Origin of the sequence: Pantoea sp. GM01 (assembly GCF_000282675.1) — a bacterium.
Lineage (GTDB): Bacteria > Pseudomonadota > Gammaproteobacteria > Enterobacterales > Enterobacteriaceae > Pantoea > Pantoea nemavictus.
Genome location: NZ_AKIU01000029.1, coordinates 1 through 56,770, shown reverse-complemented (window position 1 = coordinate 56,770; position 56,770 = coordinate 1). Strand labels below are relative to the sequence as shown.

The 56,770-nt window shown below is 54.6% G+C and carries 52 protein-coding genes (1 of these 52 cut by a window edge); 28 read left to right on the top strand and 24 right to left on the bottom strand.

Features of this window, described 5'->3' with window-relative positions; all coding sequences use genetic code 11:
* Nucleotides 1-837, bottom strand: partial view of a universal stress protein UspE gene (gene uspE / locus PMI17_RS07930; RefSeq protein WP_007887979.1) — the 5' portion only. Its footprint begins 120 nt before the window's first position; the window shows 837 of its 957 coding nt (coding positions 1-837); it begins with the start codon at nucleotides 835-837; its stop codon lies beyond the left edge, outside the window.
* Between the two features lie 117 nt (nucleotides 838-954).
* Nucleotides 955-1,707, bottom strand: a complete 753-nt coding sequence (locus PMI17_RS07925; RefSeq protein ID WP_007887976.1) for an FNR family transcription factor — start codon at nucleotides 1,705-1,707, stop codon at nucleotides 955-957.
* A gap of 296 nt (nucleotides 1,708-2,003) precedes the next feature.
* Between PMI17_RS07925 and smrA the strand changes: the two genes are divergently transcribed.
* Entirely contained in the window at nucleotides 2,004-2,570 is a 567-nt protein-coding gene (gene smrA, locus PMI17_RS07920; protein ID WP_007887975.1) for a DNA endonuclease SmrA, read from the top strand.
* Here smrA and PMI17_RS07915 read toward each other — a convergent pair.
* Nucleotides 2,567-3,487 carry a LysR substrate-binding domain-containing protein gene (locus PMI17_RS07915; protein ID WP_007887974.1) on the bottom strand — a complete coding sequence of 307 codons (921 nt, stop codon included), beginning with the start codon at nucleotides 3,485-3,487 and terminating at the stop codon, nucleotides 2,567-2,569. The genes smrA and PMI17_RS07915 overlap by 4 nt on opposite strands.
* 322 nt (nucleotides 3,488-3,809) lie before the next feature.
* Here PMI17_RS07915 and PMI17_RS07910 point away from each other — a divergent pair, with 322 nt between their 5' ends.
* A complete protein-coding gene (locus tag PMI17_RS07910) occupies nucleotides 3,810-5,144 on the top strand; it encodes an aromatic acid/H+ symport family MFS transporter (RefSeq protein WP_007887973.1) in 1,335 nt (444 codons plus the stop codon).
* A gap of 88 nt (nucleotides 5,145-5,232) precedes the next feature.
* Nucleotides 5,233-6,570, top strand: coding sequence for a VOC family protein (locus PMI17_RS07905; RefSeq protein ID WP_193372775.1), 1,338 nt, complete (start codon nucleotides 5,233-5,235; stop codon nucleotides 6,568-6,570).
* A 69-nt stretch (nucleotides 6,571-6,639) separates the two neighbouring features.
* Here the strand turns inward: PMI17_RS07905 and PMI17_RS07900 are convergent, their stop codons facing one another.
* Nucleotides 6,640-7,074, bottom strand: a complete 435-nt coding sequence (locus tag PMI17_RS07900; protein ID WP_007887968.1) for a DoxX family protein — start codon at nucleotides 7,072-7,074, stop codon at nucleotides 6,640-6,642.
* A gap of 192 nt (nucleotides 7,075-7,266) precedes the next feature.
* Here PMI17_RS07900 and PMI17_RS07895 point away from each other — a divergent pair, with 192 nt between their 5' ends.
* Together PMI17_RS07895 and PMI17_RS07890 are read left to right on the top strand one after the other, a co-directional pair.
* Nucleotides 7,267-8,784: a carboxylesterase/lipase family protein gene (locus PMI17_RS07895; RefSeq protein ID WP_007887965.1), complete on the top strand. Its 1,518-nt coding sequence runs from the start codon at nucleotides 7,267-7,269 to the stop codon at nucleotides 8,782-8,784.
* 213 nt (nucleotides 8,785-8,997) lie between these two features.
* Nucleotides 8,998-10,671 carry a methyl-accepting chemotaxis protein gene (locus PMI17_RS07890; RefSeq protein WP_007887962.1) on the top strand — a complete coding sequence of 558 codons (1,674 nt, stop codon included), beginning with the start codon at nucleotides 8,998-9,000 and terminating at the stop codon, nucleotides 10,669-10,671.
* Here the strand turns inward: PMI17_RS07890 and PMI17_RS07885 are convergent.
* Entirely contained in the window at nucleotides 10,668-11,510 is an 843-nt protein-coding gene (locus PMI17_RS07885; RefSeq protein ID WP_007887959.1) for a LysR substrate-binding domain-containing protein, read from the bottom strand. The two genes, PMI17_RS07890 and PMI17_RS07885, sit on opposite strands and share 4 nt — an antisense overlap.
* A 126-nt stretch (nucleotides 11,511-11,636) precedes the next feature.
* Here PMI17_RS07885 and PMI17_RS07880 point away from each other — a divergent pair, with 126 nt between their 5' ends.
* Both PMI17_RS07880 and PMI17_RS07875 read left to right on the top strand, forming a co-directional pair.
* Nucleotides 11,637-12,803: a methionine aminotransferase gene (locus tag PMI17_RS07880; RefSeq protein ID WP_007887956.1), complete on the top strand. Its 1,167-nt coding sequence runs from the start codon at nucleotides 11,637-11,639 to the stop codon at nucleotides 12,801-12,803.
* Between the two features lie 16 nt (nucleotides 12,804-12,819).
* The gene (locus PMI17_RS07875; RefSeq protein WP_007887955.1) at nucleotides 12,820-13,599 is read left to right on the top strand and encodes a transporter substrate-binding domain-containing protein; all 780 of its coding nucleotides are present in this window, start codon (nucleotides 12,820-12,822) and stop codon (nucleotides 13,597-13,599) included.
* Nucleotides 13,600-13,672: 73 nt separating this feature from the next.
* On the opposite strand, the gene pepT is transcribed toward PMI17_RS07875, so the two are convergent.
* Complete coding sequence (gene pepT, locus PMI17_RS07870) at nucleotides 13,673-14,899, bottom strand: peptidase T (protein ID WP_007887954.1); 1,227 nt, start codon at nucleotides 14,897-14,899, stop codon at nucleotides 13,673-13,675.
* A 126-nt stretch (nucleotides 14,900-15,025) separates the two neighbouring features.
* Here pepT and PMI17_RS07865 point away from each other — a divergent pair, with 126 nt between their 5' ends.
* A complete protein-coding gene (locus tag PMI17_RS07865; RefSeq protein WP_007887953.1) occupies nucleotides 15,026-16,621 on the top strand; it encodes an ABC transporter substrate-binding protein in 1,596 nt (531 codons plus the stop codon).
* A 1-nt stretch (nucleotide 16,622) separates the two neighbouring features.
* Here the strand turns inward: PMI17_RS07865 and PMI17_RS07860 are convergent, their stop codons facing one another.
* Nucleotides 16,623-17,549, bottom strand: coding sequence for a LysR family transcriptional regulator (locus PMI17_RS07860; RefSeq protein ID WP_007887952.1), 927 nt, complete (start codon nucleotides 17,547-17,549; stop codon nucleotides 16,623-16,625).
* Between the two features lie 148 nt (nucleotides 17,550-17,697).
* Here PMI17_RS07860 and PMI17_RS07855 point away from each other — a divergent pair, with 148 nt between their 5' ends.
* Nucleotides 17,698-19,119: a M20 family metallopeptidase gene (locus PMI17_RS07855; protein ID WP_007887951.1), complete on the top strand. Its 1,422-nt coding sequence runs from the start codon at nucleotides 17,698-17,700 to the stop codon at nucleotides 19,117-19,119.
* Nucleotides 19,116-20,390 (top strand): MFS transporter, encoded by a 1,275-nt coding sequence (locus PMI17_RS07850; protein ID WP_007887950.1) that lies wholly within the window; start codon nucleotides 19,116-19,118, stop codon nucleotides 20,388-20,390. Before PMI17_RS07855 ends, PMI17_RS07850 begins: the two co-directional genes overlap by 4 nt.
* Before the next feature lie 38 nt (nucleotides 20,391-20,428).
* Here PMI17_RS07850 and aldA read toward each other — a convergent pair whose 3' ends face one another.
* The 3 genes from aldA to PMI17_RS07840 form a co-directional block, all read right to left on the bottom strand.
* Nucleotides 20,429-21,865: an aldehyde dehydrogenase gene (gene aldA / locus PMI17_RS07845; RefSeq protein WP_007887949.1), complete on the bottom strand. Its 1,437-nt coding sequence runs from the start codon at nucleotides 21,863-21,865 to the stop codon at nucleotides 20,429-20,431.
* Between the two features lie 201 nt (nucleotides 21,866-22,066).
* Nucleotides 22,067-22,165 carry a YoaK family small membrane protein gene (locus PMI17_RS25345; protein WP_007887946.1) on the bottom strand — a complete coding sequence of 33 codons (99 nt, stop codon included), beginning with the start codon at nucleotides 22,163-22,165 and terminating at the stop codon, nucleotides 22,067-22,069.
* 14 nt (nucleotides 22,166-22,179) lie between these two features.
* The gene (locus PMI17_RS07840) at nucleotides 22,180-22,503 is read right to left on the bottom strand and encodes a hypothetical protein (protein ID WP_007887943.1); all 324 of its coding nucleotides are present in this window, start codon (nucleotides 22,501-22,503) and stop codon (nucleotides 22,180-22,182) included.
* Nucleotides 22,504-22,869: 366 nt separating this feature from the next.
* Here PMI17_RS07840 and rhaT point away from each other — a divergent pair, with 366 nt between their 5' ends.
* Nucleotides 22,870-23,904 (top strand): L-rhamnose/proton symporter RhaT, encoded by a 1,035-nt coding sequence (rhaT, locus tag PMI17_RS07835; RefSeq protein WP_007887941.1) that lies wholly within the window; start codon nucleotides 22,870-22,872, stop codon nucleotides 23,902-23,904.
* Between the two features lie 27 nt (nucleotides 23,905-23,931).
* On the opposite strand, the gene rhaR is transcribed toward rhaT, so the two are convergent.
* Nucleotides 23,932-24,798 carry an HTH-type transcriptional activator RhaR gene (gene rhaR, locus PMI17_RS07830; RefSeq protein ID WP_007887939.1) on the bottom strand — a complete coding sequence of 289 codons (867 nt, stop codon included), beginning with the start codon at nucleotides 24,796-24,798 and terminating at the stop codon, nucleotides 23,932-23,934.
* A 15-nt stretch (nucleotides 24,799-24,813) separates the two neighbouring features.
* Entirely contained in the window at nucleotides 24,814-25,635 is an 822-nt protein-coding gene (rhaS, locus tag PMI17_RS07825) for an HTH-type transcriptional activator RhaS (protein ID WP_007887937.1), read from the bottom strand.
* Between the two features lie 290 nt (nucleotides 25,636-25,925).
* Between rhaS and rhaB the strand changes: the two genes are divergently transcribed.
* From rhaB to rhaM, 4 genes are read left to right on the top strand one after another with little or no spacing between them, the layout of a single operon-like run.
* Complete coding sequence (gene rhaB / locus PMI17_RS07820) at nucleotides 25,926-27,398, top strand: rhamnulokinase (RefSeq protein WP_007887934.1); 1,473 nt, start codon at nucleotides 25,926-25,928, stop codon at nucleotides 27,396-27,398.
* Entirely contained in the window at nucleotides 27,391-28,647 is a 1,257-nt protein-coding gene (locus tag PMI17_RS07815) for an L-rhamnose isomerase (RefSeq protein ID WP_007887917.1), read from the top strand. The genes rhaB and PMI17_RS07815 overlap by 8 nt, the downstream gene beginning before the upstream one ends.
* Before the next feature lie 10 nt (nucleotides 28,648-28,657).
* Entirely contained in the window at nucleotides 28,658-29,500 is an 843-nt protein-coding gene (rhaD, locus tag PMI17_RS07810) for a rhamnulose-1-phosphate aldolase (protein ID WP_007887913.1), read from the top strand.
* Nucleotides 29,490-29,804 carry an L-rhamnose mutarotase gene (rhaM, locus tag PMI17_RS07805; RefSeq protein WP_007887911.1) on the top strand — a complete coding sequence of 105 codons (315 nt, stop codon included), beginning with the start codon at nucleotides 29,490-29,492 and terminating at the stop codon, nucleotides 29,802-29,804. The genes rhaD and rhaM overlap by 11 nt, the downstream gene beginning before the upstream one ends.
* A 75-nt stretch (nucleotides 29,805-29,879) precedes the next feature.
* Here the strand turns inward: rhaM and PMI17_RS07800 are convergent, their stop codons facing one another.
* Nucleotides 29,880-30,530, bottom strand: a complete 651-nt coding sequence (locus tag PMI17_RS07800; protein WP_007887906.1) for a TetR/AcrR family transcriptional regulator — start codon at nucleotides 30,528-30,530, stop codon at nucleotides 29,880-29,882.
* 294 nt (nucleotides 30,531-30,824) lie between these two features.
* Here PMI17_RS07800 and PMI17_RS07795 point away from each other — a divergent pair, with 294 nt between their 5' ends.
* Complete coding sequence (locus tag PMI17_RS07795; protein ID WP_007887905.1) at nucleotides 30,825-31,082, top strand: YdgH/BhsA/McbA-like domain containing protein; 258 nt, start codon at nucleotides 30,825-30,827, stop codon at nucleotides 31,080-31,082.
* Nucleotides 31,083-31,167: 85 nt separating this feature from the next.
* Here the strand turns inward: PMI17_RS07795 and PMI17_RS07790 are convergent, their stop codons facing one another.
* The 3 genes from PMI17_RS07790 to PMI17_RS07780 all read right to left on the bottom strand — a co-directional run bounded on the left by PMI17_RS07790 (nucleotide 31,168) and on the right by PMI17_RS07780 (nucleotide 34,392).
* Nucleotides 31,168-32,352 (bottom strand): sugar transporter, encoded by a 1,185-nt coding sequence (locus tag PMI17_RS07790; protein WP_007887904.1) that lies wholly within the window; start codon nucleotides 32,350-32,352, stop codon nucleotides 31,168-31,170.
* Nucleotides 32,353-32,708: 356 nt separating this feature from the next.
* On the bottom strand, nucleotides 32,709-32,966 hold the full coding sequence (locus PMI17_RS07785; protein WP_007887902.1) for a hypothetical protein: 258 nt from the start codon (nucleotides 32,964-32,966) through the stop codon (nucleotides 32,709-32,711).
* Nucleotides 32,967-33,135: 169 nt separating this feature from the next.
* On the bottom strand, nucleotides 33,136-34,392 hold the full coding sequence (locus PMI17_RS07780; RefSeq protein ID WP_007887899.1) for an MFS transporter: 1,257 nt from the start codon (nucleotides 34,390-34,392) through the stop codon (nucleotides 33,136-33,138).
* A gap of 94 nt (nucleotides 34,393-34,486) precedes the next feature.
* Here PMI17_RS07780 and PMI17_RS07775 point away from each other — a divergent pair, with 94 nt between their 5' ends.
* The 4 genes from PMI17_RS07775 to PMI17_RS07760 all read left to right on the top strand — a co-directional run bounded on the left by PMI17_RS07775 (nucleotide 34,487) and on the right by PMI17_RS07760 (nucleotide 39,096).
* Nucleotides 34,487-35,383, top strand: a complete 897-nt coding sequence (locus PMI17_RS07775; protein ID WP_007887896.1) for a LysR family transcriptional regulator — start codon at nucleotides 34,487-34,489, stop codon at nucleotides 35,381-35,383.
* 134 nt (nucleotides 35,384-35,517) lie between these two features.
* Nucleotides 35,518-36,735, top strand: a complete 1,218-nt coding sequence (locus PMI17_RS07770) for an ROK family protein (RefSeq protein ID WP_007887893.1) — start codon at nucleotides 35,518-35,520, stop codon at nucleotides 36,733-36,735.
* Between the two features lie 105 nt (nucleotides 36,736-36,840).
* A complete protein-coding gene (gene bioD / locus PMI17_RS07765; protein ID WP_007887890.1) occupies nucleotides 36,841-37,542 on the top strand; it encodes a dethiobiotin synthase in 702 nt (233 codons plus the stop codon).
* Nucleotides 37,543-37,722: 180 nt separating this feature from the next.
* Entirely contained in the window at nucleotides 37,723-39,096 is a 1,374-nt protein-coding gene (locus tag PMI17_RS07760; protein ID WP_007887889.1) for a nucleobase:cation symporter-2 family protein, read from the top strand.
* Nucleotides 39,097-39,240: 144 nt separating this feature from the next.
* Here PMI17_RS07760 and osmV read toward each other — a convergent pair whose 3' ends face one another.
* From osmV to PMI17_RS07740, 4 genes are read right to left on the bottom strand one after another with little or no spacing between them, the layout of a single operon-like run.
* Nucleotides 39,241-40,377: an osmoprotectant ABC transporter ATP-binding protein OsmV gene (gene osmV, locus PMI17_RS07755; protein WP_007887886.1), complete on the bottom strand. Its 1,137-nt coding sequence runs from the start codon at nucleotides 40,375-40,377 to the stop codon at nucleotides 39,241-39,243.
* Nucleotides 40,377-41,024: an osmoprotectant ABC transporter permease OsmW gene (gene osmW / locus PMI17_RS07750; protein WP_007887885.1), complete on the bottom strand. Its 648-nt coding sequence runs from the start codon at nucleotides 41,022-41,024 to the stop codon at nucleotides 40,377-40,379. The genes osmV and osmW overlap by 1 nt, the downstream gene beginning before the upstream one ends.
* A gap of 9 nt (nucleotides 41,025-41,033) precedes the next feature.
* A complete protein-coding gene (locus PMI17_RS07745; protein ID WP_007887884.1) occupies nucleotides 41,034-41,960 on the bottom strand; it encodes a glycine betaine ABC transporter substrate-binding protein in 927 nt (308 codons plus the stop codon).
* A gap of 16 nt (nucleotides 41,961-41,976) precedes the next feature.
* The gene (locus tag PMI17_RS07740; protein ID WP_007887883.1) at nucleotides 41,977-42,693 is read right to left on the bottom strand and encodes an ABC transporter permease; all 717 of its coding nucleotides are present in this window, start codon (nucleotides 42,691-42,693) and stop codon (nucleotides 41,977-41,979) included.
* A 384-nt stretch (nucleotides 42,694-43,077) separates the two neighbouring features.
* On the opposite strand from PMI17_RS07740, the gene PMI17_RS07735 reads away from it, so the two are divergent.
* Nucleotides 43,078-44,538, top strand: coding sequence for an MDR family MFS transporter (locus tag PMI17_RS07735; protein ID WP_007887882.1), 1,461 nt, complete (start codon nucleotides 43,078-43,080; stop codon nucleotides 44,536-44,538).
* A gap of 30 nt (nucleotides 44,539-44,568) precedes the next feature.
* Here the strand turns inward: PMI17_RS07735 and PMI17_RS07730 are convergent, their stop codons facing one another.
* The gene (locus PMI17_RS07730) at nucleotides 44,569-44,865 is read right to left on the bottom strand and encodes a DUF1161 domain-containing protein (protein ID WP_007887881.1); all 297 of its coding nucleotides are present in this window, start codon (nucleotides 44,863-44,865) and stop codon (nucleotides 44,569-44,571) included.
* A gap of 52 nt (nucleotides 44,866-44,917) precedes the next feature.
* Nucleotides 44,918-45,253: a DUF1283 family protein gene (locus PMI17_RS07725; protein WP_007887880.1), complete on the bottom strand. Its 336-nt coding sequence runs from the start codon at nucleotides 45,251-45,253 to the stop codon at nucleotides 44,918-44,920.
* A gap of 130 nt (nucleotides 45,254-45,383) precedes the next feature.
* Between PMI17_RS07725 and PMI17_RS07720 the strand changes: the two genes are divergently transcribed.
* Nucleotides 45,384-45,713, top strand: a complete 330-nt coding sequence (locus PMI17_RS07720) for a YnfA family protein (RefSeq protein WP_007887879.1) — start codon at nucleotides 45,384-45,386, stop codon at nucleotides 45,711-45,713.
* 126 nt (nucleotides 45,714-45,839) lie between these two features.
* On the opposite strand, the gene ydfG is transcribed toward PMI17_RS07720, so the two are convergent.
* Entirely contained in the window at nucleotides 45,840-46,586 is a 747-nt protein-coding gene (ydfG, locus tag PMI17_RS07715; RefSeq protein ID WP_007887878.1) for a bifunctional NADP-dependent 3-hydroxy acid dehydrogenase/3-hydroxypropionate dehydrogenase YdfG, read from the bottom strand.
* Nucleotides 46,587-46,966: 380 nt separating this feature from the next.
* On the opposite strand from ydfG, the gene guaD reads away from it, so the two are divergent.
* The 5 genes from guaD to dcp all read left to right on the top strand — a co-directional run bounded on the left by guaD (nucleotide 46,967) and on the right by dcp (nucleotide 54,983).
* Nucleotides 46,967-48,295: a guanine deaminase gene (gene guaD, locus PMI17_RS07710; RefSeq protein ID WP_007887877.1), complete on the top strand. Its 1,329-nt coding sequence runs from the start codon at nucleotides 46,967-46,969 to the stop codon at nucleotides 48,293-48,295.
* Nucleotides 48,292-49,734, top strand: coding sequence for a xanthine dehydrogenase small subunit (gene xdhA, locus PMI17_RS07705; protein WP_007887876.1), 1,443 nt, complete (start codon nucleotides 48,292-48,294; stop codon nucleotides 49,732-49,734). The genes guaD and xdhA overlap by 4 nt, the downstream gene beginning before the upstream one ends.
* Nucleotides 49,724-52,090 (top strand): xanthine dehydrogenase molybdopterin binding subunit, encoded by a 2,367-nt coding sequence (gene xdhB, locus PMI17_RS07700; protein ID WP_007887874.1) that lies wholly within the window; start codon nucleotides 49,724-49,726, stop codon nucleotides 52,088-52,090. Before xdhA ends, xdhB begins: the two co-directional genes overlap by 11 nt.
* Nucleotides 52,077-52,859 carry a xanthine dehydrogenase accessory protein XdhC gene (gene xdhC / locus PMI17_RS07695; RefSeq protein ID WP_007887870.1) on the top strand — a complete coding sequence of 261 codons (783 nt, stop codon included), beginning with the start codon at nucleotides 52,077-52,079 and terminating at the stop codon, nucleotides 52,857-52,859. The genes xdhB and xdhC overlap by 14 nt, the downstream gene beginning before the upstream one ends.
* A 72-nt stretch (nucleotides 52,860-52,931) precedes the next feature.
* Complete coding sequence (gene dcp, locus PMI17_RS07690) at nucleotides 52,932-54,983, top strand: peptidyl-dipeptidase Dcp (protein ID WP_007887869.1); 2,052 nt, start codon at nucleotides 52,932-52,934, stop codon at nucleotides 54,981-54,983.
* 46 nt (nucleotides 54,984-55,029) lie between these two features.
* On the opposite strand, the gene hpxO is transcribed toward dcp, so the two are convergent.
* Nucleotides 55,030-56,187 carry an FAD-dependent urate hydroxylase HpxO gene (hpxO, locus tag PMI17_RS07685; protein ID WP_007887868.1) on the bottom strand — a complete coding sequence of 386 codons (1,158 nt, stop codon included), beginning with the start codon at nucleotides 56,185-56,187 and terminating at the stop codon, nucleotides 55,030-55,032.
* 250 nt (nucleotides 56,188-56,437) lie between these two features.
* Between hpxO and PMI17_RS07680 the strand changes: the two genes are divergently transcribed.
* Entirely contained in the window at nucleotides 56,438-56,677 is a 240-nt protein-coding gene (locus tag PMI17_RS07680) for a hypothetical protein (protein WP_007887866.1), read from the top strand.
* Nucleotides 56,678-56,770 lie beyond the last annotated feature (93 nt).

The following is a 56,770-nucleotide window of genomic DNA, read 5'->3' as shown; positions in this document are numbered from 1 at the left end:
TGCCGCAGACAATCCGGTGCGACCAATGGTACCCAGCACCACAATCCCGGCATCCAGATGCGAAGCGATATCTGGAATCACTTCCTCGGGCAAACCTTTTGCCACATGCGTAAACTCTTCACTGATCGAGAATTTCTGGCGTAGCGCTTTCATCGCCACCAGATGCTGGCCGCGAATCGCATCGTTATAAACGCTGGGATCAAAGTCAGGCAATTCAATAGCAATATTGATTGGCGTAATAGGGTAGGCGCCGACTAAATGTACCTCAGTGTGATTCACCATCTCAGCGAGCAGCGTCGTTTCACGAATCAACTTTTGATTCAGCTCATCATGATGCGGCTCTTCGCTGGCCAGGTTAACCGCCACCACCGCTTTACCCCCTTCAGGCCAGGCCTGATCTTTCACCATCCATACCGGACATGGGCATTTACGCAACAGATGCCAATCGGTTGGGGTGAATATCACCGCTTCTAGGCGATCATGTTGGTGCGCCATTTTCAGCACTAAATCATGCTGATGCGCCAGAATCTCCTGGATGATGGCTTCGTAAGGGCGGTTGTGCCATACCACTTTGATTTCGATCTCAACACCAGCTTCCAGATAAGCCTGGGCCTGTTGGCGAATCCACTCGGTACGTTGACTAATTACCCCTTTGCGCATGTTGGATCGCTCATCGGGTGACAGCAACGTGGTCATTTCGTAGGAGAAGTCGTAAATAGGCAGGAAAGCTTTGATTTTTCCGCCGATACGCTGATTAAGATAAACCGCACGACGCAGCGCGGGCTGGTCATCCTGTTGGGCGTCAATCGCCACCAGAATATTTTGGTACCGGGACATAAGCCGATCTCCTAAACCAAAGCAAGTTGGATTAAAGATAGCCTAAGTTTACGTAGGGCAGAAGCGGAAAAGTTGTTGCCGGATCAATAAAATAACTTTTACTGACCCGGCACAGAACTACGCGGCTTGTTCAGTCTGGCCAGCGAGTTCTGCCAGTAAAGCGTGGTTCTCAATGGTGATATATTTGCCTTTAACGGCAAGCATGCCACTTTTCTGGAAGCGACCGAGCAGACGGCTAATGGTTTCTACGGTTAGTCCCAGGTAGTTACCAATGTCGCCACGCGTCATGGTCAGACGGAATTCGCGCTGCGAGAAACCGCGCTGGCCGAAACGGCGCGACAGGTTCCAGACAAAAGCCGCCAGGCGCTCTTCGGCATTCTTCTTCGACAGCAGCAAAATCATATCCTGATCGCCTTTAATCTCGCCGCTCATCAAACGCATCATTTGCTGACGCAGGGCGGGCATTTTACCTGAGAGATCGTCAAGGGTTTCGAAAGGGATTTCACACACCATCGAGGTTTCCAGCGCTTGTGCGAAGCTAGGATGTTTGGCGCCAACAATCGCGTCAAAACCCACCAAATCGCCTGCCAGATGGAATCCAGTAATTTGCTCATCACCTTGTTCAGTAATGGTGTAGCTTTTGATGGAACCGGAACGAATAGCGTAAAGGGATTTCAATTCATCACCGGCTTTGAACAGCGTCTGGCCTTTCTGAATCGGCTTTTTGCGCTCAATGATATTATCCAGCTGATCCAGTTCGTGCTCGTTCAGCGTGAAGGGAATACACAATTGGCTGATACTGCAATCCTGGCAATGGATGGCACAACCGCCAGACTGGATACGTCGTATGCTGCGTTTTTCCGGGATCATATAGTTACGCTCGATGATTATTGACTGCGGTCAATTTTAACATTTTTCTTCGCGAAGGGAACTCATCCGAGCAGTAAATGCCCTTAAAACCACATCAATGCTGGGTATTCCCGGGTTTGCGCCGCTTTAAACGACATGGCTTTTTTGATCTGGAACGTTTAGTTGCCATATTTACAGCTATTCAGTTCCTGTTGGAGCGCAAAAAGTGACAGATGTATTGCTAATCATCCTTTGCTACTCTTTTGCTTTAGCGTCGAAATGGACGCTTAGGTAAACACCAGGCGAGAGGAAACACCATGAACCTTGATGATGAAGACCTTTTCCGCGACGCCATGGATGATGTCACACCCCTCAAGAATTGCGCTAACACCCAATGGTTACGCGCGCCATCGCCGAAAGCTCCGCGTGCACCCCATGAAGGCGATAAACAGGAAAATTTTCTAACGCGTGGCTATCTGGACATTATTCCGCTGACCACGCCGCTGGAGTATAAGGTGGATGGCGTCCAGCAAGGCGTGCTGGACAAGCTTCGCTTAGGCAAATATCCGCCCGAAGCCAGCCTTAATCTGCTGCGTCAACCGGTCGAAACCTGCCGTCAGGCGCTGTTTAGCTTCATCCTGCAGGCGAATAAACACGGTTTACGCAATCTGCTGATCGTGCACGGCAAAGGGCGTGATGATGAGTCGCACGCCAATATTGTACGCAGTTACCTGGCGCGCTGGCTGCAGGAATTCGAGCAGGTTCAGACATTTTGTACTGCGCAACCGCAGGACGGCGGGGCTGGTGCACTGTATGTCGGGTTACGCAAAACCGAACAGGCGCGGCTCGAAAACCGCGAACGCCATGCTAAGCGCAGTCGTTAACTGTGGAACTTGCGGATGGTCGCCATCAACACTTCGGTGCTCAGGCTTAAAGGGCTGCCGCTGCGGGTAATAATGCCGACCGGCTCGCCCGGTCCCGGCGACGCAATCGGCAAAGCGCACAGCGCATCGTGATTTAAATCTTCCTTAATCGCGCCAGAGGGCACAAACCACACGTAGTCGTAACGCAGCGCCAGCTGACGAGCCAGCGACGTAGATGAGGTTTCCACGCAGTTGGCCGGCAGCGAACAGCCTTGTTCATTTAGCATATGTTGGGCAATGCGGCGTGGCGCCGTACCTTCTGGAGAAATTACTACCGGCCACTGCATCGCGCGTGAAAGCATCACGTTGTCACTCAACAGCGGATGATCCGGGCGTACCACCAACTTGAGTGATTCCAGGAACAGCAATTCATAGGTCAATCCGGCCATCATTTCACTGTCAGCCATGCGGCCAATGCCGACATCAAACTCGCCGGCGCGTAAGCCAGCCAGCAAAACGTTGTTGTGCAAGGTAGCCACCTGCACGGTGGTATTCGGCTGCTGTTCGTGGAAGCGATCCAGAATCTGCGGCAGCATGCCCATGGCGGCAGTGGTAAGCGCGCCAAGGCGAATGACCACTGGGCGTCCCGGCTGCGGTGCGTTAAAACTCTGCCCCGCATGATTGAGCGCATCCAACACTTTTACCGCGTGAATCAGAAACTGTTCGCCCAAAGTCGTCAACTGGGCGCCAAGTCGACCGCGTTCGAACAGCCGCGCTCCCGCCAACTCCTCCAGCTCGTTTAGCGTTTTTGACAGGGCAGGCTGGCTAAGATTAAGCGTCTCGGCGGCACGGCCAAGCGTGCCTTGCTGCGCCACCGCCACAAAGGTATGTAAATGACGCAAGCGAATGCGCTGATTGAAAAGGATATTTTTGTCCATACGCCCAACATAATGAGTTCTGCCGAGTAGCGGCAATGGGGAAAATGAAATTATGTTAACCTGCCTGCAAAATTATATTAACAAAATTGCTGCAAAGAGACTTGAGCAACTAACCCCCTGAATTCATTGCTGTTACTGTAAGCACTATTATTTCCCCTTGCCGCATGACTCAGATAATCAAGGGCTTGCAGCCAAAAATCTTGAATGATTCTCAATTGCACTCAAAAACTTTGCCCGTTATTGTTAACGATGAGCTATGATTAGCGCCGTTTTTTTTACTAAATCTGATGCCCTAAACGGTTAAAAGTGCAGGAGTCGTTACGTGACCAGCGTTGAAGCAGTAGACGTTCGCCAGCTTATCAACAAGAGTGCGCTAAGCAGCTGGCAGAAGCGCTTAATTGCGCTGTGCTTCGTGGTGGTGGCGCTGGACGGCATGGATATTGCGCTGATGGGCTTTATCGCACCCACGCTGAAAGCCAGTTGGGGCGTCACCAATCATCAGCTTGGCATGGTGATTAGCGCGGCACTGATTGGGCTGGCGCTGGGTGCCATGGTTGCTGGACCGCTGGCCGACCGTTACGGGCGCCGCGTGATGATTCTTATCAGCGTACTGTTTTTTGGCCTCTGGACGCTGGCTACCGCGATGGCGCAAAACATCGAACAGATGATGCTGTTTCGCTTTCTCACCGGTTTAGGCCTCGGAGCCGCAATGCCGAATGTCGGCACATTGGTCGCTGAATATGCGCCAGAACGCCGTCGATCTTTCATTATCACCGTGGTGTTCTGCGGCTTTACCTTTGGTGCCGCGACGGGGGGCTTTGCTGCTTCCTGGCTGCTGCCGCGCTACGACTGGCATTCAGTGATGCTGATGGGCGGCGTGCTGCCGCTGATCGTTCTGCCGTTTTTAGTGCGCGGTTTACCTGAGTCAGTCCGTTTCCTGATTAGCCGTCGCGCACCCGCTGCGCGTATTCACGCCATCCTCGAACGCATGATGCCGGGCAGCGTAAAGCCCGGTAGTCATTATCAAAGTCCTGAATTGCCGACTGCGCGCCGCGGCTCGGTGGCGACGGTGGTGTCGCGCCGCTATCTGTTTGGCAGCTTGATGTTGTGGGGCGGCTACTTTATGGGGCTGTTTCTTGTCTATTTGATTGGTAGCTGGATGCCATCATTGATCAGCACGCTCGGCATGTCGGTTACTGAAGCGGCGATTGTCACCGCAATGTATCAGGCCGGCGGCACCATCGGTTCGTTATTTGCCGGCTGGCTGATGGACCGCATCAACGCCAATCTGGCACTGGCGCTCATCTACTTTTGTGGCGGAATTGCCATTGTGGCACTCGGCTTTTCCCCGGCACAGGTCGGCTTAATGAGCGCCATCGCCTTCTGCAGCGGCTTTTGCTTTAACGGTGCCAACACCGGAATGAATGCGCTCTCCGCCAGCTATTACCCCACTCACGCGCGTGCTACCGGTTCCAGCTGGATGCACGGCGTGGGGCGTGTCGGCGCCATTATCAGCGCATTCGTTGGCGCAGAGTTGTTAACGCTCGGCTGGTCGTTCAGCCAAATCTTCCTGCTGCTGGCGATCCCAGCGGTGTTAACCACCATCATGCTGGTGCTGAAGTGTCGTTATGGTGACCAGGCAAACGTCGTTGAGTGACAAGGCGATCACAGTTCCACGAAATTGTTACCCGCAGTTAAAGGGTTGATCTACAGTAGCAACAACCCTGTAGAACAAGGTGATGATGATGCCTAACTTTCTCAGCAGCGATGCCATTCGCACGCTGTTCTCCCAGTCCATGTCGACCATGTATCAGCAGGAAGTGCCGCAATACGGCACGCTGACGCAGTTGGTCACCGCTGTTAATGACCGTACGCTGGAAGCCAATCCGGCGTTAAAAAATCGCCTCTCGGCGGCGGATGAACTGAGCCGACTGAGCGTCGAGCGCCACGGTGCGATTCGCGTCGGCAAGGCTGATGAACTTAATACGCTACGCCAGATGTTCGCCGTCATGGGTATGGAAGCGGTCGGTTATTACGATTTGTCGCAGGCTGGCGTGCCGGTGCATTCGACGGCATTTCGTCCGGTTAGCGAACGCGCCCTGCGCCATAATCCGTTCCGCGTCTTCACCTCATTGTTACGCCTCGAATTGATTGATGACGAAGCACTGCGCGAAAAAGCCGCTGCGATTCTCGCCGCGCGCGACATCTTCACACCCGGCTGTCGCGCCTTGATTAGCCAACATCAGCAGCAGGGCGGCTTAAACGCGGCTGACGCGGCTCGCTTTGTGCAGGAAGCGCTGGAAACCTTCCGCTGGCATGCGCATACCACGGTGGACAGCGCCACTTATCGCGCGTTGAGCCAACAGCACCGCCTGATTGCCGATGTGGTGTGTTTCCGCGGTTGCCATATCAACCATTTGACGCCGCGTACGCTGGATATCGATCGCGTGCAAGCGCTGATGCCCTCGCGCGGCATCGATCCCAAGACCCTGATTGAAGGCCCGCCATCGCGTCAGGTGCCTATTTTGCTGCGCCAGACCAGCTTTAAAGCATTAGAAGAGACGGTACATTTCAACGATGGCACGCCAGGCACGCACACCGCGCGCTTCGGTGAAATTGAGCAACGCGGTGCGGCACTGACGCCGCAAGGGCGCGCGCTTTACGATCGTCTGCTGGCTGAAGCCGGCACCGGCACTGATAACCAGCAGCATCAGCAGCACCTCAGCGCCGTATTCCGTGATTTTCCGGATGATGAAACCGTGTTGCGCGAACAGCAGCTGGCGTGGTTCCGCTATCGTCTAACCGAAAAAGGCGAGCATCAGCCACCGCGTGCGGGTGAAAGCGTCGCGCAATTGCTGGCTGAAGCGCGTTTAACCGCTGAACCGATTGTCTATGAGGATTTCTTACCGGTTAGCGCGGCGGGGATTTTCCAATCGAATCTCGGTGATGTGGCGCAGGCACGCAGCGCAGGCAATGCCAGTCGAGCGGATTTTGAGCGGGCGTTGGGTAGCGCGGTGCAGGATGAAATGGCGTTGTATCAGCAGATGCAGCAGCGCAGTCTGGATCGCTGCGGCGTGGCGTAATGCGTAAATAATAGAGCCGGTCTGTGAAGTGGCAGTCTCACTTCAGCAGACCGGCTGCTTTTCTTGTCGTTATTGCAAGCGCGAATCACGCACCAGCGTGTACTTCCCAGCACCCAAAAACATAATGGCCAGCGCGCCAAGCAGGTAAAGAGCTTCTGTTTCCAGGGCCCAGGCACCAACATCCGTGCGATGCCAGATGGCGCCCATTTTTACCAGCAGTGTCGCGACGATCATATTCACCGCAATAATGAACGCCGCCGGGCGGGTCATTAATCCGATAATTACCATTACTGGCGCCGCTATTTCCCCGATGTAAGCACCGTAAGCGATGAAACCTGGCATCCCTTTGACGGCAAGCATGTGCGCGATCCAGCCAACGCCATGTACCACTTTGAATGCACCATGAAACAGCAGTAGTCCGCCAAACGTCAAACGTAACAGCAGCTTACCGAAGTCCGGGTGATCACACATCCGGTTGAACATCTGATTAATGCCACCAAACATGCTGTTTCTCCGTCGCGCCAGGTTAACGTGTAACCTTAGAACAAATGGCCTTGATAGGGTTAACCAAAATATTTGATGGAGTTGTTCAAAGATTCACGCCGCGTTTCGGCTTAATCTGCAAATGCTTTCAGAACATGGACATTCACTCAAGGCCTGCAAATAATGGAATGATGCTTTATCAGGGAACCCGAGATGAATAATGAACGACGTCTGAGGATCATGACCGCAGAAGGTGAACTCAGAGGCCTAATGGATGAAGATCTTTTTGTCTTCAAGGGAATACCGTACGCCGCAGCACCGGTCGGTGCATTACGCTGGCGACCGCCGCAGCCGGTGCAACCCTGGCAAGAGGTGCGCGATGCCACCGAATGGGGCGCTGCGAGCTGGCAGAATCATAACTATTGCGTGGCTGCCGGCGGTGGCGATCCTGGCCGCTTAAGTGAAGATTGCCTGTACCTGAATGTCTGGACCCCTGATGTTGAGCCATCGCGACCGCTGCCTGTGATGGTTTGGTTACACGGCGGGGGTTTTACTATTGGTGCGGGCAATCTTGATCCCTATCGTGGCAAAGCGCTGGCGGCACAAGGCGTGGTGGTGGTGACGCTAAACTATCGCCTGGGCCATTTCGGTTTCTTTTCTCATCCCGCGTTGGATGCGCAATATCCGGCAGGCGGCGTGATCAACAACTTTGCCTTGCTCGATCAAATTGCCGCCTTGCAGTGGATTCAGCGCAATATTCCCGCCTTTGGTGGCGATCGTCAAAACATTACCTTGTTCGGTGAATCATCTGGCGCGCGCAGCGTGCTCTCACTGTGCTGCTCTCCACTGGCTGAAGGACTGTTTCACAAAGGCATTGTGCAGAGCGCCTACAGCTTGCCGGATATGCCTAAACAGCAGGCACAACAGCTGGGACTGCAGGTTGCCGCCCATTTTGGTTTGCCAGAAAATGCCAGCGCAGAACAGCTGCGCGAACTGGCTGCCGACCAATTTTGGCCGCTAGAACGTCCGTTAGCGCTCGGTCCCGTGCCGATCAGCGGTGATGCCGTGCTGCCCAAACCGATGTTGAATACCTTTATGAGCGGCAAACAGCATCGCATCCCTATAATGATTGGCAGCAACAGCGATGAGGCCAGCGTGCTGGACTATTTTGGTGTTGATGCCACCGCCGTATTGAAGCAGATGCGCAGCAAAAACCGCGTCAGTTATCGCCTGATGAAATGGCTTTACGACCTCCACGATGACGCGCTGCTAGGACGTGCAGTGGCGCGCGATATGGCTTTTACCGTGTTGCCGTTTATCGTTGCGCAGGCACAGCACAAAATCGGCTTGCCTGCCTGGCGCTACTGGTTTGATTACGTCTCTGAAAATGCCCGCGACCTTTATCCGCATGGCACCTGGCATGGCAACGAAATCCCCTATGTCTTCAACACGCTCGATACGCTTACGCCGGTGGCTGAACGCACTTACAGCGAGCAGGATAAAGCGTTTGCCGCTGAGGTGAGCCGCTATTGGGTCACCTTCGCACGGGAGGCCAGCGAATTTAGCTCGCATTTGCCCGGAGCCGTAGATTGGCCGGTCTGGCGCTCGGGTGAAGATCTGACGCTGGCGCTTGGCGATCGCGGCAGAGCACAAGCGGTGGTAAAGACGCGATTTATGCGTGGCAGGCTGCGCTTATTCCGCTTAATGATGCGCAGCCACGTGAAACTTTAGTGAGGCTGCTAATGGTGTAATTGCGCAAATGATTTTATAAGGCAAATTTGCGCCTATGCTGCTGATAAATCGTAGAAGTGCTTTTTACTCACCTCAGTCAGTAAGCAATTAATTAGCTTACAAAACCGTTACATTTTCCCTATCCGATGCCGATAAACGCAATATGCCCGATTTTATCGGGCCTCCTTCGCGTTTCACACCAAGGGATTATGTATGGGTATCTTAAAAAACTTCACCATCCGCGCCGTAATGCTCACCATTCTCGGGCTGTTTTGCCTGCTGTGGTGTGCCGTTGGGCTGTTTAGCGTCCACTCACTGAACGCCCTCGGCGAGGGCAACGAGATTGACCGCCAGCTGGTCAATCAAATGACGGTATTAAGCAAAGGGAATGACCAGTATTTTCGAGTAGTTACGCGTCTGTCGCGCGTGATGGAAGGCCGTGCGTCGGGAGCCGCTGTCAATGGTGATGCTTTCGCGCCGGTGCAGCAAGCGCTCGACAATATGAAAAATCTGCTGGCGCAGTTCAAAACCATGGCGCCCGGTCCAATGGACGAAGCGACCGCCAACAGCGTGATTGCTAACTGGCAAAAGCTGCTGGATGAAGGCATCGCCCCGCAGGTTGCTCTGGCGCAGCAGGGCACGGTGGATGCATATCGCGCGCAGGCCAATAACGTTACGCCGCCGCTGAGCCGCGCTTTTGGTGCCAGCGCAGAAGCCTTCAACCAAGCCGCAGGCAACAAACTGGATCAGACGCGCGTGACCGTCGATCGTCTCACCAGCATTACCAAAGTGATTATTTTAGTGGCGGTGGTGATTGGCTTGTTCATCCTGCTGTTTACCGATCGTTACCTGGTCGCGATGCTGGTAAAACCGCTGGAGCGCGTGCGCAACCACTTCGCCATCATTGCGCAGGGCGATCTCAGCCAGCCGGTGGCCGAGTTTGGCCGCAACTGCGTCGGCAAACTGGTGCCGTTACTCAGTGCAATGCAGGACAGCCTGCGTGAAGCGGTAAGCGCCATTCGCAGCGGCACCGAGAATATCTATCGCGGCGCCGCAGAAATTTCGTCCGGTAACAACGATCTCTCATCACGTACTGAAGAGCAGGCGGCAGCGCTGGAGCAGACGGCAGCCAGCATGGAGCAGCTCACCGCCACGGTGAAATTTAACGCCGATAATGCGCGTCAGGCCAGTTCGTTAGCAGAAACCGCTACCGGTACCGCGCAACAGGGCGGACGTCTGGTGGGTGAAGTCGTCACCACCATGCAAGGCATTTCCGGCAGTTCGAAGAAGATTGCTGAGATCACCAATGTGATTAACAGCATCGCTTTCCAGACCAACATTCTGGCACTAAACGCTGCGGTGGAAGCCGCACGCGCTGGTGAACAGGGACGTGGTTTTGCCGTGGTGGCCAGCGAAGTGCGCAATCTGGCACAGCGCAGCGCCGGTGCCGCAAAAGAGATTGCCACGTTGATTGAAGACTCCGTGCAGCGCGTGGAGAGAGGCTCGGAGCTGGTGAGCAGTGCGGGCAGCACCATGCACGATATTCTTAAGTCAGTGCAGGACGTCAATGAAATCATGAAGCACATCGCTGCGGCTTCAGAAGAGCAGAGCAAAGGCATTTCGCAGGTCGGTACCGCCGTCACCGAAATGGACAGCGTGACGCAACAGAACGCCTCGCTGGTTGAAGAAGTGTCTGCCGCTGCCAGCGCGCTGGAGCGTCAAACCCAGGAGCTGCAGGCATCAGTAGCCAGATTCCGTCTGTCGGACAGTACGCCGGTCAGCAGCGCCGTTGCCGCACCGGCGGCCACCGCGCTGCGTCGTCCGGTACTGGCAGGCGCCGCTGGCGCTCAGCCGAAATCCACGACTGACGAATGGGTCTCTTTCTAAACGTCCGATAACCACGCCACCAGTTCCGGCAGGAACGGTGGCGCATCCTGTTCCGCCCGCTGTAACAGGCTGTAGCTCGCGCCGGTTGCCACACTGGCGGTAAACGGCGCAATCAAGCGTCCATGCGCCAGATCATTCTGCACTAAGGTGACATCTGCCACCGTGACACCAAATCCCTGAATCGCTGCGCTGATGGCTAAATCCATGGTGGCGAAATGCTGATTGCGCGCCATTGGCAGCGCCGCAGATTGCTTTGTCAGCCACAGCTGCCAGTCGCGCACATCCTGTGTGGGATGCAGGAAGGTAAACTTCGCCAATTCACTAATCTGCCCAGGCGGCGTGACGCTGCTGGCCATCACCGGCGTTAAACGCTCCTCGAACAGACAAATTGCCCCCGCAGGCGTTGGTCCAAACACAATCGCCGCGTCAAAATTCTCCAGCTGCGAGCCATGATCGAGCGTGGTAGTGAGAGCGACGTGAATGTCAGGACGCTGCTGCTCCAGCGCCACCAGTCGCGGCACCAGCCAGCGCATCGCGCAGGTCGGTGCCTTGAGCCGAATGGAGGCGTTGCTGCGGCTGGCTTTTTCGGTGGCATTGACCAGTAAGGTGAATCCTTGCTGCAGCTCCGGCAGCAGGGCAGCGCCCTGCGCGGTGAGATGCAATCCGCGGGCATGGCGCGTAAACAAAGCGAATCCTAACCAATTTTCCAGCGTAGCAATTTTGCGGCTCACCGCGCCCTGAGTGATGCACAGTTCGTTAGCCGCGCGCGTTAAATTAAGATGACGTGCGGTAACCAGAAACGCATGAATGGCATTAAGCGGCAGAGCGGAACGGGACATAACAACCTCAAGCTATGATTTTTAATCATGGCTATTATGACAACAATTCGCTTGTCGACTCAAGCCACACGCCGTTGAATAGAAATCTATTTTCATTACGTGGTTATGCAACTTTCCGAGGCAACGATGACCCTGAATAGCAGTGTTAACATCTCTTCCAAACAGCCTGATGTCGGCACGACGATTTTTAGCGTCATTGGCCAGCTCTCGGCGCAACATCAGGCTATTAACCTTTCGCAAGGCGCACCGAATTTCCCCTGCGATCCGCAGTTGGTGGAGCTGGTGAGTAAAGCGATGCGTGAAGGGCACAACCAATACGCCTCGATGACCGGCTTGCCGGCGCTACGTGAAGCGCTGGCCGAGAAAGTCCACACGCTGTATGGCCAGCAATATGATGCTGGCAGCGAAGTGTTGATCACCGGCAGCGCCAGTCAGGGCATTTACATGGCGATCTCGGCGCTGGTGCATCCCGGCGATGAAGTGATCTTCTTCGAACCGGCCTTCGACAGCTACGCGCCGGTGGTGCGTTTGCAGGGCGCCACGCCAATCGGCCTGAAGTTGCAGGTACCTGATTTCGCCATCGACTGGGACGAACTGCGCGCTACCATTACTCCGCGCACTCGCATGATCATCATCAACACGCCGCATAACCCTAGCGCACAGGTGCTGTCAGCGGCGGATTTGGATCAGCTCGCGGCGTTGACGCGCAACACCGATATTGTGGTGCTGTCTGATGAAGTCTACGAACACATTTTGTTTGATGGCCGCACGCATTGCGGTATGGCGACGCATCCAGAACTGGCGCAGCGCAGCGTGGTGGTTTCCTCCTTTGGCAAAACCTTCCACGTTACCGGCTGGCGCGTCGGTTATGCGCTGGCACCGGCCGCGTTAATGGAGGAGATCGTCAAAGTGCATCAGTTTATGATGTACGCCGCTGATACGCCGATGCAGGTCGGCTTTGCTCACTATCTGCAACAGCCGCAAAACTATCTGCAGCTATCGCCGTTCTATCAGGAGAAGCGCGATCGCCTGCTGACATTGCTGCAGGATTCGCCATTTAAGCTGCTGCCGAGCGCCGGCTCATTCTTTATGTTGGCCAGCTACGGACATTTCAGTGACGAAAGCGATAGCGAAATGGTAAAACGTCTCATCGTCGATCACGGTGTGGCCACCATCCCGTTGTCGGCGTTTTATATGGACGGCACTGACAATAAATTAATTCGCCTGTCATTCGCAAAAGACGACGCAACACTTCAGGCCGGTGCAGAAGCGCTCTGCCGGGTCAAAGGGTAACTTAGGGGTAAATATAATGAAAAAATTGAACGCACTGTTTGTCGCTCTCGGTATGCTGACCTCGGCGCACGCGCTGGCGCAGGAAACCTTACGCTACGGTCTGGAATCGCAGTATCCGCCTTTTGAAAGCCGCAACGCGCAGGGCGAACTGGAAGGTTTTGATATCGAACTGGGCAAAGCGATTTGTCAGATTGGCAACTTCGACTGTAAGTGGGTGGAAAGCAGCTTTGATGCGCTGATCCCGGCGCTGCAGGCGAAAAAGTTTGATGCCATCAACTCAGCGATGAACATCACCGAAGCCCGCGCCAAAAGCATCGACTTCACCAAGCCGATTTACCGCATTCCCACCATGCTGATCGTGAAAGAGGGCGAGAAGCTGCAGCCAACGGCGGAATCGCTGAAAGGCAAAAATATCGGTGTGCTGCAGGGTTCGATTCAGGAAACCTATGCGAAGAAACATTGGGAAGCGCAGGGCGTAACCGTGACCTCTTACCAGGATCAGAACCAGGTTTATAACGATATGGTGGCAGGTCGTCTCGACGGTACGTTGGTGATGTCGGCGGCGGGTCAATCGGGCTTCCTGGAAAAGCCGCAGGGTAAAGGCTTCGCCTTTGCCGGTAAGCCGGTTGAGGATGACACCATTCTCGGCACCGGTATCGGTTTTGGCCTGCGTAAAGGTGATGCCAAACTGAAGCAAGCGCTGGATGCGGCTATCACCAAGGTGCAGACCGACGGTACCGTTACCAAACTGGCGGCGAAATTCTTCCCAGGCATAGACGTGTCAGCGAGCAAATAATGTAAAAAAGGTCGCCAAAAAAGGCGACCTCCATTTAATCGTAAGGTCGTCTTTTATGACGACCTTTTTTGTTTTATTTCGCCGCTAAATAACACAGCGCTTCCGCTACCTGATACGACTTCACAAACGATGGAACCGGTAAAAACTCAAAGCGCGAATGGAAATTGTGCGCGCCGGTAAAGAAATTCGGCGTCAGCAGACCTTTCGCTGACAGCGCTGCACCATCGGTGCCACCGCGCATTGGAATCACTTTGGGTTCTACGCCCACTTGTTCCAGCGCGGCAAAAATCAGGTCAATTGCGCGACGATCCTCACCAATCGCATTACTGATATTGCTGTACGTATCGTTAATGGTCAGCGCCACATGTCCGGTGGGATAACGCGCGGCAATCTCATCGGCCACTTCCACCAGTTGCTGCTTCCGCTTATCAAAACCCTGCAGATCGAAATCGCGAATCGAGGCTTTCAGGATGGCGCGGCTGGCATTGGCATGCATATCATTGAACCAGATATAGCCTTCGCGGCCTTCAGTATGCTCGGGTGTTTGCAAGCGATCAAAGCGCGAGATGAAGTCATGCGCCATCAGCAGTGGATTAACTAACACGCCTTTGCCCGACATCGGATGCGCCGGTACGCCGGTGAACACCAATTCAGCGGCGGCGGCGTTGAAGTTTTCATATACCACTTCACCCAACTCGCAGCAGTCGATGGTCCAGGCAAAATCGACGTTAAAGCGTTGCTCCAGATCGAGCGCTTTCGCACCGCGCAGGCCAATCTCCTCATCGGGCACAAAGGCCACCACGATATCACCGTGATCGCCACGCAGGTTTTCCAGCAGCGTCATCACCACCGTCACCGCCGCTTTGTTGTCGGCACCGAGCACGCTGGTGCCATCACTAAAGATAATCTCTTGCCCCAGATAAGGTTGGATTTCCGGGTGTTCCGCCACGCGCAGCCAGATGTCCTGCGTACGATTCAGGCACAGATCTTCCCCGTTAAACGTCAGGGTTTGCGGGTGAATGTCCGGCGACAAGCCCACATCCACGGTATCAATGTGGGTGATAAAGCCAATGCGCGGTGCAGCAGGACGATTGCCGGGTTTGACGGCGGTAACCGTGGCGTGCTGGTCAATCACAATCTCCTGCAATCCGAGTTCGGCCAGCTCCTTTGCCAGTAATTCCGCCATCGCGTGTTGGGACGGCGTACTCGGCAGCGTGGTTGATTTGGCATCGCTCTGGCTGGAAACCGCCAGATAACGGTAAAAACGCTGGGTCAATTGGCTGGCAAGTTGGTCTGTCATCACAATTCCTTATTAGCATTGCGGCGTCGGTAGTACGCGTGCTGGTTAAATCATGTTATTTATTAGTCAGATGAACATTAAATAACGAAGCTGACTCATGGAAGTCAATAAAAAGCGAGGATCTTAATGAAAAAAGTGATGGCAAAACTGACGCTGACGGCACTCGGATTAGCGGTAGCAGGCGGCGTTTCGGCGAAAACGCTGGTTTATTGTTCAGAGGGATCGCCCGAGAACTTCAACCCGCAGCTGTACACGTCGGGCACCAGCGTGGATGCCAGCGCCGTGCCGATTTTCAACCGCCTGGTTGATTTCACTCCGGGCACAACCGAACTGGTACCGAGCCTGGCCGAGAGCTGGTACATCAGCCCGGACGGCACGGTTTACACCTTCCATCTGCGTAAAGGGGTGAAATTCCAGAGCAACAAACTGTTTAAGCCTTCGCGCGACTTCAATGCGGATGACGTAATCTTCTCGTTTATGCGTCAGATGGACGCCAAAAATCCCTACCACAACGTCTCGGGCGGCAACTACGCCAACTTTGAAAGCCTTGAGCTGGCGAAGCTGATCAAAGGCATTGATAAGGTTGATGACAACACCGTGCGCATCACCTTAGCGCATGCCGAAGCGCCATTCCTCGCTGACCTGGCCTGGTATTTTGCCTCGATCCACTCGGCAGAATACGCCGACCAGATGTTGAAAGCGGGTACGCCAGAAAAAGTCGATATGGAGCCCATTGGCACCGGCCCGTTTGAACTGGTGCAGTATCAAAAAGATTCGCGCATTCTCTATAAAGCCTTCCCGGAATACTGGCAGGGCAAGGCGAAACTCGATCGCATCGTCTTCTCCATCACCCCGGATGCGTCGGTGCGTTACGCCAAGCTGGAGAAAAATGAGTGCCAGATTATGCCGTTCCCCAATCCGGCCGATCTGGAGAAGATGCGCAGTAACCCTGATCTGACCCTTGAGCAGAAATCGGGTCTGAACACCGGCTTCCTGTCATTCAACACCACCAAAGCGCCGCTGGATAACGTCAAAGTGCGTCAGGCGCTGGCGATGGCGATTAACAAGCAGGCGATCATTGATGCCATTTTCAAAGGCACCGGTACGGTGGCAAAAAACATTCTGCCGCCCGACGTGTGGAGCGCGGATAAAGACCTGAAGGATTACGACTACGATCCCACCAAAGCCAAAGCGCTGCTGCAGGAAGCGGGAATTAAACCGGGTACCGAAATTGCGCTGTGGGCGATGCCGGTGCAGCGACCATATAACCCGAATGCACGACGGATGGCGGAGATGATTCAGGCCGATTGGGCCCAGGTGGGCATCAAAGCCAATATCGTTAGCTATGAGTGGGGCGAGTACCTCAAGCGCGTGAAGAGCGGCGAACACCAGGCGGCATTGATGGGCTGGACCACCGCGACCGGCGATCCGGATAACTTCTTCGGCCCGCTGTATAGCTGTACGTCGGCGAATGGCGGTTCCAACTCATCCAAATGGTGTTATCAGCCGTTTGAGAAAATCATCACCGAAGCCCGCGCCGAGCAGAATCATGATAAACGCGTCGCGCTCTATCAGCAGGCACAGCAAATGATGCACGACCAAATGCCAGCGGTGATGATTGCGCACTCAACCATTTTCGAGCCGGTACGCAAATCGGTGAGCGGTTATCAGGTCGATCCGTTCGGTAAACACATCTTCTATCCGGTGGATATCAAGAACTAAGCTACGGACGCCAGCGCTGGCGCAGCGGCTTCTCCAGCGCATCCAGCTGCTGTAACAGAAACGAAAGAAACACATTCAGGGCGGCGCTACGGGGCCGCCCTGATTGCGCCTGTAGCTGCAACGTGCGTTGGCTGAGTTGATCAATGCCCACCGAGCGCAATATCAAACCGTGCGTTTCAGCTTCCTGCAGCACGGTAAAGGCGCTGCAAATGGTCACTGCCTGCGGCGTGCGTAGCAGGAATTGAAACAGCATCGAGAAGGTATCGCAGGTCATTACCGGTTCCACCAGGCAGCCGCTCATGTGGCTGGCGAGTTCAAACAGCTGCCGTACCGTGGTGTTCTGCTGCGGTAATGCCAGCGGATAGTGGCTGAGGTCGGCCAGCGTGACCTGTGGCGCGGTAGCTAAAGGATGCGACTGATGCATCACAATTAACACCGGTGCCGGCCAGGATCCCATCACTTCCACACCGCGTTCGGCATGCAGGCTAAACTGCAACGCCACATCACACTCGCCGTTGCGCAGCGCTTCGGCCACGCCTTGCGTACTCGCCACTTTTATCTCGAACAACACGCCAGGATTGTCATTACGAAAATCAGCAATCATGCGCGGCAACAGGGTAAACGCCAGTCCATCGGTACAGGCCACGCGGATCAGCGTGCGGCGCACCGCTTTCAGGCCCTTAATTTCCGCCAGCGCATACTCCATATCCAGCAGATTCTTTCGCACATGATGGGCGAAAATTTCGCCCGCCTCATTCAACACCATGCCGCGCGCGTGACGGGAAAACAGCGGCACGCCGACCTGATTCTCCAGCCGTTGAATTTGTCGACTAATCGCCGACACCGCCACAAACAGCTGTTCGCTGGCGGCGCTGAGCGAGCCGGTATTCGCGACGGCGAGAAAATAGCGGATCTCACTGCTTAACATGCGGGTGCCTCATCGTGGTGCATGCCTCGAAAGTGGGCAGGCTAGCTTTGCCATAAAAGCAAATCTTACTCGATAAATTGATAATTGTGGCAAAGCAGTGTTTCCGCAAAGATGACTTAACGACAAAACAATAAAAGACAGGGCAAACATGACAGCACACCAGGCGGTTCAACAGGCCAGCGCTTATTTCGACAGCGGAGAATTTCAACGTATTTTGGCGCGTCGAGTGGCGCAACGCACGGAAAGCCAGCGTCAGGATCGTGATAACGAATTACAGCGCTATCTGCAGGACGAAATCGGTCCGCAGCTGATTGCGCTTGGCTTCACGCTGCACTTTATCGACAACCCGGAAGCCGCCAATCGACCGTTCCTCGTGGCGATCCGCATTGAAGATCCGGCGCTGCCAACCCTGCTCAGTTATGGTCACGGCGACGTGGTATTTGGCGATGATGAAAACTGGCGCGCGGGCTTATCGCCATGGCACATGGTTGAAGAGGGCGATCGCTGGTATGCGCGCGGCAGCGCCGATAACAAAGGCCAGCACTGCGTGAATCTGGCGGCGCTTGAGCAGGTGTTTAAGGTGCGCGGCGGAAGTCTGGGCTTCAACTGCAAAATGCTGTTCGAGATGGGCGAAGAGATCAGCTCGCCGGGTCTGGCGCAGCTGTGCCAGCAACATGGCGAACTGCTGCAAGCCGACCTGTTTATTGCTTCCGACGGCCCGCGCCTGAATGCGATTCGTCCAACGCTGTTCCTCGGCTCACGCGGCGCGGTTAACTTCCGTTTGACGATTAACGCGCGCGACAACGCTTATCACTCCGGTAACTGGGGCGGACTGTTAACCAATCCGGGTACGCAACTGGCTAGCGCCATCGCTGCACTGGTTAACGCACAGGGCGTGTTGCAGGTTGCTGCGTTGAAACCTAACTCGCTCACGCCGCAGGTGCGTGACATTCTGGCGGATATCGAGGTCGGCGGCATGCCGGACGATCCCGCTATTGATGTCAACTGGGGCGAGCCGGGCCTGTCACCTACGGAACGCCTGTATGGCTGGAACACGCTGGAAGTGCTGTCATTCCTGACGGGCAATCCGGCTCAGCCGATGAATGCGATACCGGGCAGCGCGACAGCGGTATGTCAGCTGCGCTTTGTGGTCGGTACCGATTGGGAAAACCTCGCACAGCATGTGCGCGCCCATCTGCAACAGCACGGTTTTGGCTATGTTGAGGTTGAATTCATGCGCGGATCGCCCGCCACGCGGCTCGATCCGACCGATCCCCTCGTGGACTGGGTGTTGACCAGCATGGCGGAAACCAGCGGCAAGAAACCGGCGCTGCTGCCCAATCTCGGCGGTTCGCTGCCAAATGAAGTGTTCTCCGATATTCTTGGTTTGCCCACGCTGTGGGTTCCGCATTCGTACCCGGCCTGTGGGCAGCATGGCGTCAACGAACACATGTTGAAATCGATCGCACGCGAAGGTTTGCAGATCATGACGCGGCTGCTGTGGGATTTAGGTGAGCAGGGTACGCAACTGGTGGTACAGCATCGTGCGCATGTCGGAGGTGGGCAATGAGTACGCTGAATAGCACCCTGCCGCTGAACACCACCAAGCCCAGCCTGCACAAAACGCTATTTGCCACTTGTATCGGCAACGCGCTTGAGTGGTTCGATATCGCCGTCTACGGCTTTTTCGCCAGCTACATTGCCCATGCCTTTTTCCCTACCAGCGATCCCTCGGTCTCAATGCTGCTGACATTTGGTAGTTTTGGCGTGTCGTTTCTGATTCGTCCTTTAGGCGCGATTGTGCTAGGCAACTATGCCGATCGGCATGGTCGGAAAAAAGCGCTGCTGCTGTCGATCAACCTGATGATGCTTGGCGGTGCCGTCATCACCTTTATGCCAGGCTACAGCAGCATTGGCCTGATGGCGCCGCTGCTGATTTTGCTGGCACGTCTGGTGCAGGGTTTCTCGGCGGGTGGCGAGTTTGGCAGCTCAACGGCATTCCTGGTGGAGCACTTCCCGGAACGTAAAGCGTTTATCGCCAGCTGGCAGTTTGCTACCCAGGGTGCCAGTACCTTGATGGCATCAGCATTTGGTCTGGGATTGACGCAGATCCTGACGGAAAGCCAGATTCAGGAGTGGGGCTGGCGGATTCCCTTCGCCTTCGGCCTGCTGATTGGTCCGCTGGGGATTTACATTCGTCGTCATGTCCACGAACCGGCAAGTTTTGCTGATCACAAACCGGAAGCCGCGCCGCTGAAAAGCCTGTTTGGTCGCCAGAAGGAGCTAATGCTGTTGGCGATCGGCCTGATGGTGATCTCAACGGCCGTTAACTACATGCTGAATTACGTGCCGACCTATGCCACCAAAAATCTGCACCTCTCTGGCAGCGTCGCGTTCACAGCAACGCTGCTGGCGGGGGGGATTTTGACCGTGGTAACCCCGATTATGGGGCTATGGGCAGAACGCGTAGGACGTGTGCCGCTGATGTGGGGTTCACTGCTTCTGCTGATCGTCACCATTTATCCCGCCTTTAAGCTGGTGGTTGAACACACCACGCCCACCACGCTGATTCTGCTAGTGTGCTGGATGGCGCTGCTGAAATCGATCTACTTCTCGACGGTGCCGTCAGTGATGGCGGATCTGTTCCCGATTGGCACGCGTGCCAGCGGCATGGCAATCAGCTATAACGTGGCGGTAACGGTGTTTGGTGGCTTTGCACCGCTGATTTGTACGCTATTGATTAGCGCCACTGGTACCAGCCTGGCGCCAGGTTATTATCTGATGGCGATGTCGGTATTAAGCGGTCTGGCCTTACTGCGCAGCCAGAAGCGCGTCTCGTAATGAGTTCCCGGTGCGCAGCAATGCGCACCGGGTTTTCCTTATGAGAACTGCAAATAGGCCACGTGCGTCTGTAAAAACTCTTCTAACCCGTGACGTCCATCGGCGCCCCCGATCCCCGACTTACGCCAGCCGGCGTGGAACCCTTGCATCGCCTCAAAATTCTCACGATTGATGTAGGTTTCACCAAACTTCAGCTTACGTAGCGCTACCATTGCGGTGTTCAGATTCTGGGTATAAATCGAAGACGTTAGCCCATATGCGCAATCGTTGGCCAGCGTCACCGCTTCGTCGAGAGTTTTGAAGCGCATTACCGGCAGTACCGGGCCAAAAATCTCCTCCTGCATAATCTCCATATCCTGACGCACGCCGGTGATGATGGTCGGCTCAAAATAGAAGCCTTTATTACCGGCACGTTTGCCGCCCAGCAGCACCTTGCCGCCATCGGCTACCGCTTTTGCGACTTTCTGCTCAACCCGTTCTAATGCGGCCGCAGTGATGAGCGGTCCCATATCAATGTCGTTGTGCTCCGCCGGGTTACCGAACTTCACCTGCTGCATAGCCGTAGTCAGTGCGCTGATAAAGCGATCGTAAATGCCCTCCTGCACGTAAACACGCTCGGCACAGTTACACACCTGTCCGGTGTTGATGACGCGGGAACTAACAATTGCTTTCACCGCTAAATCCAGGTCGGCATCATCCATCACGATAGCCGGCGCTTTGCCACCGAGTTCCAGCGACACTTTGGTGACATTTTTTGCCGCGGCTTCCATGGTGGCGATACCGGCATTAACGCTGCCGGTCAGGCTCACCAGGCCCACTTTCGGGTTGCCTGCCAGCTCCTGACCAATTTCCGGGCCATAGCCGTAAACCATGTTGATCACGCCCTTTGGCAGGCCAATGTCATCAATGATTTGCGCGAAGATCGCCGCATTATTTGGCGTCAGCTCACTGGGTTTGATCACGATAGTATTACCGGTCACCAGTGCAGGTGCCGCTTTACGTGCAATCAGGAAGAAGGGGAAGTTCCACGGCAGAATACCGGTGGTGACACCAATGGCTTTTTTGAAGACAAAAATGTTTTCATTTGGACGGTCACTGTTAATGATCTCTCCATCATAACGACGCGCCCATTCGGCCATGTACTCCAGATAGTCGGCAGTAAACAGGACTTCGGTTTGTGCCAGACCCTGCGTTTTTCCGCCCTCAGCAACGATAGTGGCGGACAGTTCTGCTTCACGCTGGCGTATCCCAGCGGCAATTTTACGTAACCAGTTGCCACGCTCTACCGCCGGTAGCGCTTCCCAACCCGGCTGTGCCGCTTCGGCGGCGTTGATCGCCTGTGCGGCGTCTTGCTTACTGCCTTCCGGCACGCGCGACAGCAGCGCTTCCGTTGCCGGATTAATCACTTCAATCCACTTGTCGTGGTGATCGGCCACAAACGCGCCATTAATATAATGTTGGTGATGTGTTGTCATTTGCAGGGGCTCCGCGATCGTCTTCGTTAAAAGTTTGTGAAGTGCAGAGTGAAACAGAACGCGGTGTCGCACCTTTTTGTCACTGCCAGGGCGCAGAAAGGGATGGCAAAGAAGGGAAGATCAACACGACAGACGCAGCATTCCTGGCGAAATGCCGCGCTTTCAGCGGGTTAGCAGCAAAATACGCGTGTTAACAGCGTGTCATGAACCGGGCATCGCCGCGCCGCTGGCAATAAACCAGGCCAGAAAACTGATGCCTGCAATGATGATAGCAATGGGGAATAGCAGTCCGATTTTCATAATAATCCCGAAAGTTAGGCGAGCTGAACAATAGCGCGATGGGTTTTCATCATACTAAACAGTTGGAATTGCGTCGCGTCGTCCACCTGACGCAGATGTTCACCTTTCTGATAGTGAATATGGTGAACCTGCCCCAACTGCCGCCAGACGACAATCACCGAGGCCAGCAAAGCGCAATTCTCTTCGCTCTGCACGCAATCCAGCGTGGCGTAGTGTGCCTCATCCAATCCATTAATAAAGACGTTTAGCGCCTGCGCCGGCACGATAGCGCGGATGTCATCCAGCATCACGCGACTCACTGATTGCGACAGCAGTAGTCTCAATCTTTTGGTATTCATCTCAATCCTTCGTCTTGATGATTTTCCCAACGTTATACGGATTATTTGCCATAGGGGAAAGTCTGGCTGGCGGCTTTGTGTGACTGCCATGTTAATAGACACGGTGGCAGTAAACCAAAAACTGTGCTGATCAACACAACACATTGAGAAAAAATTCCGAATAATAAGCAACTTATGAAAATCTGAACGTGACCTGCCTGCAAATGCGATTTTGTGATCCTTATGTTGACGACCCCCCGAATTTTGCCAGCTACCTGCGCTTTCCGGCAGCCATCCAAAGGCTGATGAAAAGCTGCCCACCGTAGACTGCCGGTAATCGGGAAACCGCCGGTTTCCTGTTGGCCTCAACCTTACGAAGGAATAACAATGAACAGTGCCATCATTGCAGGTATTTTCTGGCATCTGGTGGGTGCCGCCAGTGCCGCCTGTTTTTATGCTCCATTTAAGCAGGTGAAAAAGTGGTCTTGGGAAACGATGTGGTCGGTGGGCGGCATCATGTCGTGGCTGATCCTGCCGTGGGCAGTCAGCGCGGTGTTGCTGCCAAATTTCTGGTCCTATTACAGCAGTTTTAGCTTCTCCCAACTGCTGCCCGTATTTCTGTTTGGTGCCATGTGGGGCATCGGCAACATCAACTATGGACTGACCATGCGCTACCTCGGCATGTCGATGGGGATTGGGATTGCCATCGGCATCACCCTGGTGGTGGGAACCTTGATGACGCCGCTGTTGCAAGGCCGCTTTGTCGAGCTGTTCAGTTCGGCAGGTGGACGCATGACGCTGCTCGGCGTGTTCGTGGCGTTAATCGGCGTAGCGATTGTTTCACGTGCTGGTCTGCTAAAAGAGCGCGCGCTGGGCATCAATGCGGAAGAGTTCAATCTGAAGAAGGGGCTGGTACTGGCGATCTTATGCGGCATCTTCTCCGCCGGCATGTCGTTCGCCATGGATGCCGCGAAGCCGATGCATGCAGCCGCCGCGAATCTGGGTATCAATCCACTTTACGTGGCGCTGCCGAGCTATGTCGTGATCATGGGTGGTGGTGCGCTGGTGAATCTGGCTTACTGCTTTATTCGGCTGGCGGTGAAAAGCGATCTTTCGGTGCGTCGTGATTTCTCCGTGGCCAAGCCGATGCTGCTTGCCAATATCGCCTTTGCGGTATTAGGCGGCACCATGTGGTATCTGCAATTTTTCTTCTATGCCTGGGGCCACGCCAAAATCCCAGCACAATATGACTTTGTCAGCTGGATGCTGCATATGAGTCTTTATGTACTGTGCGGTGGGCTAGTGGGACTGGTGCTGAAAGAGTGGAAGTCGGTGGGGCAACGTCCGGTACGCGTGCTGTCACTGGGTTGCGTGGTGATTATTATTGCCGCCAATATTGTTGGCCTGGGAATGGCGGCCTGATGAAAAGCCTGACGCATAGATGATGCGTCAGGCTTTGGCCTTCTCAGTTGAGGGTTCGCGCTGCGGCAGAAAACGCTGTCGCCACGCACTTGGCGTTAAACCTGTTTCTCGCGTAAACACCACGGAAAAGTAATTACTGTCATCAAAGCCGCAGCGCGCGGCCACTTCACTGATTAAGCCATCCTGGGTTCTCAACAGATACTTTGCCTGGCAGAGCTGTAGTTGTCGCAAATAGTGCCCTACGGTCATACCGGTTTGCTGACGAAAAAGCTGTTTTAACGCCCGCTCGCTTAACTGATTCTGCTGGCAAAAAACCGCCAAATCGAATGGACGGCTGATTGCACCCTGCAACGCTGACATCAGCAGATCCAGCTGCTCGCCCTCCGGCAGTGCCCAGGGGCGGTCGGCGGCATAACCATGACGACGCAAAATCAGCGCAAGCTGTAAAAACAGCGCTTCAGAGAGTTGAACGGATAGCGAGTCGCTTTTACGGCTTTCTCGCTCCAGTTGGCTAATGACACCGCGAGCCAATGCCATACCGCGGGTGGTTAAACGCCAACATGCCGGCGAGTTCTCCTCCTGCGGTGGCAACAACTGGCTCCAGTCGAGCTCAAGACGAAAACGATCTCGGCAGTAAAGAATGTTATCCAGCGCCAAATCGTTGACGCTGTCATAACTGTGGCAATCATTATCGCGGATGTAAAACACGTCGCCGCAGGTGATCAACCACGGGCGATCGTTTAACACGTGCAGGCCGTTGCCACGCCAGACAATCACAATTTCACTGAACTCATGGCGATGCGGAGGGAAGGAGGGCTGCGGCATGCGCTCGGCCACCGCAATCGGCAGATTGGTGGCCGGAAAATAGTCTTCGCGCGTAAGGATCAGCGACATGAGGAAACGCTCCCGTTATAGCATCTGCTGGCGCTCCGCTCTGGGCGCACAGCCAAATTCCCGCCGGAACAGCGTGGAGAAGTGGTTGCTGTCACCAAATCCACACTGATAGGCGATGTCTGTAATGCGCATATCACTATGCCGCAGTAAATGCCGCGCCTGTAGCAGGCGAAGCCGATTGAGGTAACGCTGCGGCGTATTGCCGGTTTGCTGCTTCATCTGGCGGTGCAGGGTACGCAGTGACAGCGAAAAGCGGTCGGCGAGCGCATCCCACACAATATCTTCACTGTAGTGCTCATTGAGCCAGTCGAGCAACCGGTGTAACCGCGCTTCCTGATCCTGCAATTGATCGTTATGAGCCGCTTCGCGCAACACGATCAGCAGCTGTAGAAACAGCTGCTCCTGATGCGCGTGCCGCTCCAGTGACCAGCCATCCTGCTGCTTCATCTGCGTCACTATCTGCAATGCCTGCGCCATGACTTTGTGATTAATGCGCCAGTGCGAAGCATATTTGTCCTCTTCTTCGCGTGGCAGCAGATCCTGCAAACCCGAAAGAAAACGAAACGCTGCCGGGCTGCGGTAGAGCACATTGGTCAGACACAAATTCTCCGTCTGCTCATAGAGATGGCGATCGTGATCGCGCACAAAGCAAACGCAGCCAGCAGATAACGCCTGCGGCTGACCGTTAAACACATGGATGCCTGAACCGTGCTCAACCAACACAATTTCATGGAAATCATGATGATGCTCGGGAAATGCCTGCTGCGGCACGCGCGGCTCAATGGCGATGGCGTAATTCCCTTCAGGGAAGAAATCTGCGCTATGTAAAACGGTCATGATTTGCCTCTCAACTCACTTAACTGCAGCCGAGTCTACGCAGGCGTTCAGCACCTTACCTTGAATTTTGATCTGAGTGACGCAGGAAAATGGCTAATTTTTCAAGATCTCAGCCCGGATTGACGGAAATGCGGCAAGGCTCACAACTCTCTCCTTATGTGGTTCTGTGAGCTCTCTCACGAACTTCTTTGTCAGTCTGCCAGCGACTATTACGCACTGGCAGTAAGGGGAAGGTGGCAAAAAGCAGAGATTTCTAAGCTGTAGCCATCTCATTACAGGAAGAGCACGCCATGAGTATGCGTAACATTGTTGCCATTGATTTAGGCGCATCCAGCGGGCGCGTGATGCTCGCACAATGGAATTCAGCGAATCAGCACATCAGCCTGCGTGAAGTCCGCCGCTTTGCGAATCAGCGGGTGCGCCGTGCCGACTATGATTGTTGGGATTTGGAACGTCTCGAGCAGGAAATTCGTCTCGGGCTGGCTCAGTTAGATGAGGAAGGTATTGTGCCGGACAGCATTGGGATCGACACCTGGGGTGTGGATCTGGTGCTGCTGGATGCCAACGGGGAGCGTGTCGGTGAAGCGGTGAGCTATCGCGATAAGCGGACGGAAGGTCATATGGCTCAGGCCATCAAGGACCTGGGTAAAGGCGCAATCTATCAGCGTACCGGTATTCAATTTTTGCCCTTCAACACCCTTTATCAACTGCGTGCGCTGCATCTGCAGCAGCCGGATTGGCAGGCGCAGGTTAAGCATGCATTGATGATTCCCGATTATCTGCATTATCGCCTTACTGGCCAGATGAATTGGGAATATACCAATGCCACTACTACCCAGTTGCTCAACATTCACAGCGGCGAATGGGATAGCGATTTGCTCGCCTGGGCTGGCGTCCCTGCAACGTGGTTGGGTAAACCGACGGCGCCGGGCAATACCGTGGGTTACTGGACCAGCGCCAGTGGCAATCAGATTCCGGTGGTGGCCGTCGCTACACATGACACGGCCAGTGCCGTGTTGGCTACGCCGTTAATTCAGGATGAAGCCGCCTATCTGAGTTCTGGCACCTGGTCGCTGATGGGTATTGAGAGTTTGCAGCCTTGTGTCAGCGCTGCCGCGCTTGACGCCAACATTACCAATGAAGGTGGCGCAGAGGGTTACCGCGTCCTGAAAAACATCATGGGCTTATGGTTATTACAACGTGTCTGCAGCGAACTGCAAATAACCGATCTTTGCACGCTCATCGCCCAGGCCGAGAAAGAGCCTCTCTGTCGCGCACTGGTTAATCCCAATCACAGTCGTTTTATCAACCCAGACAGCATGGTGCAGGAGATTCAAAACGCCTGTGCCGAGCAGCACATGCCGGTTCCGCAAACCCCAGCCGCCCTGGCCCGTACCATTTTCGATAGTCTGGCATTGCTGTATCGCCAGGTGATTGGCGAACTCAGCCAACTGCGTGGTGCGCCGCTGCGTCAGCTGCATGTGGTGGGCGGAGGTAGTCAAAATCCGTTGCTAAATCAACTCTGTGCCGATGCCTGCCAGCTGCCCGTGTTGGCCGGACCCATCGAGGCTTCAACGCTCGGTAACATCGGTTGCCAGCTGATTGCCTTAGGCGAATTGCGTGACGTTAGCGATCTGCGCCGCTGCATTAGCCAAAACTTCCCGTTAGAAAAATTTGAACCGCTGAACAACGGCGCCTTCGCTGCCCATCAGGCACGCTTCGCGGCGCTGAGCCAACCTGCTAAGGAACTTGCATATGACTAAGCTGATTGAACAGGCCTTCGAACTGGCCAAACAACGCTACGCAGCAATTGGCGTAGATGTGGAACAGGTAATGGCACAACTGGATGGCATTCCTGTCTCGATGCACTGCTGGCAGGGTGATGACGTACGCGGTTTCGAAAACCCCAACGGTGAGTTGACCGGCGGTATTCAGGCCACCGGCAACTATCCGGGCCGTGCCCGCAATGCGGATGAGCTGCGTGCTGACGTTGAAAAAGCGATGTCATTAATTCCGGGCGCCAAACGCCTCAACCTGCACGCAATTTATCTGGAGAGCGATACACCCGTTGAACGTGATGCGATCGAACCTAAGCATTTCAGCAACTGGGTTGAGTGGGCTAAAACCCATAAATTGGGTCTCGATTTTAATCCAAGCTGCTTCTCCCACCCGTTGAGTGCAGATGGCTTTACGTTATCGCACGCGGATAAAGGTATTCGGCAGTTCTGGATCGACCACTGTAAAGCCAGCCGCCGCATCTCCGCCCACTTTGGTGAGCAGCTTGGTAGCCCTTCCGTGATGAATATCTGGGTGCCGGATGGCATGAAAGATCTTACGGTTGATCGCCTGGCTCCCCGTCAACGTCTGGCCAGCGCACTGGATGACGTAATCAGTGAAAAACTCAATCCCGCGCATCATATTGATGCGGTAGAGAGCAAGCTGTTTGGTATCGGTGCCGAAAGTTACACCGTGGGTTCCAATGAATTCTGCCTCGGTTACGCCAGCAGCCGCCAAACGGCATTAACGCTTGATGCGGGTCACTTCCATCCAACTGAAGTCATTTCCGACAAGATCTCTACGGCAATGCTGTATGTGCCACGCCTGCTGCTGCACGTGAGCCGTCCGGTGCGCTGGGATAGCGATCACGTGGTGATTCTCGACGATGAAACACAAGCCATTGCCACCGAGATTGCCCGCCACAAGCTGTTTGACAAAGTGCATATCGGCCTCGACTTTTTTGACGCCTCGATTAACCGCATCGCGGCCTGGGTTATCGGCACGCGCAATGCCAAAAAAGCGCTGCTACGCGCACTGCTGGAACCCACCGATCAGTTACGCAAGCTCGAGAGCGAAGGGGATTACACCGGGCGTCTGGCGATGCTGGAAGAGCAAAAATCCCTGCCGTGGCAAGCCGTTTGGGAAGCCTGGTGCCTGCGCCACGATGTCCCGGCTGATGCCAGCTGGCTGAGCGAAGTCCGTCATTACGAACAACAAACACTGCGTCAACGTTAAGGGACAAACTATGCAAAAAATTCTCTCTTCCGCTTTTGTTCAGGGAATGGTTAAAGCGACCAGCGACATGTGGTTAAAGGGCTGGGATGAGCGTAACGGCGGTAACGTCAGCCTGCGTTTATTACCGGAAGAAGTTCAGGATTTCACCACTGATTTCTACGCAGAACCGCGTTGTATCGAATTGACCAAACCTGCACCGGCGCTGGCCAATGATTGGTTCCTGGTAACCGGTTCGGGCAAATTTTTCCGCAACGTGCAGATCGATCCTGCTGATTGCCTCGCACTGCTGCAGGTGGATGACAAAGGGTTGTCGTACAAAATCCATTGGGGATTAAGTAATGGCGGCTTGCCCACTTCCGAGTTGGCGGCGCACTTCCAGTCACATAGCGTGCGTAAGCAGATCTCAAACGGCGTTGATCGCGTCATTATGCACTGCCATGCCACCAACTTTATGGCGCTGAGCTATGTGGTGGATCTGGATTCCGCGCGTTTCACGCGTTTGCTTTGGGAAGGCAGCACCGAATGCCTGGTGGTGTTCCCGGATGGGGTAGGGATCCTGCCGTGGATGGTGCCGGGTACCGATGGTATTGGTCAGGCTACCGCCGATGCCATGGCAAATCACAGTATTGTGATGTGGCCGTTCCACGGCATATTTGGTGCGGGTCCAAATCTTGATGAGACCTTTGGACTGATCGATACCGCTGAGAAGTCATCCGAAGTGGTGGTTAAAGCGCTTTCGATGGGCGGCATTCGTCAAAGCATCACGACTGAACAGTTGATTGCGTTGGGCGAGCGTTTCAACGTTAAACCGTGGCAGGCTGCTCTGCAGGCGGAGCGCAGCGATGTTGCGTAAAGCCTTTGTGATGCAGGTACATGCTCACTGCCATGATGAGTATCTGCGTCGTCATTCACCGATTTGGCCGGAGCTGGCAGAAACGCTGAAAGCACATGGCGCGCACAACTACGCCATCTGGCTCGATGAGGAGCGTAATCTGCTGTTCGCTAGCGTGGAAATTGAATCTGAAGCGCGCTGGGATGCGGTGGCGAAAACGGAAGTGTGCCAGCGCTGGTGGGCATCGATGAAAGATTTGATGCCTTCGAATGCGGATAACAGTCCGCTGAGTGCGGCATTGAAACCGATGTTTTTCCTGCCGTAACTCTGATTTGCCTCTGCATGCAGTAAGCGAGCAGAGGCAATATTCAGGCCGGCAATGACGTCGGCCTGAATAATATTAAGCACTTAATTCACAATATCCTGCCAGAGCGGGCCATATGGCCATCTGCGTATCGACAATCTGATCAAGATCTGCACGGTCGGCGCCTTCCCGAGCGCGAACCGACATTCCTTGTAATAAGCAGGCCAGATAGCGGGCTAACGTGGTGCTGTTGGCACATTGCGGCAACTCGCCGCGCTGCTGCCTTGTATCAAGAAAAGCCTTCAAGGCTGATTCCTGCGCATGGTGCTGTTGAGCAAGCATTTGCGCCACTTCTTCTGAGCCTGAAGATAACGCGCTGGACGTACAAATAAAGAAGCAGCCAGCGGGTTTGTCACATTCAGTGAAACAAGCGGCAGTCGCGCGGAAATAGGCTTCAATCGCCGTTTTCACATCCAGAGCATCATCATTCAGCACGGCATTACGCTGCGCGCTAAAGGTCTCGATGTAACGCTGCATTGCTGCGCGGAATAAACCTTCTTTATTTTCAAACTCTGCGTAAAGCGTAGGGGCTTTCGCGCCGGTTGCATTGACCAAATCGGACAGCGACGTGCCTTCGTAACCATGCGCCCAGAACAGCATCAATGCCTTATCAAGAGCATCGTTGCGATCAAACACTTTCGGGCGGCCACGCGTTTTACGGTTCACCGCATCGATAATTTCTGTCATTGGGCACCTCAAACTTTAAAAACACTCAATTAAATTACCGATCACTAACTAAATATGCAAGCGCAGCCGGAAATGTGCGGGGAGCACTTTGCCCGTTTGTGCTTTTAACCTGGCAAAGCACCCGAATGGATAAGTCAAAAAGGGCGCGGAAGCCCATAATCACGCCACTTCCCATTAAAATAATGACCGTTAATAAAATGATTGACGCGGCCACCCTTTCGGCAGTAGCATTTAATTAACGGTTGTTAACTTAATCGCGACCGACCCCAATTCATCTGTGAAAGAGAGAAAATTATGAAAAGCATTAAACTGACCCTGGCCGCTGTAGCCCTGTCTTCAATCGCATTTGGTAGCATGGCTGCCGATCTGGTGAACGAGGCTCCACTGAATCAACAACAAGTTGGCGTGATTAGCGCATCAGGCAGTACTAACCTGACATCGCTGGAGAATCAGCTAGCGGAAAAGGCCAATGCTGCCGGAGCAAAGTCTTTCCGCATCACTTCGACCTCTGGCAACAACAAGTTAAATGGCACAGCGGTAATTTATAACTAATTGATTATTGTGCGAAGCGCGGAAACGCGCGGCGGGCGAGGCAAGTAAAAGGCTTCAGAAGATTATCCTTCTGAAGCCTTTTTTATTATCCGTTAGAACGTAACTGTGGATAACGGCGGAATATAGCAATGCACCAGAACAACGCGGCAAGACCAATAATGCCACCCACGTTACCAACATCTGACATATTCATATGCAGGCTAACCTGGTTGCCCAGCAAGGCACCGGCGCCAATACCGATGTTGTAAATACCCGAGAATAGCGACATGGCGACGTCGGTAGCGTCTGGCGCCAGCGCCAGTACGCGCACCTGCATTGCCAGGCCAATCATCATCATCGCCATGCCCCAGATGATGCACAACACGGTGATAGCTGCCGGACGCACCGCAGCAAACACCAGCAGCCCCATGCTGAGTGTGATCATCGCAATTGCGGCGATCAGCATTGCCGAAGGGAATTTGTTGCCCAGGGTACTGAACAATATGCTGCCGATAATCCCAGCCGATCCAAACAGCAGCAGAAGTAGGGTGGTGAAATTAGCATCAGCATTCGCGACCACTTGCATAAAAGGTTCGATGTAGCTGTAAGCGGTGTAATGCGCGGTTACTACGACTGTGACCAGGATGTACATGGCCACCAGCGCGGGTCTGCGGAACAGCATCGGCACGCTGCTCAGCGAACCGGTATGTTCGCTTGGCAGACGTGGCAAGACGCGCATCAGCAAAATCATCAGGACTAATGCCGAAAGACCAATCATGCCAAAAGTCGTACGCCAGCCAAGATACTGACCAACGATACGACCAATCGGTACGCCCAGCACCATCGCCAGCGCCGTACCGGTTGCCAGCATACTTAATGCCTGGGTTTTCTTACCGGCAGGCGCTACGCGAATGGCCAGCGAAGCGGTAATCGACCAAAACACCGCATGTGCTAAGGCAATTCCAATGCGCGAGATTACCAACGAGGTGAAATCCCACGCCAAGGAGGAGAGCACATGGCTGGCGACGAAGACGATAAACAGGATCGACAGCAGCAAACGCCGCTCAATGTTGCGGGTCAGCAACATTAACGGTAGCGATAAGAGTGCCACGACCCACGCATAGATAGTCAGCATGATGCCGACATCGGCAGTCTTCATGGCATAACTGGCGGCAATATCCGACAGCAAACCGACCGGAACAAATTCGGTGGTATTGAAAACAAAAGCGGCAATAGCCAGCAGCACGACGCGCAGCCAGGCTGTTTTACGGGAGACGGTAGTAGATTGCATGGAGTTCAAATCTGTCAAACAGCGAGTGAAAGGGCCGGCGTTGCACCCAATTTAAGTGACCGGTGTCACAAATTGCCGCTATTGTGGAGCATTAATGAGCTGAGGGAAACCTTTTGTCGGGCTTTTATTACTGAATATTTTTTATCGCCGAAAGCGAGGTTAATAGCCTGAGGTTATTAATGTTTCTTGCTGCGACGTATCGACCTTAGCGCTGAGAATGGCCGGCTGGATCTTACCGCTGAAAAGCTGCAGGAAGATCCAGTGAATATTAAGCTGAATTTTATCGTTATTATGAAACGCCTCAGTACCGCTTAACAAAATGACTTCGCTGCCCGGCCATTCTCAGACCACTATTATCAGAGTCTCACCATATGTTTTAGTGCCACGCTATTCTGGGTTGTCATGTTTTTTTTTAGCCCAATCGGGCAGCAGTGCTCACATCCTAACGCGCTGGCATAAAATTTACGCGCCTGCTGAATAGCCGCGTTGGGCGTGTAGAAGGTACCCAGAAAACGCCGCGCATTATCGGAAGGTAAGAACGGGCATCCCGTTGCATGTACTACATGGTTGTCGTTATAGCCGGCATGCTTATCGACGTAATAATAGAGTTCCATCTTACGGCCTCATTGCTGTGAAATAATAAAAAGTCTAACTATTGTTGGAATGGAATGAATTATAGCGATGAATGGCCGTTTTGTTTTATCTGGGACTGGCAGAATGCCGGATGACGTGGGCCGCAGAAGAGAACGGGGCGCTAACGCCCCGCTTAAAAGATGAAATGTATTACAGTTTTCGGCACTGCAAACGCCAGCCAACCAGCAAAGCCATTAACAATAGCAGGCTAATGAAGGCGGTGACGCCGCTCCAACCATAGCTGTGCCAGAAAACCCCGCCCAGCGTACCCGCCACGCTAGAGCCAACGTAATAACTGAACAGATAGAGTGACGATGCCTGGCCTTTAGCGCGGCGCGCGCGTGGGCCAATCCAGCCGCTGGCCACCGAGTGTGCGGCAAAGAAGCCGGCGGTGAACAGCATCATGCCAGGTAAGATTAGCCACAGCGAGTTGAACGCCGTGAGCAATAGACCAGCCAGCATGATCGCGGTGGCAGCAATCATGACCGGGCCGCGCCCGAAGCGGCTGGTCATGGCGCCGGCTTTCGGCGAACTCCATGAACCCGTCAAATACACCACCGAGAGTAAACCCACCACCGCCTGGCTCAAAGACCACGGCGCGCTGAGTAGACGATATCCGATGTAGTTGAATAGCGTGACGAACGCGCCCATTAGCAGGAAGCCTTCGGCAAACAGCAGCGGCAGACCTTTATCACGCCAGTGCAGGCGGAAGTTGATCAATAAACTGCGCGGACGAAGCGAGGCGGGCCTAAAGTGGCGTGATGCCGGCAGAATTTTCCAGAACATCAGCGCACCCGCCAGCGCGAAGCAGCCAATCACCCCAACCGCGACACGCCAGGAGAAGAAGTCGGTGAGTACGCCGGTGAGCAGACGTCCACTCATGCCGCCAATCGAGTTACCGCTGATATACAGCCCCATTGAAAAGGCGATAACCCGCGGATAAATCTCTTCACTCAAATAGGTCATGCCAACTGCCGCGACGCCACTCAGCGATAAACCGATCAATGCGCGCATCAGCAAAATGCCTTGCCAACTGCTCATGGTCGCCGAGATTAGGGTACAAATGGCGGCCAGTAACAAAGCGGTGACCATTACCGATTTACGGCCAATCGCATCAGATAATGGACCGGTAAACAGCAATCCCAACGCCATTAAGCCGGTCGAGAGCGAGAGCGAGATGCTGCTTTGCGCCGGGGAAACGCCAAACTGCTGTGACAGCACCGGCAAAATGGGCTGCACGCAATAAAGCAGAGCGAAAGTGGCTAGGCCGGCCGAGAACAGGGCAAGCGTCACGCGCATAAACTGCGGCGATCCGCGTTCAATCCATTCTGAAGGGGTTGCAGCTGAAGCAGGCTTTACCGATATCTCGTCTTCATCGAGTATCACCGCCTGGGAAGAGCGACTCACGGAACATCCTCGGTTTGGGAAGCATAGCTTTACTGTAGGAAAGGGCGAATAGGTTGTACAATATATTAATAATCTCAAATAAGACGTTTAACATATGAATATAGAGTTACGTCATTTACGCTATTTCATCGCGGTTGCGGAAGAGTTGCATTTTGGCCGTGCCGCGCAGCGTCTGAATATTTCACAGCCGCCGCTCAGCCAGCAGATTCAACAGCTGGAGCAGGAGATTGGTGCGCAACTGTTCACGCGCACCAATCGCAGCGTGCAAATTACGCCGGCCGGCGAACTGTTTTTGCAGGATGCGCGCACGATATTACTGCAGGTTGATCAAGCCGCTCGCCGCGCCGCGCGTGTACATAGTGGTCAGGAGGGCGAGTTGCGGATTGGTTTTACCTCTTCGGCTCCTTTTACCGGATTAGTCTCGGATGCGCTCTATCAATTTCGTCAGCGCTGGCCGGACGTGCACATTCAGATGCAGGAGAACAATACGCGTCAGCAGCTGGCGCCTCTGCATGATAACCGGTTGGATCTGGGGGTAATGCGCAATACGCCGTTACCGGCTGATCTGCAGCATCGCGTGTTGCTGCGTGAGCCGCTTTGCGCGGTGGTGCACTGGGCGCATCCACTGGCCGATGCTGAATCGATCTCCATTCAGGCGCTGGCCAACGAACCCTTTGTGTTTTTCGATCCACAGGGTGGAACCGCGCTATATGGTGAAATTCTGGCACTGCTGCATCGCTATCAAATCAAACCCTTTATTACCCAGGAAGTGGGCGAAGCGATGACTATTCTTGGACTGGTGGCAACCGGTCTTGGCGTTTCGATTTTACCCGCTTCATTCCGCCGGGCGCGCCTGGCAGATGTGGTGTGGATTCCGTTACAGGAGAGTGACGCGATTTCTGAAGTTTGGCTGGTGTGGTCAGCAATGCGCGAACCCAGTGCGCAGATGACTCATATGATGTCGTTGATGCTACAAAACGCAGAGATTTGAACCACCTTGCGGGCAGCGGCATAAACTTTATGTGCGATAAATCACATTTCTAATCAAATATTTGACGCTGCCGGTCAATCTGCATCACCATAGCTGCTGTTTATTTAGAAGCGCGAAAATAATGGGAGCAGGGCGTGAATCTGTACAGTCAACCTGGCCATATTGACCAGATAAAACAGACCAACGCAGGTGTGGTTTACCGACTGATTGACCTTTACGGCCCGATTTCGCGTATTGAGCTTTCTAAACGTGCCCAGTTAGCACCCGCCAGTATTACCAAAATCGTGCGTGAAATGCTCGATGCCCATCTGGTACAGGAAACCGAATTTCAGGAGCCGGGCAGCCGCGGTCGTCCAGCGATTGGTCTCATTCTCGATACGTTAGCCTGGCACTATCTCGCCGTTCGCATTCAACCGGGACAGATTACGCTGACGCTGCGCGATCTCAGCACGCGCGCGTTGCAGGAAGATCGTTTGCCGTTGCACGCCACCGCTGAAAAATCGCTGCTGCAAACGCTGCATGATGTAGTGAATGACTTCTTTATTCGCCACCAAAGCAAGCTGGAGCGTTTAACGGCCATCGCCATTACCTTGCCGGGATTAATCAACGCCGCATCCGGTGTGGTGCATCGTATGCCGGGTTATGACGTGCAGGATATGCCCTTAGGCGAAACGCTGGCAGAGCGCACCGGTTTACCGGTTTTTGTGCAGCATGATATTTCTGCCTGGACGTTAGCCGAAGCGCTGTTTGGTGCATCAAGCGGTGCACAGAATGTGATTCAGATTGTGATCAATGAAACCGTAGGCGCCGGAGTGATCAGCGGAGGACAGCTGCTGCATAAAAGTGGCCGCACCCTGGTGGAGATCGGGCATACGCAAATCGATCCTTATGGCCAGCAGTGTTATTGCGGCAATAATGGCTGTCTCGAAACCGTGGCCAGCACCGGAAGTCTGTTGAATCTGACGGCGCAGCGTTTGCCATCGCAGCCAGATAGCCTATTGCATCAGGCGCCACTCACCATTGAAACGCTTTGTGCCGCTGCGCAGCAGGGCGATCGTTTGGCGCGCGACGTCATCGCCGGTGTCGGGCATCATGTTGGCCGCATGCTGGCGATGATGGTCAACATCTTTAATCCTCAACAAATACTTATCGGTTCGCCGCTCAATCAGGCGGCTGATGTCCTGTTTCCTGCGGTGAGCAGTACCATCCGTCAGCAGGCATTGCCGGCTTACAGTAGCGAAATCCAGCTGACACCAACGGCTTTCAGCGATCCTGGCACCTTCGGCGGCGCTGCGCTGATAAAAGACGCGCTTTATAGCGGCCATTTATTGGTAAAACTGTTGCAGGGATAATGACAGCCCGCCTTAAGTTTGCGCTAACGCAATCTGCCGTCAAAAACATTTCCTTAAACTGCCTCCTTCGCACGTTACACATCGCTTTAATGAAGGAGGAGAAAGGTGAAAACGCTTTTTGTCACCGGTACCGACACCGCGGTGGGTAAAACCGTGGTTTCACGCGCGTTGTTGCAGTGCTTTGCCCAAGCGAATGTCTGCGCCGCAGGTTTCAAGCCTGTTGCCAGAAACGCGCAGCTCATGCCGGAAGGATTACGTAATAAAGATGCAGTGTTACTCCAGCACGCTTCCGGTCTCACTCTGCCTTATCACGCCGTTAACCCTATCATTCTGGAAGAGGATGCGATTAGCACCGGCTCGTCACAGCACGTTGATTATGCACAGCTAAGTCAGGGGTTGAAGGAGTTACAGGAGTGCGCGGCCCGCGTGGTGGTGGAAGGCACCGGCGGCTGGCGCAGTTTAATGAACAATCGGCAGCCTTTATCACAATGGGTGCAACAAGAGCATCTGCCGGTGGTGCTGGTGGTGGGAATTAAAGAGGGTTGCATCAGCCACGCTTTACTGACCGCCGATGCCATTGCGCTTGATGGATTGCAATTAGTGGGTTGGGTCGCGAATCGTATTAATCCCGGCTTAGCGCATTACGCTGAAATCATTGCGGTTTTACGCGAAAAATTGGCTGCGCCACTGCTCGGCGAGTTGCCTTATCTTCCACGCGCCGAACAGCGCGAACTGAGCGGCTACCTGGATATTTCTTTACTGAATACGGTGTTGTCGCACGACGATAGTGCAAAGCCCGCCGCCTGATGAAACAAAATGCAGCAAATGATCAATGGCTGAACCCATGGTTTCATGGCTCGGCCATTTCTCCTCTTCAGTTAAATCCTCATGATTTCAATTTCTTATTATAAAAAACGCACTGTTTCTTTCGCGATGGCGTGATTCATGCATCAGCTCCTCTGATGAATATCTTGCCGGAGCCGCGTTATGTCGCAATCAGATGAAAAAGGTTTGTTATATGGGCTGAATGACCGCATCGGTCCATTGCCTGCATTTTGTGCCGCACTGCAGCATGTACTGGCCAGCGTCGTTGGCATTATTACGCCACCGCTGATTATCGGTTCCGTACTGGGACTCCAGGCGTGGATTCCTTATCTGATCAGCATGTCGCTGGTGGTTTCTGGTCTGGGGACATTTCTGCAGGCGCGTCGCTTTATGGGGATTGGCGCCGGGATGATCTGCCTGCAGGGCACCAGTTTTGCTTTTCTCGGGGTGATTTTATCGGGAGGGTTAATGGTCAAGGCGCGCGGTGGATCGCCCGAAGAGATCATGGCGATGATCTTTGGTTGCAACCTGGTCGCGGCCATGATTCCGATGCTGATCAGCCGCTGTATTGCGCCGTTGCGTAAAGTGCTGACGCCGGTGGTGACTGGCACCGTAATTACCTTAATTGGTATCAGCCTGATTAAGGTCAGCATCACCGATTGGGCCGGCGGACATAACGCCACCAATTTCGGGGCACCCGGCAACCTGGCGCTGGGGGCGCTGACGCTACTGGTGATTATTGTGTTAAACCGTTCGCAAAATCGCTGGACGCGCCTTGTCGCGGTGGTTGCCGGTATTGCCGTGGGATGTATCGCGGCAGCGTTAACCGGACATCTCAGCCTGAAGCCGATGGCGGAGACACCCTGGCTGGTGATGCCTGAACTGTTTCGTTTTGGTTTTGCTTTCGACTGGACCATCTTCGTGCCCATTGCGCTGGTCTCTGTGATTGCGGTGATTGAAGCGGTTGGCGATCTCACGGCCAACTGCATGCTGTCGCAACAGCCAATTGAGGGCGAGGAGTTTGAGCGCCGTATGCAGGGCGGCATTTTTGCCGACGGGATTAGTTGCTTACTCGCTGCGGTTTTTTCTGCCTTTCCAAATACCACTTTCGCGCAAAATAACGGCGTCATCCAGATGACCGGCGTGGCCAGTCGCTATGTTGGCATGGTGATTGGTGTGATGTTGCTGCTGCTCGGGATGTTCCCAACCATTGGTTATTTGCTGCAGCAGATTCCGCCGCCGGTGCTAGGCGGAGCAACTATTGTGATGTTTGGTAGCGTAGTTGCGGCAGGTATTCGCGTGATGACGCAAACGCCGCTCGGACGTCGCGAGATGTTGATTGTCGCGGTTTCCTTCGGTATCGGCTTAGGCGTAGAAGCGGTACCTGAAGTGCTGAAACAGTTTCCCTCACTGGTAAGCAACCTGTTTGGTCATGCGGTGACAACGGGTGGGATGCTGGCGATTGTGCTTAATGTGATTCTGCCAGCTGAACGTGGTGAAGTGGTTGCAGTTAAAACGGTGGAGGAATCGTCCTAACTAAACGCACCGAGTCAAAGAGCCGAGGGGCATATGGCAGAGGAGTAAAGCATCCCGCGCCAGGGAAGGCGCGGGCTGAGCCTCAGGGACGATTTATGGCGACTTTACGATCTGCCATATGCCCCTCGGCGACTGCACAAAATTTTACGGATTCAACCGACGACGCGTGCGTCCAGAGCTCAGATAATCAGCAATATAATCCTGCGATATCTCGCCGCTGTAACGCCCATCCTCATCAACAATCGGCATCCACACTGTGTTGTGCTCATAGAGTTTCGATAACACTACGCGCAGGTTTTCTTCCGCTTTGCCCGTCACTTTAAAGGTATGCAGCATCTCTTCGCAGCGGCCCGTTGCGGCACGCGCTTCGCGACGCTTCACAAAACCCAGTGGCTTGCCATCTTCATCCACCACCGTCACCGAACGCATATCGTTATCATCCATGGTGGCGAAAGCTTCCTGCAATGGCGTATTACGCTGCACGGTGATGGTAGGTTGTTGATCGGTAACATCGCCCGCTTGCACCAGCAACAAACGTTTCAACGTACGGTCCTGACCGACAAAAGAGCCGACAAAATCGTTGGCGGGTTTTGCCAGCAGCTCATCCGGGCTGGCGCACTGCACAATTTTACCCTGACCAAACACCGCAATGCGGTCGCCGAGCTTCAGCGCTTCATCGATATCGTGGCTTACCAGCATCACGGTTTTCTTCAGCTGACGCTGCATCTCAAGGAATTCGTTCTGAATCACTTCACGGTTAATTGGATCGACCGCACCGAAAGGTTCATCCATCAGCAATACCGGTGGATCTGCGGCCAGCGCGCGTATCACGCCGATACGCTGCTGTTGCCCACCGGACATTTCACGCGGATAACGATGCAGGAACTTGGTCGGATCGAGTGCCACCATGCTCATCAGCTCCGTGGCGCGTTCGCGGCAGCGCTTTTTATCCCAACCGAGCATGCGCGGCACCACGGTGATGTTCTCTTCGATAGTCATGTTCGGAAACAGACCAATCTGCTGGATGACATAGCCAATGTTACGGCGCAGGGTCACGGTATCCTGTCCGCTGGTGTCTTCACCGTTGATTAAAATTCTGCCGCTTGAAGACGGGATCAAGCGGTTAATCATCTTCAGCGTCGTGGTTTTGCCACAGCCCGATGGGCCGAGCAGCACACACATTTCCCCGGCAGGGACTTCCAGGCTGACGTTATCTACGGCATTTAATGACGTGCCGTTCTTTTGCGTAAAGGTTTTCGTCAGGTTTTCCAGTTTTATCATTATCGAATCCCCTTAGGAGTCAGCGCCGACTGCAAACGGTGCAGCAACCAATCAAGCACAATCGCGAGCAAACAAATCATTAAAGCACCAGCAATCAACATGCGCACATCGCTGCCGCTGATACCGTCGAGTAGCTGCAGGCCCAGGCCGCCGGCACCAATCACCGCAGCAATCGCCATTACACCTACGTTCATCACTACCGCAGTACGAATACCGCCGAAAATCACCGGCAGCGCCATCGGAATTTCTACCCAGCGCAGGCGTTGCCAGAAGGTCATGCCAATCCCGCGACCGGCTTCACGCAGGCCCGGCGACAAATTCTCCAGTGCGGTATGCGTATTGCGCACAATCGGCAGTAACGAATAGAGGAAAACCGCAGTAATCGCGGGAAGGGCGCCGATGCCCTGGCCGATCATCGAAAACAGCGGAATCATCAAGCCAAACAATGCAATGGTCGGAATGGTTAACACAATGGTGGCAATGCCCAATACCGGCGTCGCCAGCCATTTGAAGCGCACAATCAAAATGCCCAGCGGCACGCCAACCATGATCGCGAAACCGACCGCTACCAGCACCAGCCACGTATGTTGCCAGGTGAGCGTCATCAAGGTGTGCCAGTTATTCATGATGTAATGCAAGGTATCCACAGCGCCTCCTTACAGCATGTTTTTAGATTGAAGGAAATCACGCGCCACCTGTTGCGGTGACTGATGATCGATATCGACGCGCTTGTTCATCTCGGTGATGGCTTCGTCATTAATCAATGCCGACAGTTGATTGAGCGCGCTATCTAACCCTGGATGGCTTTCAAGCACATCCTGACGCACCACAGGCGTGACGTTGTAACTTGGGAAGAAGTGCTTATCATCTTCTAATACCTTGAGTTCGAAGCCTTTCACCCTGCCATCGGTGGTATAGATCAGGCCGGCATCAACAAACCCATCGCGAATCGCGTTGTACACCAGGCCGGGATCCATCTGTCGAATCTGCGGTCTGTCGAGCGGCATGTTGTAGGCTTTTTGCAGCGGTTTCAGGCCATCGGAGCGTCCTGAGAATTCGAGATCCAAACCGAGTTTCCAGTTATGGTCCGGATCGTTCTTGCGCACTTCTTCCAGCTTCGCCACCAGCTGCGACATGGTGTTGATGCCTTCTTTGTCCGCGCGGTCACGCTGCATAGCAAACGCATAGGTGTTGTTCATCGGGGCAGGATTGAGCCACACCAATCCCAGTTTGGCGTCCAGCTGTTTCACCGTCTTATAGGCGTCTTCGGTCGACATCGGCTTATTGATGTGATTAAAGATGATCAGTGAAGTCCCGGTGTACTCCCAGGTCATATCAATCTGTTTATTGATCATCGCGTTACGACCAATAGTGGTGGCGATATTGGTCTTCGGAATCACCTGAAAACCTTTCTTCTGTAGCCACAGCACCGTCATCGCAGACAGGATGTGTTGCTCAGTAAAACTTTTGGTCGCCATGGTAATGGGGGTTGCAGCGGCGGCGCTTTGGCTAATTAGCAGCGTCGCGCTGAGTGCCAGCGCAGTACGTTTTACCCAGCGCGCCAGCTTATTGGCAGTGGCCATCACAAAACTCCTTGTGTTAAGCCGCAGAGTGCGGGCTGAGATAACGTCCCAATGCCGCAAGCAGCATGTCGAGAATCAGGGCAACTAATGCCGTTGCGACTGCGCCCAGAATCAGCGTTGGGAAATCGTTAAGGTAGATACCAGGGAAGATCAGCTCACCAAAGCTGCTGGCGCCAATCAGGAAGGCTAAGGGCGCAGTACCCACGTTAATCGCGGTGGCGATGCGTACACCGGCTAAAATCACCGGTAACGCGTTGGGAATCTCTACCTGACGCAAACGCTGAAACTTAGTCATACCTATACCGTTGGCGGCTTCAATCAGCGACGGCGGAACCGCACTTAGACCGGCAAAAGTATTACGCACAATCGGCAGCAGCGAGGCGAGGAACAGGGCAATCAGCGCAGGTCGATCGCCAATACCCACGATCACCATGGCCAGCGCCAATACCGCCAGCGGTGGCAGCGTGTTACCCACGTTGAAGATTTGCATCACGTATTCTGCCCAGCGACGGGCGAAAGGACGGCTGAGTAAAATGCCGCTGGGAATACCGACCAATAGCGCGAAGAACATCGACCAAAACACTAAAAACAGATGCTGCTGCGCGAGATAAATTAAATCCTCTCGGCGATCGCGCAGCGTATTCAGGCCCAGCCCCCACACCAGCAGGGCTATCACCGCAATGATTGCGAGCAATGCCAGTCCAGCACGGCGGGCGAGCGATGCATTTTGCATAGCAAGTATCTCCCTGATTTAAAAAATCGTTCGATCGGGTTATGTCATTCACAAGATGACGGCGCAGTGCAGAAACACACACCTACGAAAATCCTTCATCCTTTTAAATTGCAGTTAAAATGACTGTTAACAGATGCTTTTACAGCGAATAACTGGAAAGCACCGTAAAAAGCTATAGCAATGCTTGCCGATAAGCGCCAGTTTTTGCGGCAAAATCAGACAGATAGAAACGATAAAAAATTGTGCTTAACCCGCGTGGAATAAGGCATTATCCGACAATAAAATATTTTCATCGAAATAGGTGACGGCGTCACAAAGTGGCGCACACAGAGGAAACTGCTGCGGTGAATTTTGAGCTAGCCTTGTTAGAAATTAGGGAGACGTATGACTGAAACTGCAGAATTGAACACGGAACATCGTCACTGGATTCTCATCGGCTGCATGCTAGCGATGTTTATGGCGGCGATTGAAGTCACCATCGTGGCCACCGCGATGCCGACCATCATTGCCGATCTTGGCGGCTTTGCGCAGTTCGGTTGGGTATTTTCCATCTATTTGCTGACGCAGGCGGTTAGTGTGCCGCTGTATGGCCGCTTAGCCGATATGTGGGGGCGCAAACGGCTGCTGTTTATCGGCGTGTCGCTATTTTTGGTCGGCTCCATTCTATGCGGATTTGCCCACAGCATGACGTGGCTGATCCTGTTCCGTGCCTTTCAGGGATTGGGCGCAGGTGCGATTATGCCGCTTACCTCAACCATCGTGGCGGACGTCTACTCGCCACGCGAACGTGCGAACGTACAGGGCTGGCTCTCTAGCGTCTGGGGCGTCGCAGCGATCATTGGCCCGCTCAGCGGCGCCTGGCTGGTGCAACACTTTAGCTGGTCGGTGATTTTCTGGGTCAACGTGCCGATTGGCCTCATCGCCATGCTGCTGCTGGCGCGTTTTCTACCGACACGTGAGCAGAACCAGCAAACCACGCTTAACCTCACCGGCAGTTGCTGGCTGATGATCTGCGTCACGGCGCTGTTGGTGGCGCTGTTGCAAGCCGAGGTACTGGGTTATTGGCTGCTGCCGTTCCTGCTGTTAGCGCTGGTTGCTGCCTGGCGCCTGAAACATCATGAACAGCGCGCCGATGCACCGCTCTTCCCGCTTGAGATTTGGCGCAGTCGGCTGATTGTCGCCGGCAACGTCGGCAATCTGATTATCGGTGCCAGCATGATGGGCATCAGCGCTTTTTTGCCGACGTGGATTCAGGGGATTACCGGCGGCACGCCGCTGCAGGCGGGTAGCGCATTGGCGATGATGTCGATTGGCTGGCCGCTGGCGAGCACCCTGAGCGGACGATTGATGCTGGTGACATCGTACCGCTTCACTGCGCAAATGGGGGCGTTACTGCTGATCGCTGGTAGCGCATTGCTGCTGCTACTGCGCAGCGACAGCTCGATCATGCAGGCCGGTTTAACCGCCTTTGTGATTGGCACCGGCATGGGCATGACCAGCACCACCTTTTTGGTGTCGGTACAGAACCATGCCCATTACGATATTCGTGGCATTTGCACCGCTTCAATCATGTTCAGTCGCATGATCGGCTCGGCAATTGGAACGGCATTATTAGGCGCGGTGCTCAATCTCAACCTCTCGCTGCGTCTGCCGCAGGCCGACGATCCGATGCAAAAAATCATGTCGCACCAGAGCCGCCAGGCGCTGCCGGAGGCGACGCTGCATGACTGGACCGGGCAAATTGCCAGCTCTTTACATTGGGTGTTTGTGGTTTCACTGCTGATTGCGCTGTTAACGCTGTGGGTAGCGTGGATGATGCCGCGTCAAAGGCCGGAAGTGGAGTAAAGCAGGGCGGCCTGAGAGCCGCCCGAAGGTTTACTGCGCTGGCGTATCCTGCGAGCTGCCAGCGCTATCTGGTACGCTGCTGTCGCCGTCACGACCATTTTTCTTGTAGACGATTTTCTGTGTGTCGTTCTCACAATGGCCCACAACCTGACCGCCGACCTGATCGGCTTGATCATTGGCCACGATATCCAGCGTGAAGTCCGATTCGGCAACGCCGTTATTAATAATTTTTTTGCTGATGTCCGCTTTAACACTTTCACAAGATGCCTGCGCCAGAACCGGCAGCGCCAGCATCGCCATCAACAGAACTGCATTACGTTTTTTCATCATTCACTCCGTTGGTCAGAATTCCTATCAAAACTATAGCAGTGATGACCGATTATGGCGCCAGCGGACGTCCGGTACGACGATCAAGGCAGCGCAACGTATTGGGTTCCCAGTATGCGTTGACGTTGTAGCTCTTCTCGCAGGAGTCGCGGGTATCAAAGGCTTTATCGGCTTTGTCGAACTCTTTCTCAACGCGCGTATTTACTTTGTTACGCAGGTTTTTGGTATCGTTCCATTGCTCTTTACTTTGGCGAGCGGCTTCATTGCTGGATGCGCTGCTACCATCTTCAATAATCAGGCGATCGGTTTTGGCGGAAGCCATTGGCGCAGCTAGCAACACGCTGGAAGTCAGCACGGTAGCCAGCAGGGCAGAAAACAGTTTTTTCATTGTCATTTCCTTCAGTTAACACCAGCACAGCCGGGATCGCGGCTGTAACAACCTTAGTCGCTAGTATATCATCGCTGCTTCTTTGCTCACCAGCGGTGAGCACTCTGTTTAGCTTAGTGAGAGACTTTCCATGCTGGTGAAAACCACCTTGCTGTTTTTTATCACTGCGATCGCGGAAATTGTGGGTTGTTTCCTGCCGTGGCTGTGGCTAAAGAGGGGCATGACGGCCTGGCTGCTGGTGCCGGCGGCGGCGAGCCTGGCGCTGTTCGTCTGGTTATTGACGCTGCATCCAGCGGCAAGCGGACGCGTCTATGCGGCGTATGGCGGCGTGTATGTGTTGACCGCGCTAATCTGGCTGCGTGTGGTGGATGGTGTGAAGCTGAGTACGTGGGATTGGGTCGGCGCGCTGGTTGCTTTTAGCGGTATGCTGATCATCGTTGCAGGCTGGAGCCGTGTTTAATCACCGACAACATGAAAGTACGATATTAGGGGAAACATCCCGATGAGGTCGTAGCGGCGAAAGCCGCCGGAGCGCCTCACGGGATGGTCGCCCCGGGTATCTCGATGGCGCAGCGTGCAGCTGCTGTTAGCCTTTATGCACCTTCAAACCTGCGGTGGTTTGCGTTACGGGCATAATCTCAAGCGTATTGATGTTGACGTGTTTTGGCAGTGTGGTCACCCAATATACCGCTTCGGTAACATCTTCGGCCGTCAGTGCGGTGGTGCCTTCATATACCTGTTCCGCTTTGCCATCATCGCCTTTAAAGCGCACGTTAGAAAATTCGGTGCCGCCAACTAAACCTGGCTCAATATCGGTTACGCGCAGCGCGGTGCCGTGCAGGTCGGTACGCAGATTCAGGCTGAACTGGCGAACGAACGCTTTGGTCGCGCCATAAACGTTACCGCCTAAATATGGCCAGTTGCCGGCAATTGAACCGATATTCACAATATGCCCCACGTTGCGCTCAACCATCGCAGGCAGCACCGCGCGCGTCATATACACCAAGCCCTTATTGTTGGTGTCGATCATATTTTCCCAATCTTCAATATTGGCTTTATGTGCCGGTTCAACACCCAGCGCCAGGCCGGCATTGTTCACCAGCACATCAATATCGCGCCATTCGGCGGGCAGGGCGGCAATCACTTCGTCGATGGCGGCGCGATTGCGCACGTCCAGCTGCACGGTATATAGATTGTCGCCCAGCTCTTCTTTCAACTCTTTTAAGCGCTCAGCGCGACGTCCGCTGGCGATCACCTTGTGACCTGTAGCAATGAAGCGGCGGGTGATACTTTGACCAAAACCAGCAGTTGCGCCAGTAACAAAAATAATCATCTCACTGTTCCTTAAACGATTTTAGGTTATCAGCCACACCTTAGCATTAACCTTGAACCCATGCTCATGAAAACCAAATGCAAGCTGTTGCAGGATTTTACCTGCACGTTGAGAGTGCAATCGCGCACCACAAAGACGCACGTCCTTGGGTTAAAAACAGGCGCTATGGGACAAAAATCACCGCAATGTTAAATAGCAACCGTTTGCCACTATAAGCAACCGGTTGCGCATACGATTGCGATGCCAGCTTGACACAAAAACCAGTCAAATCAACCTATTATATTGAATTTAAACAGTATTTTTTGTTCTTTGCGTTGGCATGCGCTTTGCAAACTATCTTTAAGCAATTACCTGCACATAAAAAGCACCAAGGAACCGTTATGCCTTACGCATCCGAAACGCTGCTGCGCGCCAGCTTCTTTGATATCACCGCTCTGGCCGCGCAGCCGGACGACATCGCCGCTAACGCGCGCTATCTCGAAGATGGCTTATTAACGCTGCGCGACGGCAAAGTGGTCAGCCTCGAAAGCTGGCAGATCGCGGAAGGGCGCGTCAATCCGGCAGAGGTTACCGATCTGCGCGGCAAACTGATTGTGCCGGGCTTTATCGATACCCATATTCATTACCCGCAAACTGAGATGATTGGTGCCTTCGGCGAACAGTTACTCGAATGGCTGAATCACTACACCTTCCCGGTGGAAAGCCAATATCACTGTCCCGATCACTCAGCAAAAATGTCGGCGTTCTTCCTGCAGCAACTGTTATCAAACGGCACCACCACCGCGCTGGTGTTTGGTACTGTGCACAAGCAGTCGGTGGATGCATTATTTAGCGCGGCGCATCAGTTGGATATGCGCCTGATTGCCGGCAAAGTGATGATGGATCGCAACGCGCCGGAATACCTAACCGAAACGCCGGAACAGAGCTACCAGCACACGCGTGAACTGATTGAACGCTGGCATCAACGTGGTCGCCTGAGCTATGCGCTCACGCCGCGCTTTGCGCCCACATCCTCGCCGGCGCTGCTAGACAAAGTGCGTCAGCTGCGCGAAGAGTTTCCGGATGTCTGGATGCACACGCACTTGAGTGAAAACCAGCAGGAGATCGCCTGGGTAAAAGCACTGTTCCCGGAGCGTGACGGTTATCTCGACGTCTACCATCATCACCAACTCACCGGCAAACGCAGCGTGTTCGCCCACTGTTTGCATCTGGAAGATAAAGAGTGGCAATGCCTGCACGACACCGATTCGTCGATTGCTTTCTGCCCGACCTCAAACCTGTTTCTCGGCAGCGGCTTGTTCAATATCAAACGCTGCTGGCAGCAGGGCGTGCGCATGGGTATCGGCACCGACGTTGGCGCGGGAACCACTTTTAATTTGCTGCAAACGCTCGGCGAAGCCTACAAAGTCGGTCAGTTACAGCAGTACAAACTCAGCGCCTGCGAAGCGTTCTATCACGCCACCCTGGGCGGCGCGCACGCGCTCGATCTGGATGACGTCATCGGCAACTTTAATCCCGGTAAAGAGGCCGATTTCGTGGTGCTCGACCCGGCAGTCTCGCCGCTACAGCAGCTGCGCCATGCCAACAGCAAAGATATCTGGGAGCGCCTTTTTGTGCTGATGACGCTGGGCGATGACCGCAATATTGCGCAGACCTGGGTGAGCGGTAAGCCGGTATGGCAGCGCGAAAGTGAGGAGCAAATCGCATGATTCAGTTTTTACTCAACAATCGTTTAGTCACCGAACACGCGCTGGATCCCAATCTCACCGTGCTCAACTACCTGCGAGGTGCGCAGCAGCGACGCGGCACCAAAGAGGGTTGCGCCTCAGGGGATTGCGGTGCCTGCACCGTTACGCTCGGTAAGGTCGTCGATGGCCAGATGCACTATCAGGCGGTCAACAGCTGCCTGACGCTGGTCAGCAGCCTGCAGGGTAAGCAACTGATCACTGTGGAAGATCTTAAACAGGGCAGCGAACTGCACAGCGTGCAGCAAGCGATGGTTGATTGCCACGGATCGCAGTGCGGTTACTGCACACCGGGCTTTGTGATGTCACTGTTCACCCTGCAAAAAAACAGTGATGGCTGGAATCGTCATCAGGCGGAACAGGCATTAGCGGGCAATCTCTGCCGCTGCACCGGTTATCGTCCGATCATGGATGCAGCACAGCAGGCCTGTGAACACGCACGTACAGATGCGTTCACCGCCAACGCCGCCTCGCTGGTGCAGCGTTTACAGGCGCTCAGCAACGATGAAGTGCAGATCATCGAAGCCGATGGCAGTCGCTGTTATCTGCCGAAAACCGTGGCGCAGCTCGCCGATCTTTATCAGCAGCATCCCGAGGCGCGTTTAGTGGCGGGCGGCACCGATCTGACACTGCAGATTACCCAGCAGTATCAACGCTTGCCGCTGTTGATTGCGCTGGAGCAGGTTAACGAACTGAAGATTTGCCACCAGGATCAAGACCATATTTATCTCGGTGCCGCCGCGTCCTTACACCAGTGCTACCAGTTTCTGGCGCAGCAGATCCCGGCATTTAGCCATATGCTGGAGCGTTTTGCCTCGCTGCAAATCCGCAATCAGGGCACGTTAGGCGGCAACATTGGCAATGCATCCCCGATTGGCGATTGTGCGCCAATGCTACTGGCGTTGAACGCACAACTGGTATTGCAGCAGAGTGAACAGCAGAGAAAAGTTCCGCTCGATCAATTCTTTACCGCTTATCGTCAAACGGTAATGCAGCCGGGTGAGTTCATTCACAGTATCACTATCCCTAAAGTGACGGTGTCACCCAACTTTACCGCATGGAAAGTGGCGAAACGCCTGGATGACGATATTTCCGCCGTGTTTGCCGCCATCAATCTGCACATCAACGACGAGGTGATTGTGGAAGCGCGTATCGCCTTTGGCGGCATGGCAGCAACCCCGAAACGCGCGCTGGCAGCGGAAACAGCATTGCTTGGCCAACCGCTGAATCTCACCAGCATTGAAAAAGCCTGTGCCGCGCTGAGCATGGATTTCCAGCCGCTGAGCGACTTCCGCGCCAGCGCCGATTATCGCCTGCAGGTGGCACGCAATCTGCTGCGCCGCTACTACGCGCAAGCGTCTGGCGAGCTGACCATTACCGAGGTGTCGCGCTATGTCTCATAACCGCCCGGAACTGAATGAAACCCTGCTGAAAACGCAGTTCGCCACCGGCATGCAAACTGGCGTGGGGCGCAGCAACAAACATGAAAGTGCCGACAAGCACGTCTCCGGTGAAGCGCTATATATTGACGATAAGCCCGATCTTCCGGGATTACTGCATCTCAGTCCGCGCCTCAGCGAGCATGCGCACGCGCGCATCACCAAACTCGATGTGCAACCCTGCTACGCGGTGCCGGGGGTGGTCAGCGTACTGACCTGGCGCGATGTGCCAGGCCTCAACGATGTCGGCCCGCTGGAGCCTGGCGATCCGCTGCTGGCGCAGGACACCATCGAATACTTTGGCCAAATTGTGATTGCCGTCGCGGCTGACTCTCCGGAAGCGGCGCGTGCCGGCGCCGCAGCCGCGATGATTGAGTATGAAGCACTTCCGGCGGTACTCGACGTGCGTGAAGCACTGGAACAGCGCTTCTTTGTGCAGCAGCCACATGTTCATCAACGCGGAGATGCCGAAGCCGCGCTGGCGCGAGCGCCTCGGCGAATTCAGGGCGAGTTTCATATCGGCGGCCAGGAACACTTCTATCTGGAAACCCAGACGGCGCTGGTGATTCCTGGCGAAGATGACAGCCTGCAGGTGTTCTCCTCCACGCAAAACCCCACCGAAGTGCAAAAACTGGTGGCGGAAGTGATGGGCATCACCATGAATAAAGTCACCATCGATATGCGACGCATGGGCGGAGGCTTTGGTGGCAAAGAGACGCAGGCGGCGGGTGTGGCCTGTTTATGTGCTATCGCCGCACGCCAGCTGCGTAAACCGGTGAAGATGCGTCTGGCGCGGCGCGACGATATGCAGATTACCGGCAAACGCCATCCGTTTTTTGTGCGTTACGACGTCGGCGTTGAGGCAGATGGCCGCTTCTGTGGCGTGAAAATTGATTTGGCTGGCAACTGCGGCTATTCACTCGATCTCAGCGGATCGATTGTCGATCGCGCGATGTTCCACGCCGATAACGCCTATTATCTGGGCGATGCGCTGATCACTGGCTATCGCTGCCGCACCCACACCGCGTCTAACACCGCTTATCGCGGCTTCGGCGGCCCGCAGGGCATGGTGGCGATTGAGCAGATCATGGATCACATCGCGCGTGAAATGGGACTGGATCCGCTTGAGCTGCGCAAACGCAACTATTACGGCAAAACCGATCGCAACATCACCCATTACCACCAGCAGGTGGAGGACAATCTGCTGGATGAGATGACCGCCCAGCTCGAAACCAGCAGTGAATATGCGGCACGTCGCCGTGAAATTAGCGCGTTTAACGCCAGCAACCGTTTTATGAAACGTGGGCTGGCGCTGACGCCGGTGAAATTTGGCATCTCCTTTACCTCCAGCTTCCTTAATCAGGCGGGCGCGCTGATTTTGATCTACACCGATGGCACGGTGCAGCTCAATCATGGCGGCACTGAAATGGGTCAGGGTTTAAATACCAAAGTGGCGCAGATTGTGGCGGAAGTGCTGCAAATCGATATCAGCCAGATTCAGGTCACCGCCACCGATACCGGCAAAGTGCCGAACACCTCGCCAACGGCCGCCTCTAGCGGCGCCGATCTTAACGGCAAAGCGGCGCAGAATGCCGCGCAAATCCTGCGCGAGCGCATGACCGAGATGCTGTGTCAGCAGCATCAATGTGCTGCTGGCGCGGTGAGCTTTAGCAACGGCATTGTGCGCGTCGGTGAGAAGCACTTCACTTTTGCTCAGGTGGCGCAGCTTGCCTGGCTTAACCAGGTGCCGCTCTCTGCCACCGGCTTCTATAAAGTGCCGGGCATCCATTACGATCGTGCTGCCGGACGCGGCAAACCGTTCTATTACTTCTCTTACGGCGCCGCCTGCTGTGAAGTGTTGGTCGATACTTTGACCGGCGAATACCGCCTGCTACGCGCCGATATTCTGCATGATGTGGGCGCCTCGCTGAATCCCGCTATCGATATCGGGCAAGTGGAGGGCGGTTTCGTGCAGGGCATGGGCTGGCTCACCTGCGAAGAGCTGGTATGGAATGATAAGGGCAAACTGCTCACCGACGGCCCAGCCAGCTATAAAATCCCGGCGATCAGCGATGTGCCGAGCGATTTACGCGTCACGCTGGTAGAGAATCGCAAAAATCCGCAGGACACGGTGTTCCATTCGAAAGCCGTTGGCGAGCCGCCCTTTATGTTAGGCATCGCCGTATGGTGTGCGTTACAGGATGCCGTCGCCAGCGTCGACAACTATCGCCGCCATCCGCAACTGGATGCACCCGCCACGCCAGAGCGGGTGTTCTGGGGGATTCAGCGCTTATCAGGAGCAGAGCATGATTTATCATGACTGGATCAGCGTGCTACACAGCCTGCGCGAAAAGCGCGAGAGCTGCGTGCTTATCACCGTGCTCAGCGAGCGTGGCTCGGTACCGCGCGATCGCGGCAGCAAGATGGTGGTGAGCGCCAGCGATACGTTTCTGACGATTGGCGGTGGTCATCTTGAATATCAGTGCATTGCGCAAGCGCGTGCCATGCTGCAGCAGCGGTGCACGCAACCGCGCAGTGAAGAGTTCGCGCTGGCCGCACGTCTCGGCCAGTGCTGCGGCGGTCACGCCACGTTGCTGTTTGAACCGCTGATGCAGCATCAGCCAGAAATTCACCTGTTTGGCGCCGGTCATGTTGGCCAGGCGTTGGTAAATTTACTGGCAACCTTACCGTGCCATATCACCTGGATTGATAGCCGCGCCGCGCAGTTTCGCGCGGTACCGGCTGGCGTCACGGTGCGCCAGGTCGACGATCCTATCGACTGTGTGCGGGAAGCCGCCCCCGACAGTTACTTTGTGGTGATGACCCACGATCATCCGCTGGATCTGGCGCTCAGCGAGGCGATTCTGCGCCGCGGCGATTTCCGCTATGCCGGAGTGATTGGCTCGGCGACGAAAGCCCAGCGCTTTCGTTATCGGCTGGAGGGCAAAGGCATTGCCACCGAATCCGTTGCGCGCCTGCGCTGCCCGATTGGTTTAGCGGATGTGAAGGGCAAGTTGCCAGCGGAAATTGCGGTGGCGGTGGCGGGCGAAATCATCAGCGTTTATCAGCAGCAGGCGATAAGTTGTTGAGAGAGGTGGAAACTGCCAGGATAGAAACATCCCGCCGCCGCCGTGCGGCGTTGCTGATTATCAGGAGCGATAATGACTTCACGAGCCAATCCGTTTTTCACCACCAGCAGTTTGCCGTATCAAACGCCACCCTTTGATCAGATTCAGGAAGACGATTTTCTGCCTGCGCTGGAAGCGGGTATTGCAGAGAAACGCCGCGAAGTGGCGGCGATTGCCAGCAATCCGGATGCGCCAAGCTTTGCCAACACCTATGAGGCGCTGGAGCGCAGTGGTCAGCTGTTAAAACGTGTCAATCTGGTGTTTGGTGCGATGACATCCGCCAATACCAGCGATCGCTTACAGGAAATCGACGAGCAGATTACCCCGCAGCTCACCGCGCTGAATGATGAAATTTGCCTCAACAGCCAGCTGTTTGCCCGCCTCGATAGCGTCTATCAACAGCGCGGTTCGCAGTGTCCGGATGCCGAAGCGATGCGTCTGGTGGAAGTCACCTGGCAACATTTCCAGCTGGCGGGTGCCAGCCTGAGCGAAGCCGATAAAACCCAGCTGCGCGCCTGTAATCAGGAGCTTGCAAGCCTCAGCACCCGTTTCGGCAACAAGCTGCTGGCCGCCACCAAAGCCGGTGCCTATATAGTGAGTGATGTGGCAGCGTTAGCCGGACTAAGCGATGAAGAGCTGGCGCATGCCAAAGCTGCAGCAGAAGCCCGCGGTTTCGCGGGAGAATGGTTGATCGCGTTGCAAAACACCACCCAGCAACCGGCGTTGCAATCGCTGCACGTGCGCGCTACGCGTGAAGCGCTGTTCCAGCGGGCGTTGACGCGCAGTGAGCAGGGCGATGAAAACGACACGCGCGACATCGTGTTACGCATGGCGCAACTGCGTGCCCAGCAGGCGAGTCTGCTCGGTTTCAAAACCTATGCCGCGTGGAGCATGCAGGACCAGATGGCGAAAACGCCGGATGCCGCGTTTGCCTTTATGCGTAACATTGTGCCTGCCGCGCGAGCGCGCGCCGAACGCGAAGCCGCTGATATCCAGCGCGCCATTGAGCAAGCGCATCACAGTTTCCCGCTGCGCGTCTGGGACTGGAATTTCTATGCCGAGCAGGTACGCAAAGATAAATACGCGCTGGATGAGAGCCAAATCCGCCCTTATTTTGAGCTGAACAACGTGCTGGAGAAGGGCGTGTTTTGGTCCGCCAGCCAGCTGTTTGGCATCCGTTTCAGCCAGCGCCAAGATCTGCCGGTGTATCATCCGGACGTCAACGTTTACGAGATCTTCGATGCCGATGACACGCCGCTAGCGCTGTTCTACACCGATTTCTTCAAGCGTGATAACAAAAGCGGCGGCGCGTGGATGAGTAATTTTGTCGACCAAAGCACGCTGCTCGGCACCAGGCCGGTGATCTACAACGTCTGCAACTACACCAAGCCGCAGGCTGGCCAGCCGGCGCTGCTGAGCTGGGATGAAGTGATCACGCTGTTCCATGAATTTGGTCATGCGCTGCACGGTTTATTTGCCACGCAGCGTTATCCGAGCTTGTCCGGCACCGCCACGCCGCGCGATTTTGTTGAGTTCCCGTCGCAGATTAATGAACATTGGGCCAGCAACGAAGCGGTGTTTGCTAACTATGCGCGTCACTACCAAAGCGGCGAGGCGATGCCTGGCGAATTGCGTGACAAGATGGTGCGTGCCGCGAAATTCAACAAAGGCTACGACATGACCGAGCTGCTGGCCGCGGCGCTGCTTGATTTGCAGTGGCATTCTCTGACCACAGATGATAATCCGCAGGACGTCAGCCACTTTGAGCTGCAGGCGCTGGCCGCCGAAAACATTGCACTGGCCGCAGTGCCGCCACGTTATCGTTCCAGCTATTTCCGTCACATCTGGGGTGGCGGCTATGCAGCAGGTTATTACGCCTATATCTGGACGCAGATGCTGGCCGACGATGGCTATCAAGCCTTTGTCGAGCGCGGCGGATTAACGCGTGAAAACGGCCAGCAGTTCCGCGAGCATATCCTGTCACGCGGCAACAGCACCGACCTGCAGCATCTGTGGCTGGCATGGCGCGGCAAAGAGCCGGAGATCGGTCCGATGCTGAAAAACCGTGGGTTAGAGGAAGGGTAAGGTTTTATCCAGGTGCGCAGGGTATGCGCACCTTATGCAACATCGGTTAGCCAAACGGCCCGCCTTCAATGGTATCGATCATCCCGGCCAGCACGCGCTCGCCGGTTTCGTTTTTCAAATCCGCGTACCACGCCGCAGTCACCTCTGCATCTTTCGCATGCGTCACATCGCAGCGCTTGCGCGCCTTAAGGACCAGATCTTTGGTGCGATCCACGCGCCGCGCTTCGTAGCGCAGCAACGCATCCTCAATCCCCAGCGAATGCGACGCCAGCGTCTGCGCCAGCACCACCGCATCTTCCATTGCCGCACAGCCACCTTGCCCGATATCCGGCGTGGTGCTGTGCGCCGCATCGCCCAGCAAGGCCACACGACCTTTGACGAAACGGCTGAAAGGTTCGATATCGTGAATTTCTACCCGATTAGTGGTTTGCGGATTGAGGCTTTCAATCAAGCGTTGCACCGGATCGGCCCAGCCGCTGAAGTAGCCTTTAAGATCGTTTTTCAGCGTCGCGCGATCTTCCGGCAGGCCTTTGGCTAGCGGGACATCGAAGAAGAAGTAGAAGCGATTATCGCTGACCGGCATCAGTGACACGCGTTTGCCTTCGCCGACAAAAGTGGTCCACTGATCGGCAGGCGCGATGGTTTCATCAATGGTTACCAGACCGTTCCAGTTCACGTAGCCGGCATAGCGTCGCTCCACGCGCTCGCCGAGCACATAGTGACGAATCACCGAATGCGCACCATCGGCGGCAATCAGGAAATCGCCCTCGGCCTGGCTGCCATCATCAAACCAGGCGGTGACACCTTGTTCGGTTTGCTCTACCTGCGTTACGCGCTTGCCGAAGCTGATGCGCGAACGTCCGTAAGTATCGATTAGCATTGCCTGTAACTCAGCGCGCGCCACCGGATAGGGATATTCACCCACCTGCTGCACCAATGGCTTCATGCTGAAACGGGTGAGCGTATGACCGCTGTGCGCATCGTTATAAGCCATAAATGCCATGTTGCCGCCCAGCGCGCGCAGCGGCTCTTTCATGCCTAACGCATTGAGGCATTTGACGCCGTTTGGCCAGATGGAGATGGCTGCGCCCACTGGCTTCATCTCTTTCACCGCTTCAAACACCGCCGTGGTAAATCCCGCCTTTTCTAGCGCAATCGCAGCACTCATACCGCCAATGCCTGCGCCAATCACAATCGCTTTCATAACCGTCTCCTTTGCTATACAGAAGAGATTGCAACTTTTGTACCAAATTGGCGGATTTACCGAACTGCGGCTATCTACTTGATTTTATTTTGAAGCAGCAGCATTCAACCTGGCTATGCTGCACTACGATGGCGCGCAACGATGCACTGGATAAGGGCAATTTATGCGCGATGATGAATCAAATGTTTCAGCATGGTAATTGGTCGCGCAACAGCCATACTCTTTACACCCTTTCTGCGAGGAATCACTCATGAAGTGGATCATGGTTTTCGCGTTGCTGTTCAGCACCAGCGTGCTGGCACAACCGCAATGGCAGCCGGAGCGCAAAGCACCGGTGGTGCAACTCACGCCGATCGCCGCCAAGTGCGATGTTTCAGCGTGTCAGCAAAACTGCTATGTGCAGCAATCACAGTGTAAAAACGATAACAACGGCGGCTGCGGCTCGCTGGCACAAATTTGTGCACAAAACTGTTCCAGCCAGTGTCGCTAAGTGAAATAAATCTGTCATAACCGATGACTGGTCGCCATGAATGGCGTAATGCCATCAGTTAAGCGCTGAGCGACTTTCGTTCGCCATCGGCTG

What these genes read in the sequence shown, in the direction of transcription:
- PMI17_RS07740 (WP_007887883.1), bottom strand. Translation starts at nt 42,693, where the DNA reads ATGCAAAATGCATCGCTCGCCCGCCGTGCTGGACTGGCATTGCTCGCA.
- PMI17_RS07875 (WP_007887955.1), top strand. Translation starts at nt 12,820, where the DNA reads ATGAAAAAATTGAACGCACTGTTTGTCGCTCTCGGTATGCTGACCTCG.
- PMI17_RS07785 (WP_007887902.1), bottom strand. Translation starts at nt 32,966, where the DNA reads ATGGAACTCTATTATTACGTCGATAAGCATGCCGGCTATAACGACAAC.
- hpxO (WP_007887868.1), bottom strand. Translation starts at nt 56,187, where the DNA reads ATGAAAGCGATTGTGATTGGCGCAGGCATTGGCGGTATGAGTGCTGCG.
- rhaB (WP_007887934.1), top strand. Translation starts at nt 25,926, where the DNA reads ATGAGTATGCGTAACATTGTTGCCATTGATTTAGGCGCATCCAGCGGG.
- PMI17_RS07680 (WP_007887866.1), top strand. Translation starts at nt 56,438, where the DNA reads ATGAAGTGGATCATGGTTTTCGCGTTGCTGTTCAGCACCAGCGTGCTG.
- PMI17_RS07885 (WP_007887959.1), bottom strand. Translation starts at nt 11,510, where the DNA reads ATGTCCCGTTCCGCTCTGCCGCTTAATGCCATTCATGCGTTTCTGGTT.
- PMI17_RS07850 (WP_007887950.1), top strand. Translation starts at nt 19,116, where the DNA reads ATGAGTACGCTGAATAGCACCCTGCCGCTGAACACCACCAAGCCCAGC.
- rhaM (WP_007887911.1), top strand. Translation starts at nt 29,490, where the DNA reads ATGTTGCGTAAAGCCTTTGTGATGCAGGTACATGCTCACTGCCATGAT.
- osmV (WP_007887886.1), bottom strand. Translation starts at nt 40,377, where the DNA reads ATGATAAAACTGGAAAACCTGACGAAAACCTTTACGCAAAAGAACGGC.
- xdhB (WP_007887874.1), top strand. Translation starts at nt 49,724, where the DNA reads ATGTCTCATAACCGCCCGGAACTGAATGAAACCCTGCTGAAAACGCAG.
- PMI17_RS07720 (WP_007887879.1), top strand. Translation starts at nt 45,384, where the DNA reads ATGCTGGTGAAAACCACCTTGCTGTTTTTTATCACTGCGATCGCGGAA.
- PMI17_RS07895 (WP_007887965.1), top strand. Translation starts at nt 7,267, where the DNA reads ATGAATAATGAACGACGTCTGAGGATCATGACCGCAGAAGGTGAACTC.
- PMI17_RS07915 (WP_007887974.1), bottom strand. Translation starts at nt 3,487, where the DNA reads ATGGACAAAAATATCCTTTTCAATCAGCGCATTCGCTTGCGTCATTTA.
- rhaS (WP_007887937.1), bottom strand. Translation starts at nt 25,635, where the DNA reads ATGACCGTTTTACATAGCGCAGATTTCTTCCCTGAAGGGAATTACGCC.
- PMI17_RS07900 (WP_007887968.1), bottom strand. Translation starts at nt 7,074, where the DNA reads ATGTTTGGTGGCATTAATCAGATGTTCAACCGGATGTGTGATCACCCG.
- PMI17_RS07775 (WP_007887896.1), top strand. Translation starts at nt 34,487, where the DNA reads ATGAATATAGAGTTACGTCATTTACGCTATTTCATCGCGGTTGCGGAA.
- PMI17_RS07815 (WP_007887917.1), top strand. Translation starts at nt 27,391, where the DNA reads ATGACTAAGCTGATTGAACAGGCCTTCGAACTGGCCAAACAACGCTAC.
- PMI17_RS07855 (WP_007887951.1), top strand. Translation starts at nt 17,698, where the DNA reads ATGACAGCACACCAGGCGGTTCAACAGGCCAGCGCTTATTTCGACAGC.
- aldA (WP_007887949.1), bottom strand. Translation starts at nt 21,865, where the DNA reads ATGACAACACATCACCAACATTATATTAATGGCGCGTTTGTGGCCGAT.
- PMI17_RS07730 (WP_007887881.1), bottom strand. Translation starts at nt 44,865, where the DNA reads ATGAAAAAACGTAATGCAGTTCTGTTGATGGCGATGCTGGCGCTGCCG.
- PMI17_RS07905 (WP_193372775.1), top strand. Translation starts at nt 5,233, where the DNA reads ATGCCTAACTTTCTCAGCAGCGATGCCATTCGCACGCTGTTCTCCCAG.
- xdhC (WP_007887870.1), top strand. Translation starts at nt 52,077, where the DNA reads ATGATTTATCATGACTGGATCAGCGTGCTACACAGCCTGCGCGAAAAG.
- PMI17_RS07735 (WP_007887882.1), top strand. Translation starts at nt 43,078, where the DNA reads ATGACTGAAACTGCAGAATTGAACACGGAACATCGTCACTGGATTCTC.
- PMI17_RS07745 (WP_007887884.1), bottom strand. Translation starts at nt 41,960, where the DNA reads ATGGCCACTGCCAATAAGCTGGCGCGCTGGGTAAAACGTACTGCGCTG.
- PMI17_RS25345 (WP_007887946.1), bottom strand. Translation starts at nt 22,165, where the DNA reads ATGAAAATCGGACTGCTATTCCCCATTGCTATCATCATTGCAGGCATC.
- rhaD (WP_007887913.1), top strand. Translation starts at nt 28,658, where the DNA reads ATGCAAAAAATTCTCTCTTCCGCTTTTGTTCAGGGAATGGTTAAAGCG.
- PMI17_RS07760 (WP_007887889.1), top strand. Translation starts at nt 37,723, where the DNA reads ATGTCGCAATCAGATGAAAAAGGTTTGTTATATGGGCTGAATGACCGC.
- PMI17_RS07725 (WP_007887880.1), bottom strand. Translation starts at nt 45,253, where the DNA reads ATGAAAAAACTGTTTTCTGCCCTGCTGGCTACCGTGCTGACTTCCAGC.
- pepT (WP_007887954.1), bottom strand. Translation starts at nt 14,899, where the DNA reads ATGACAGACCAACTTGCCAGCCAATTGACCCAGCGTTTTTACCGTTAT.
- PMI17_RS07790 (WP_007887904.1), bottom strand. Translation starts at nt 32,352, where the DNA reads ATGCAATCTACTACCGTCTCCCGTAAAACAGCCTGGCTGCGCGTCGTG.
- guaD (WP_007887877.1), top strand. Translation starts at nt 46,967, where the DNA reads ATGCCTTACGCATCCGAAACGCTGCTGCGCGCCAGCTTCTTTGATATC.
- PMI17_RS07925 (WP_007887976.1), bottom strand. Translation starts at nt 1,707, where the DNA reads ATGATCCCGGAAAAACGCAGCATACGACGTATCCAGTCTGGCGGTTGT.
- PMI17_RS07860 (WP_007887952.1), bottom strand. Translation starts at nt 17,549, where the DNA reads ATGTTAAGCAGTGAGATCCGCTATTTTCTCGCCGTCGCGAATACCGGC.
- PMI17_RS07880 (WP_007887956.1), top strand. Translation starts at nt 11,637, where the DNA reads ATGACCCTGAATAGCAGTGTTAACATCTCTTCCAAACAGCCTGATGTC.
- rhaT (WP_007887941.1), top strand. Translation starts at nt 22,870, where the DNA reads ATGAACAGTGCCATCATTGCAGGTATTTTCTGGCATCTGGTGGGTGCC.
- PMI17_RS07890 (WP_007887962.1), top strand. Translation starts at nt 8,998, where the DNA reads ATGGGTATCTTAAAAAACTTCACCATCCGCGCCGTAATGCTCACCATT.
- ydfG (WP_007887878.1), bottom strand. Translation starts at nt 46,586, where the DNA reads ATGATTATTTTTGTTACTGGCGCAACTGCTGGTTTTGGTCAAAGTATC.
- rhaR (WP_007887939.1), bottom strand. Translation starts at nt 24,798, where the DNA reads ATGTCGCTGATCCTTACGCGCGAAGACTATTTTCCGGCCACCAATCTG.
- PMI17_RS07840 (WP_007887943.1), bottom strand. Translation starts at nt 22,503, where the DNA reads ATGAATACCAAAAGATTGAGACTACTGCTGTCGCAATCAGTGAGTCGC.
- PMI17_RS07795 (WP_007887905.1), top strand. Translation starts at nt 30,825, where the DNA reads ATGAAAAGCATTAAACTGACCCTGGCCGCTGTAGCCCTGTCTTCAATC.
- PMI17_RS07800 (WP_007887906.1), bottom strand. Translation starts at nt 30,530, where the DNA reads ATGACAGAAATTATCGATGCGGTGAACCGTAAAACGCGTGGCCGCCCG.
- PMI17_RS07865 (WP_007887953.1), top strand. Translation starts at nt 15,026, where the DNA reads ATGAAAAAAGTGATGGCAAAACTGACGCTGACGGCACTCGGATTAGCG.
- dcp (WP_007887869.1), top strand. Translation starts at nt 52,932, where the DNA reads ATGACTTCACGAGCCAATCCGTTTTTCACCACCAGCAGTTTGCCGTAT.
- xdhA (WP_007887876.1), top strand. Translation starts at nt 48,292, where the DNA reads ATGATTCAGTTTTTACTCAACAATCGTTTAGTCACCGAACACGCGCTG.
- smrA (WP_007887975.1), top strand. Translation starts at nt 2,004, where the DNA reads ATGAACCTTGATGATGAAGACCTTTTCCGCGACGCCATGGATGATGTC.